Raw genomic sequence first — 54,894 nt, forward strand, 5'->3', positions numbered from 1 at the left:
TGACCGTGGCCCGTGGCAGCAGGGTCACGCCCGGCAGGCCCTGCAGCTCGGCGATGGCCTTGGCCACCCACTCGGTGGCCGGTTTGCCGTCGAGGGTCTCGCGGGTGTCGAGCAGGCTGCCGCCGAACTCTTCCTGCTCGTCGGCGAGGATCACCCGTGCACCGCTACGGGCGGCGGCCAGGGCGGCGGCCAGGCCGGCCGGGCCGGCGCCGATCACCAGCACGTCGCAGTGCTGGTTGATGTGGTCGTAGATGTCCGGGTCGTTCTCGGTCGGCGCGCGGCCGAGGCCGGCGGCCTTGCGGATGTACTTCTCGTAGGTCATCCACAGCGAGGAGGGGTACATGAAGGTCTTGTAGTAGAAGCCCGGCGGCATCATCTTGCCGCCGACCTTGCCGAGGATGCCCATCAGGTCGGTGTTGACGCTCGGCCAGCCGTTGCAGCTGTTGGCCACCAGGCCGGCGTACAGGGCCTGCTGGGTGGCGCGCACGTTGGGGATCTGGGTGGCTTCGCTGGCGCCGATCTGCAGCACCGCGTTGGGCTCCTCGGCACCGGCGGCGACTATGCCGCGCGGGCGCGAGTACTTGAAGCTGCGGCCGATGATGTCCACGCCGTTGGCCAGCAGGGCAGCGGCCAGGCTGTCGCCGGCATAGCCCTGGTAGCTCTGGCCGTTGAAGGTGAAGGTGAGCGGCTGGTTGCGATCGATGCGGCCGCCACGGGACAGACGGTTGACCTGGCTCATGCAGTGACTCCTTGAACGGCGGACTTCTTCTCGTTGCCGGTGGCCGCGGTGATGCTCGGCCGCTCGCCGATCTTGTAGGTCTCGAGAATCTCGTAGCTGAGGGTGTGGCGGGTGGCGTTGAAGTACTTGCGGCAGCCGGCCGCGTGCAGCCACAGCTCGTGGTGGATGCCGCGCGGGTTGTCGCGGAAGAACAGGTAGTCGCCCCATTCCTCGTCCGTGCAGGCATTCGGGTCGAGCGGCCGCGGAATGTGCGCCTGGCCGGCGGCGTTGAATTCCTCTTCGGAGCGCAGTTCGCCACAGTGGGGGCAGAAGATGTGCAGCATGGCGGGTCTCCTTAGTGAGCCACGGCAGCGGCGCCGTGCTCGTCGATCAGTGCGCCGGTATGGAAACGTTCGATGGCGAAGGGCTTGGCCAGCGGGTGCATCTCGCCCTTGGCCAGGCTGGCGGCGAACACGTGACCGGAGCCGGGAGTGGCCTTGAAGCCGCCGGTGCCCCAGCCGCAGTTGAAGAACAGGTTGGGCACCGGGGTCTTGGAGATGATCGGGCAGGCGTCCGGGCTGGTGTCGACGATGCCGCCCCACTGGCGGTTCATGCGCACCCGCGAGAGCACCGGGAACATCTCGACTATGGCCTGCAGGGTGTGTTCGATGGTCGGGTAGGAGCCGCGCTGGCCGTAGCCGTTGTAGCCGTCGATGCCGGCGCCGATGACCAGGTCGCCCTTGTCCGACTGGCTGATGTAGCCGTGCACGGCGTTGGACATGATGACGCTGTCGATGATCGGCTTGATCGGCTCGGAGACCAGCGCCTGCAGCGGGTGCGACTCGATCGGCAGGCGGAAGCCGGCGAGCTTGGCCATATGCCCGGAGTTGCCGGCGGTGACCACGCCGACGCGCTTGGCACCGATAAAGCCCTTGGTGGTTTCCACGCCGATGACTACCCCGTCCTGCTTGCGGAAGCCGATCACCTCGGTGTTCTGCAGCAGGTCGACGCCCAGGGCGTCGGCACCGCGCGCATAGCCCCAGGCCACCGCGTCGTGGCGGGCCACGCCGCCGCGGCGCTGCACGGTGGCGCCCATGATCGGGTAGCGGGTGTGCTTGCTGCAGTCGAGGTAGGGAATCTCGGTCTCGACCTGGCGGGTGTCGAGCAGCTCGCCGTCGATGCCGTTGAGGCGGTTGGCGCTGACCCGGCGTTCGGCGTCGCGCATGTCCTGCAGGGTATGGCAGAGGTTGTAGACCCCGCGCGGCGAGTACATGACGTTGTAGTTGAGATCCTGGGACAGGCCTTCCCACAGTTTCATGGCGTGCTCGTAGAGCTGCGCCGATTCGTCCCACAGGTAGTTGGAGCGCACGATGGTGGTGTTGCGCGCGGTGTTGCCGCCGCCCAGCCAGCCCTTCTCGACCACGGCCACGTTGGTCACGCCGAACTCCTTGGCCAGGTAGTAGGCGGTGGCCAGGCCGTGGCCGCCACCGCCGACGATGATCACGTCGTACAGCGGCTTGGGCGTCGGCGTGCGCCACATGCGCTGCCAGTTCTCGTGGTGGCTGAGGGAGTGCTTGAACAGGCCGAAGCCGGAATAACGTTGCATGCGAATGCTCCTGGTCTTTTCACCCTCTCCCCTTGGGAGAGGGCTGGGGTGAGGGGCTTGTGTTCCCCTCATCCGCCCTTCGGGCACCTTCTCCCGGAGGGAGAAGGAAAATCTCAGCGGTACACAGGGTAGTCGGCGCACAGGCCGGCGACCTGGCGGGCGACCTGGGCCTCGACGTCGGCATCGCCGAGGTGGTCGAGCACATCGCAGATCCAGCCGGCCAGCTCGCGGCACTGCGCCACCTGGAAGCCGCGGGTGGTGACGGCCGGGGTGCCGATGCGCACGCCGGAAGTGACGAAGGGCGATTGCGGGTCGTTGGGCACGGCGTTCTTGTTCACCGTGATGCCGGTGCGACCGAGCGCGGCGTCGGCGTCCTTGCCGGTCAGGCCCTGCTTGATCAGGCTGACCAGGAACAGGTGGTTGTCGGTGCCGCCGGAGACCACGTCGTAGCCGCGCGCGATGAACACCGCGGCCATCGCCTGGGCGTTGTCGATCACCTGCTGCTGGTAGGTCTTGAAGGCGGGCTCCAGGGCCTCCTTGAAGCACACTGCCTTGGCCGCGATCACGTGCATCAGCGGGCCACCCTGGGCGCCGGGGAACACGGCGGAGTTGAGCTTCTTCTCGATCTCCTCGTTGCCGCGCGCCAGGATCAGGCCGCCACGCGGGCCGCGCAGGGTCTTGTGGGTGGTGGTGGTGACCACATCGGCGAACGGGATCGGGTTGGGATACAGGCCGGCGGCGACCAGGCCGGCGACGTGGGCCATATCGACGAACAGCAGGGCACCGACCTTGTCGGCGATGGCACGGAAGCGTGGGAAGTCGAGCGTCTTCGAATAGGCGGAGAAGCCGGCAACGATCATCTTCGGCTTGTGTTCGAGCGCCAGGCGCTCGACTTCGTCGTAGTCGATCAGTCCGGTGGCGGTATCCAGGCCGTACTGCACGGCGTTGTACAGCTTGCCCGAGGACGACACCTTGGCGCCGTGGGTGAGGTGGCCGCCATGGGCCAGGCTCATGCCGAGGATGGTGTCGCCGGCATTGAGCAGGGCCAGGTACACGGCGGCGTTGGCCGAGGAACCGGAGTGCGGCTGGACGTTGGCGTAGTCGGCGCCGAACAGCTGCTTGGCGCGCTCGATGGCCAGCGCCTCGACCTTGTCCACATGCTCGCAGCCGCCGTAGTAGCGCTTGCCCGGATAGCCTTCGGCGTACTTGTTGGTCAGCCCGCTGCCCTGGGCCTGCATGACCCGCTTGCTGGTGTAGTTCTCCGAGGCGATCAGCTCGATATGGTGTTCCTGGCGCGCCTCTTCGGCGTCGATGGCGGCGAGCAGTTCGTCGTCGTAGCCCTGGATCTGGTCTTGCTTGCTGAACATCGCGGATCTCCCAAGCGGCGAGCGGTGGCGCGCCTGTCATATCGGTGAAGTGAGCCCATGGCCCTTGCTGGCGATGGTAGGTAGCGGGCGTTTGCCTCAGATGCCTGTGCACGCCTTGGCTGAGCGTGTTTGCGACATGCCGGTGTCGCTTGTGCATATGCCCCGGTGGCGGCCGGTTTTGCTCCGTGCCGAGTTACCCCCAGAGGTCGTGGACGGAGCTGTGGATAAGCTGTCGGCAAGGGGCGCCGCGCCAGGGCCGCCGCGGGTTGCCGGGCTGCGCCTAAAAAACGAGCAGATTCAGTGGCTTGGCAATTCAGTTGGGCACAGAATCTGTGCATCAAGCTGTGGATAAGTTGTGCGCGCCCGGCGCTGCGGCAGGCCCGTTGCGGGCTGCCGCCGATCGCTGGTTTTTTGTACGGCCGGGGTGTGGTGCGGATCGCTCGGGGCGGGTCAGTAGTCGATGCACACGTCGCTTTGCGGCACGCTGCAGCAGGACAGGATGTAGCCCTCGGCGACGTCCTCGTCGGTGATCCCGCCGTTGTGTTCCATGCTCACTTCACCGCTGGTCTTGAGCACCTTGCAGGTGCCGCAGATGCCCATGCCGCAGGCCTTGGGAATATGCAGGCCGAGGCGGGCGGCGGCGGCGTGCACGGTTTCGCCGTTGCCGACGCGGATGCTCTTGCCGGTGCTGGTGAAGTCCACCAGGCGCAGTTCGCCAGCGGGCGCCTCGGCGCTCTCGGCCGCCTGCGCGGCGTGTTCCTGGGCTTCCTCGCGGATCTCCTGCGGAGTCGGGCCGAAGGCTTCCTCGTGGTAGCGGCGCATGTCGAAGCCCTGGGCCTCGAGCAGGCGCTTGATCGCCGCCATGTAGGGGGTCGGCCCGCAGCAGAAGATCTCCCGCTCCATGAAGTCCGGGGCGATCAGTTGCAACATCGGCTGGTTCAGGTAACCGCGGTAGCCGGACCAGGTCTCGCCGATCTCGTACTTCTCGCAGATCAGGTGCAGCTTGAAGTTGCTGATGCGCGAGGCCATGTGGCGCAGCTCGCGGTGGTAGATGATGTCCTTGGGCGTGCGTGCGCTGTGCACGAAGACCATATCGACGGCGCCGTTGGTGTCGAAGAACCAGCGCGCCATCGACATCACCGGGGTGATGCCGACGCCGCCGGAGAGGAACAGCACCTTGTCGGCCGGGAAGTCGATGGCGTTGAACAGCCCGACCGGGCCATGCACCGGCAGCACGTCACCTTCCTTGAGGTTGTCGTGCAGCCAGTTGGAGACCTTGCCGCCGGGCACCCGCTTGATGGTCAGGGAGAAGCTGTAGGGCACCGAGGGCGAGCTGGAGATGGTGTAGGAGCGCATGATCGGCTGCCCATCGATCTCCAGCTCCAGGGTGACGAACTGCCCGGGCTTGAAGAAGAACACCATCGGCTGGTCGGCCATGAAACAGAAGGTGCGCACATCCCAGGTCTCCTGGATGGCCTTGACGCAGCGCACCAGATGGCGGCCGTTGCTCCAGGTCTGGGTGGTCACCGGGTTGAGGAAGTTGGACATGCTCACCTCTATGTCGCGCAGTTGCCGCAGGGTCTTGGACGACCCGTGGCGGTCTCGGCGGACGCAGTGCTACGGATCTCTCTGGCGATCGATTGTGCGCAACGCGCGCTGGGCTCATTTACCTGTTTGCGACATTCGCATGCTTATCGCGACCTGCCGCTGCGGCGCGGCCTGGCAGCGTCGGAAACGGATGTGGTCGTGTCGTCCATGGATAAGGATCGCCGCCATCCGCGCGACACACTCGCTGCCAGCCGAGCGATAAGGTTTTTCCCAGCGCATCGATCCTTCCTATACCGCTCGACGGAGCCTGGATTCGGCAGGTTGGGGGATCAGATACGCGGCCTTGCGTAGCAACCGTATCAGCCACTTTCGTTTGCCGGCCCGCATGCGGCCGGCCTGAGGAGCCATCGATGGATACCACCACCCTGAGCCTGGGCGACCCGCTGGAGCCTGCACGCAAGGCCACTGCCGAGATGCTGCGCTCGCGCGAGCGCACCTTTTCCCTGCCACAGCCGTTCTACAACGACGAGCGTCTGTTCCAGATCGACATGCAGGAGATCTTCCACAAGGAATGGCTGATCGCCGGCATGACCAGCGAGATCCCCAGCAAGGGCAACTTCCTCACCCTGCAGATCGGCAGCAACCCGATCATCGTCATCCGCGGCGCCGAGGGCAGCGTGCATGCCTTCCACAACGTCTGCCGCCACCGCGGTTCGCGCCTGTGCACCAGCGACAAGGGCAAGGTGGCCAAGCTGGTCTGCCCCTACCACCAGTGGACCTATGAGCTCGACGGCCGCCTGCTGTTCGCCGGCACCGAGATGGGTGCCGACTTCGACCTTAAGGACTACAGCCTGAAACCGGTCAACTGCAAGACCGCCGGCGGCTACATCTTCATCAGCCTGGCGGAGAATCCGCCGGCGATCGACGACTTCCTCGCCACCCTGGCTCACTACATGGAGCCCTACGACATGGAGAACACCAAGGTGGCGGTGCAGACCACCTTGATGGAGAAGGCCAACTGGAAGCTGGTGATCGAGAACAACCGCGAGTGCTACCACTGCAACGGCTCGCACCCGGAGCTGCTCAACACCCTGCTGGAGTGGGACGACGTCACCGACCCGCGGGCGACCCAGGCGTTCAAGGATCAGGTGGCCGAGTGCACCTCGCGCTGGGAGCGCGACAACATCCCTTACGCCCACGCCAGCTTCGGCCTGCGCAACCGCATCGTGCGCATGCCGCTGCTCAAGGGCACGGTATCCATGACCATGGACGGCCAGCCGGGCAGCAAGAAGCTGATGGGGCGCATCACCGATCCGGATCTGGGCTCGATGCGCATCCTCCACCTGCCGCACTCGTGGAACCACTGCATGGGCGACCACATGATCGTGTTCACCGTGTGGCCGATCAGCGCCCAGGAAACCATGGTCACCACCAAGTGGCTGGTGCACAAGGACGCGGTGGAAGGGGTGGACTACGACATCGCCCGCCTGCGCGAAGTATGGGATGCCACCAACGACCAGGATCGCCGCCTGGCCGAGGAAAACCAGCGCGGCATCAACTCCACCGCTTACCAGCCGGGGCCCTACTCGAAGACCTACGAGTTCGGCGTGGTCAACTTCATCGACTGGTACAGCGAACGCCTGCTGGCCAACCTCGGGGCAGAACCGGCGCCGCACCTGCGTCAGGTCAACGACTGAGGCACGGAGGCCGGCCATGTCGCTCAACCTGTGCCTTTTGCTGGCGCTGCTGTTGTATAGCGCCTGGAGCTGCCGCCCGGCGGGGCGCGGCGAGACACCGCAGCGCTGAGCCTGGATCCCCGTCTGCGCGGGGATGACGAGGTGACGCTGAAGCCCCTGCCGGACACCGTCATTCCCGCGCAGGCGGGAATCCAGTTTGGCCACGGTCGGGGCCGGGTGAAGGCCGCACGTGGCTAGGACATGGCCATAAAAAAGCCCGCGCCTACCTGGTAGGCGCGGGCTTTTCAGTGCCGGGCGGGACTCAGTACTTCCAGCTCAGGCTGGCAGTGACGTTGCGCGGGTCGCCGTAGTTGCTCTGGCTGCCGGTGTACAGGGTCTGCAGGTACTTCTCGTTGGTCAGGTTGTTCAGGTTGAGCGCGGTGCTCCAGTTCTGATCGATGTCGTAGCTGGCCATCAGGCCGAGCAGGGCATAGGCATCCTGGTTGGCGGCGGCGTTGCTGTCGCTCTCGACCTTGCTCTGCCAGCTGGCGCTGCCACCCACCTTGACCTGCGGCAGCATCGGCAGGCGGTAGGTCAGCGCGGACTTGAACGAGTGACGCGGCACGTATTTACGTGCGCGGTCGTCTTCGGCATCGGTGATGTAGACGTAGGTGTAGCCGCCGACCAGTTGCAGGCCGGGCGCCACTTCGCCGGAGGCTTCCAGCTCGATGCCGCTGCTGTCGTAGTCCTGCGCCGCGTAGTAGGAACCGCCGATGCTGGCGTCGTAGCCGGCATAGGACGAGACGTTCTTCTGCTTGGCGTGGAACACCGCGGCCGAGACGTTGAGGCGCTTGTCGAGCAGTTCGCCCTTGATGCCGGCTTCGTAGCTCTGGCCTTCCAGCGGGTCGAGCACCGAGCCGGAACTGTCGCGGTAGTACTGCGGGTTGAAGATCTCGGTGTAGCTGGCGTACAGCGAGTATTCCTCGTTGAGGTCATAGACCAGGCCGGCGTACGGGGTGACCTTGCCGTGGATGCGCACTTCGCGCGGCGCGCCGTAGGACAGGCCGTCGCTGTCGGCGCTGAGCATACGGGCACCGGCGATCAGGCTGAGGTCGTCGCTGAGGCTGAAGCGCGCGCCGCTGTACAGGCTCTTCTGGCGGTCGGTGAAGGACGAGCCGAAGCTGTCGCCACCATGGATGTCGAAGTCGGACGGCAGGGCAATGTCGCCGTTGAGGGCATCGTCCAGGGATACCGGGGTGTAATAGCTGCCCGAGTTGTAGCGGGAGGCTTCCTCGGTGCGCGAGCGCCCCCAGTTGGCGCCGACGGTCAGCTGGTGCTCGCGGCCGCCAAGACTGAACGGGCCACTGAGGGACAGGTCGCCGAGCAGCTGGCGGGTCTTGTCCTTGTACTGCGACGGCAGGCCGGAGAAGCCGGTGGCCGAGTAGGAGTCGGAGTAGATGTAGAACATCTGCGAGTCTTCGCGGCTGTCCACGCCAGTGACGGACAGCTTGGATTTCCAGTCGTTGGCGAACTCATGTTCCCATTCGGCGAAGGCGCGCTGGGTGTGGACATCCCAGTAGGCCCAGTCCTGGGCGATGCTGTCGCTGGCGCTGCCGTAGTGCAGCGGCTTGCCGCTGGCGTCGGTCAGCGGCAGGGCGCCCCAGCTCACGCCATTGGGGTTGCTCTTCTGGTCTTCGTAGCCGACGGTCAGGGTATCGGCATCGCTCAGGTCGAAGGCCAGCAGGCCGCTGAGCACGTTCTTCTCCTTGGAATAGCGATCCAGGTAGGAGTTGCCCTTCTCGTTGGCATAGATCAGCCGGCCGCGCACGTTGCCGGATTCGCTGAGCGGGCCGGAGACGTCGATGTCGACGCGGCGCTTGTCCCAGGAACCGGCGCTCAGGTCGACCTTGGCCTGCGGTGTGTAGGTCGGGCGCTTGCGCACGAAGTTGACGGTGGCCGAAGGGTTGCCGGCGCCGGTCATCAGGCCGTTGGCGCCGTGCAGGATGTCGACCTGCTCATAGGCGGCCAGATCCACGTCACCGTCGAGCAGACCGAAGGAGAACGGCATGCCGGTGCCGTCGTACTGGAAGTTGGTGATATCGAAGCCGCGCGAGGTGAAGTAGGTGCGGTCGGTCTCGACCTTCTCCACGGTGACCGACGGGCTGCTGGCCAGGACATCCTTGATGCTGTTGAGCTTGAAGTCGTCGAGCTGCTGGCGGGGCACGCTGGAGACGCCCTGAGGGGTCTCGCGCGGGGTCAGGCCCAGGCGCGTGGTGGTGCTGGCCGGCTTGGCCTGGTAGCTCTGTGCTTCTTCGCTGCCCTCGGCGCTGGAAACGATACTGGTGGCCGGCAGGCTGACGGACTCCGCTGCCTGGGCGCTGGCGCTACCCAGGGCGATGATGGACAGGATCTGCACGGTCAACGGGGTGAGTTTGAACATGGGGTGCCACGACTCCAGATGCTACATAGGAATAATTCGCAAATTATCTTGCTATTGAAAATCAATATCAAATGTAGTTTTGCGGATACATTGCCGGAGCGGATGGAGTGGCGGGGGAGTAGGGCGGGGCGACTTTCCTGCGGGCAATAAAAAGGCCGGCTTGTGGCCGGCCTTCAGGGGGTGGTACTGGCTTATTTTTGGTAAGCCGCTACCGCCTTCAGAATTGCTTGGCGGGCTTCGTCGGCGTTGCCCCAGCCTTCGACCTTGACCCACTTGCCCTTCTCGAGATCCTTGTAGTTCTCGAAGAAGTGCTTGATCTGTTCCAGCAGCAGGGCTGGCAGATCGGTGTATTCCTGCACGTCTTTGTAGATCACGCTCAGCTTGTCGTGCGGTACGGCGATCAGCTTGGCGTCACCGCCGGCTTCGTCGGTCATGTTCAGCACGCCAACCGGACGGCAGCGGATGACCGAGCCCGGGGCTACCGGATACGGGGTCACGACCAGCACGTCGAGGGGGTCGCCGTCGTCGGCCAGGGTGTGCGGGATGAAACCGTAGTTGGCCGGGTAGAACATCGGGGTGGCCATGAAGCGATCGACGAACAGGCAGTCGGTGTCGTGATCGATTTCGTATTTGATCGGCGCGTGGTTGGCCGGAATCTCGATGGCGACGTAGATGTCGTTCGGCACGTCTTTGCCGGCCGGAACTTTGCTGTAGCTCATGGGCGACTCCCCAGGGTGGGCCAAAAAAAGTGGGCGGATTATAGGCACATTCGGCCGGCGTTACTACGCCAATCGGCTCAGCCTTTGGTCGTGTCTCGGTAATCCGGATGATTGGCCTGCAACTGGCGCAGGCGGGCCAGCGGATCCTGGCGGTAGAAGGCCGCCAGCTGGGTGTAGACGGCGGGGAAGGCTTCGGCCAGCAGATCCGGGGCGCTGAAGAAGTATTCGCTGGTCACCGCGAAGAACTCCGCGGGGTTTTCCGCAGCATAGGGATCGATGGCGGTTTCTGCCTCGGGGTTGGCGTCGAGCTGGGCGTTCATCCCGTCGTAGGCCGCCTGCATGGCCGTGGCCCAGTCGCTGGTGCGCATGTCGCGGTGCAGCGGCGGCAGGCCGTTGGCGTCGCCGTTGAGCATGTCCAGCTTGTGCGCCAGCTCGTGGATCACCAGGTTGTAGGCGTCCCAGCCACCGCTGTTCTGTACCCCCGGCCAGGCCAGGATCACCGGGCCCTGGTGCCAGGCCTCGCCGCTGCGTTCGTCGTCCCATTCGTGCTGCACGCCGCTGGCGTCGCGGTGGCGCTGCGGGCTGAGGAAGTCGTCCGGGTATAGCACGATCTCATGGAAGCCCTGGTACCAGTCGAGGTCGGCCAGGTGCAGCAGTGGCAGTTCGGCCAGGGCAGCCAGGCTCAGACGGTCTTCCAGGCTCAGTTCGACGCCGGGCATCGCGCTCAGGTGCTTGCGGTGCAGGAACAGCACGGCGCGCTGGAACAGGCGCTGTTCCTCGGCTTCGCTGAGGCCGTCGAGGATCGGCAGGCGCTGGCGCACCGTGGCCCAGTGCAGGGTGCTGTAGGGCGCGCGGGCGAGGATGCGTCGCCGGCGCCAGGCGCGGAACGACCACATGGACTCAGCCGGTCTGCTTGGCCGCGCGCTGGCCGGCCAGGCGGTGGCGCAGCATGCCGATCAGCATGGGCAGCAGCGACAGCAGGATGATAGCGACGATCATCAGCGTGAGGTTCTGCTGGATGAACGGCACGTTGCCGAAGAAATAGCCGAGGCTGACCAGACCGCCGACCCAGGCCAGGGTGCCGGCGACGCTGAAGGCGAGGAAGCGCGGATAGGCCATCTGTGCCATGCCGGCGACGAAGGGGGCGAAGGTGCGCAGGATCGGCAGGAAGCGCGCCAGGGTCACGGTCTTGCCGCCGTAGCGCTCGTAGAAGTCGTGGGTGCGCTGCAGGTAGTCGCGGCGGAAGATCTTCGAGTCCGGGTTGCGGAACAGCTTCTCGCCGCTGGTGCGGCCGATCAGGTAGTTGAGGCTGTCGCCGCTGATGGCGGCAAGCATCAGCAGGCCGGCCAGCAGGAAGGGATCCATGCTGCCGGTGGCAGCCAGGGCACCGGCGAGGAACAGCAGCGAATCGCCGGGCAGGAAGGGCGTCACCACCAGGCCGGTTTCGCAGAAGATCACCAGAAACAGGATGGCGTAGATCCAGGTGCCGTAGTTGCTGACCAGCAGGTTCAGGTAGATATCGAGATGCAGGATAAGGTCGAGCGGATTGAAGTCCATTGAGCACCAGGCATGAGTCCGAACCGCCAGTATAACGCCCGGCGGCCGGAGTTCAGCCAGTCCCCGCCGCTCTGGGCGGGGCTGCGGTCAGTCGTCGCCGAGGGGTAGAACGAAGTTCTTGAACTCGGTGTCTTCGCGAAAGCCGATCGACTCGTAGGTCTTGTGCGCGGTCTCGAAGTTGATGCTGGACGCGACGCGCATGCGCACCGCATTGGTGCTCTTGGCCATCTGCTTGGCGGTTTGCAGCAGGCGGTCGGCGACCAGCATGCGGCGGGCATCCTCGGCGACGAAGATGTCGTTGAGAATCCATACGCGCTTGAGCGACAGCGAAGAGAAGCTGGGGAACAGCTGGCAGTAACCGAGCGCCTTGTCCTCGTCGTCGGCCAGAGCCAGGTAGATCACCGACTCCTTGCGCTTGAGACGGTTCTCCAGGAACTTGCGCGACGAGTCCGGCAGCGGCAGCTCGCCGTAGAACTCGCGGTACTTGATGAACAGCGGGGTCAGCAGGTCCAGGTGCTCCAGGGTGGCTTGGACGATGCGCATGGCGGGCCTCGAAGTCTGTGGAGGGGCATGACTGGCTAGCAGATGCTGTGCCAGCGGTCAGTTCCGATGCTGCCCAAAGCAGCTGGAAAGCGCAATCCAAGCAAGCGTTTGATTTTGTCCGGGTGTAGGAATCGCTCGGGCGGCCCGGCCTGCGGGCCGCCCTGGCGCCTTACAGCTGGCCGTGCAGGGCGGCGGTGAAGATCTGGATGACATCGGCCTCGCTCAGCGGCCGCGGGTTGCCGCCGGCAGAGGGGTCGACCACTGCCATCTGCGCGATCAGCGCGGTCTGCGCCGCATCCACCCCCAGTTCGGCCAGGCTGTGCGGTACGCCGGTGTCGGCGCGCAGCTGCATGACCAGGGCGAGGAAACTGTCGAAACCGGGATCGGCCAGGCCCAGGTAGGCGGCCAGGCGAGTGATGCGTTCCTCGATCACGCTGCGGTTGAACTTCAGTACATAGGGCATCAGCGTGGCGTTGGTCATGCCGTGGTGGGTGTCGTACAGCGCGCCGATCGGGTGGGCCAGGGCGTGCATGCCGCCGAGGCCTTTCTGGAAGGCGGTGGCGCCCATGGCGGCGGCGGCGAGCATGTCGGCGCGCGCGTCGAGATCGCCCGGCTGGCGCACGGCGCGTACCAGGGCGCGGGCCACCAGGCGCATGCCTTCCACCGCAACACCATCGGCCAGCGGGTGGAAGCCTGGGGCGCAGTAGGCTTCCAGGCAGTGGGAGAAGGCGTCCATGCCAGTACCGGCGGTGATGAAGGCCGGCATGCCGACGGAGAGCTCCGGATCGCTGATGACGATCTTCGGCATCATCAGCGGGTGAAAGATGATGCGCTTGGTGTGCGTGCGCTCGTCGGTGAGGATGCCGGCGCGGCCGACTTCCGAACCGGTGCCGGCGGTGGTCGGCACGGCGATCACCGGGGCGATGCCGCGCGGGTCGGCGCGCGTCCACCAGTCGCCGACATCCTCGAAGTCCCACACCGGCCGGGCCTGGCCGCTCATGAAGGCGATCAGCTTGCCCATGTCCAGGCCGCTGCCGCCGCCGAAGGCGACCACGCCGTCGTGCTTGCCGGCATGGTAGGCGGCCAGGCCGGCGTCCAGGTTGCTTTCCACCGGGTTGGGCTTGAGCTCGCAGAACAGCGCGGCGCCGAGGCCGGCCTCTTTCAGCGAGTCGAGGGCGGCGAGGGTGATCGGTGCGCTGCCCAGGCCGCGGTCGGTGACCAGCAGCGGGCGCTGCATGCCGACGCTGCGGCACAGCTCGGGCAGTTCCTTGATCCGCCCGGCGCCGAAGCGCACCGAGGTCGGGTAGTTCCAGTTGGCGGTCTTGCTCATGGCGGACTCCTTGTCAGAGCTGGTGGCGCAGGTGGAAGGACTTGGGCCTGGTCAGGTGTTCGTAGCCGAGGCTGGACAGGCTGGCGCCGCGCCCGGTGTGCTTGACTCCGGTCCAGGCCAGGGCCGGGTCGAGGTAGTCGCAGCGGTTCATGAACACGGTGCCGGTATCGAGCTGCTGGCCGAGCTGCTCGGCGGCGTCCAGATCCTCGCTCCAGATCGCCGCGCTGAGGCCGTAGGGGCTGTCGTTCATCAGGGCGATGGCCTGGGCGTCGTTGTCCACCGGCATGATGCCGACCACCGGGCCGAAGCTTTCCTCGCGCATCACCGCCATCTGGTGATCGACCTGCACCAGCACCTGCGGCGCCATGTAGGCGGTGCCGGGTGCGTCGGCGGCGAAGGTCTTGGCGTCGATCAGGGCTTTGGCGCCCTTTGCCTTGGCTTCGGCAATCTGTCCGCGAACGAACTCGGCGGCGCTGCTGCGCACCAGCGGGCCGAGGGTGGTGGCCTCTTCCAGCGGGCTGCCCAGCGCGTACTGCCGGGTCAGTTCGACGAAGCCGTCGACGAAGGCCGGATAGAGCTTCTTGTCCACATAGATGCGCTCGATGCCGCAGCAGCTCTGCCCGGAGTTGAAGAAGCTGCCGTCCACCAGGTTTTCCACGGCGTGGGCCAGGTTGGCATCGGCGCGCACATAGGCGGGATCCTTGCCGCCCAGCTCCAGGCCAACGCCGATGAAGTGCCCGGCAGCGGCGCTTTCGATCAGCCGGCCGCCGGCCACCGAGCCGGTGAAGTTGACCTGCTGTACCTGGCCGGAGGCGATCAGGGTGGCGGTCTGGCCGTGATCCAGCACCAGGTTGCGGAACAGCCCATGGGGCAGGCCGGCGCGCTCGAAGGCCAGGGCGAAGCGCTCGCCGACCAGCAGGGTCTGGCTGGCGTGCTTGAGCAGCACCGCGTTGCCGGCCATCAGGGCCGGGATGATGGCGTTCACCGCCGTCAGGTAGGGGTAGTTCCACGGCGCGATGACCAGCACGGTGCCCAGCGGCTCGCGGCGGATATAGCGACGGAAACCGTCTTTCGGTGGCGGCACCACGTCGGCCAGGGCGCGGCCGGCGATGCCGACCATGTAGCGCGCGCGTTCCTCGAAGCCGCGCAGCTCGCCGGCGCCGTAGCGCACCGGGCGGCCCATCTGCCAGGCCAGTTCCGGGGCGATCTCGGCGCCCATCGCCAGCATGGCGTCGACCGCCTTCAGGCAATAGCTGGCGCGTTGTTCGATGCTCAGCTCGCGCCAGGCGCGCTGGGCCTGCTGGGCTTCGCTCAGGGCCTGCTGCAGCTGGGTCGAGCTGGCGCAGGGGCGTTCGGCGTACAGGCTGCCGTCCACCGGGGAAATCAGGCGAATGGTATTCATCGAGCCTCCTTCATTCTTGTTCGCCGGGCCCGGCGCGCTGGCGCTTGCCCGCTCCACGGTGGTGCTCCTAATAGCGTTCGAAGCCGCGGCGCAGCTCCCAGTCGGTCACCCGGCGGTCGTACTCCAGCTGCTCCCAGCGTGCGGTGTGCAGGTAGTGTTCGACCACGTCGTCGCCCAGGGCCTGGCGCAGCAGTGTCGAGCGGTCGAGGGCCTCGGTGGCGCCGCGCAGGGTCTTGGCCACCTCGGGCAGTTCGTCATGCTCGTAGGCATCGCCGGAGAAGGCCGGTGGCAGCTCCAGCTGTTCGTCGATGCCGGCGAGGCCCGCTGCGATCAGCGCGGCATAGGCCAGGTAGGGGTTGAGGTCGGCGCCGCCGATGCGGCACTCGATGCGGATGCCCTTGCTGCCCGCGCCGCACAGGCGGAAGCCGGCGGTACGGTTGTCGCAGCTCCACACCGCGCGGGTGGGGGCGAAGGTGCCGGCCTGGAAGCGCTTGTAGGAGTTGATGTAGGGCGCCAGGAAGTAGGTGATGTCGCTGGCGTACTTGAGCTGGCCGGCCACCCACTGGCGCATCAGCTTGGACATGCCGTGTTCGGCCTCGGGGTCGAAGAACAGCGCCTGGCTGCCGTCGAGGCTGAACAGCGAGTTGTGGATATGGCTGCTGGAGCCGGCCAGGTTGTAGTTCCACTTGGCCATGAAGGTCACGGCCTTGCCCTGCAGCAGGGCGATCTCCTTGCAGGCGTGCTTGATGATGCTGTGGCGGTCGGCCATCACCAGGGCCTCGGCGTAGCGCACGTTGATCTCTTCCTGGCCCGGCCCCCATTCGCCCTTGGAGTTTTCCACCGGGATGCCGGCGGCCTGCAGGTGCTTGCGGATGGCGCGCATCACCGGCTCCTCGCGGATGGTCTGCAGGATGCTGTAGTCCTCGATGTAGTAACCGGCGGTCTTGGGGTTCTGGTAGTGCTGGGTGTGGATGCCCTCGTAGCTCTGGTCGAACAGGTAGAACTCCAGCTCGGAGGCGAACATGCCCTGGTAGCCGCGCTCGGTGAGCCGGGCGATCTGCCGCTTGAGGATGCCGCGCGGGCTGTGCGGCAGGTCGTGGTGGTGGTGATCCTGCACGTCGCACAGCACCAGGGCGGTGCCTTCCAGCCAGGGCACCACGCGCAGGGTGGTGAGGTCGGGCTTGAACACGAAGTCGCCGTAGCCCTGCTTCCAGCTGGCGGCGGCGTAGCCGGGCACCGGCTCCATGTCGATGTCGTCGGCCAGCAGGTAGTCGCAGCCGTGGGTCTCTTCAAAGGCGCTGTCGAGGAAGAACTCGACCTGGAAGCGCTTGCCGATCAGGCGGCCCTGCATGTCGACCATGCAGGCCAGGACGGTGTCGATCTTGCCGGCCACGGCGAGTTCGCGCAGGCCGGTGAGGCTGAGGTGGGCAGTCATCCGTAATCACTCCGGGAAATCCGGGGCGGCTGCGCGTCGGCGATATGGCGGCAGAAACGGGGGCGCCCGTTCCTGCCTTGTCTCGCTCTAGCTCGCGTGCCCCGGTACAGGTCTAGGGCTTAGTTGTTCTTGTCTTTCTCGCGTTGCTCCATGGCGAACTCCTCTTCGGGCGAGAGGATCAGGCGATGGCGACCGACGATGGCGAAGTAGAGGATGCCGAGGGCAAAGAAGCCGGCCACCCAGAGCACGCCGACGGTGTAGGCCGGGTCGCCGGTGAGCTGGTAGTACAGGGTCACGGCGGCGATCAGCATGGTCAGCATTGCCCCCGGTACGCCCAGCGGGCTGCGATAGGGACGCTCGATGTTGGGCAGGTTCTTGCGCAGCAGGATGAACGACAGCGCCTGCATGAAGTAGGAGAACATGGCGCCGAACACCGCCATGTTGAGCAGGGTGCCGCCGATCACCGCGCCGCCCTTTTCCTCACCGAAGATGAACCACAGCGCCATCATCACCGCCAGGGCCAGCAGGCTGCCGCCGATCATCGCCACGTGCGGGGTCTTGCGCTGGCCGTGGGTCACCGACAGCCACGGCAGGAAGTAGCCGGCGCGGCTTAGCGAGTACACCTGGCGGCCCATGGCGAAGATGATGGTATGGAAGCTGGCGACCAGGCCGAGCACTGCCACCAGGGCCAGCAGCTTGGCGATGTTGTCGCCGTAGATCGCCTTGAAGCCGTCCAGCAGCGGCTCGCCCGAGGTGCCCAGGGCGAAGGAACCGACACCGTTGGTGGCCGGGTTGAGCCAGAGAATCATGAACGCCGAGACGATCAGGGTGAACATGCCGGCGATGATGCCGCGGGGCATGTCGCGCTTGGGATCGACCGACTCCTCGGCGGCCAGCGGCAGCTGTTCGATGGCGAGGAACAGCCACACGGCGAACGGCAGCGAGGCGAGTATGCCGACCAGGCCCTTGGGCAGGAACGGACCGCCGCCTTCGGGCAGCTCGGCACCGTCGGCTCCGACGTTCATCGCGTAGCGGGCGAAGTCGATATGCGGCAGCGCGCTGAACCAGAAGATCACCAGGCAGGCCAGGGCCAGCAGGGTGACCACCAGGGTGACCTTGAACGACAGCTCGACGCCGATCACGTTGAGCCAGACGAAGGCCAGGTAGAAGCCGATCCACCACAGCGGCTGGTACTCGCTGGGCGTGCCGAAGATGCTGCCCATGTAGCTGCCGATAAAGAAAACGATCACCGCGGGGGTGAGCACGTACTCGACGTTCTCCGCCAGGCCGGTGAGAAAGCCGCCCCAGGGGCCCATGGCGCTGCGGGCGAAGGAGTAGGCGGCGCCGGTGTGGGGCAGGGCCGGGGACATTTCCGCCAGGGAAAAGGTCAGCCCCAGGTACATCACCGCGATGATGATGGCGGCGATCAGCATGCTGCCCCAGCCATTGGCCAGGCCGAAGTTCCAGCCGGAGAAATGCCCGGAGATTACCGCGCCGACCCCCAGGGCCCAGAGTGACCAGACCCCGGCATAGCGCCGCAGGCCGCGTTTTTCGAAGTAACTGTTATCGACTGTGGTGTAGCTGACTCCCGATTCCTGTTTCATGATCCGCTCCTGCATTCGCGTTGGCGTGATTTGTTGTTGGAATTGCCTGGCTGTCGACGGGATGGAGTACAGCTGCCAGCGGGGAGCGCGGGGGAAGAGATTGGGCGTGGTGGATCGGGGCACGGTGCAGGCCGTTCCGTTGGAGGCTCACCGCGAGAGGAAAAAGCGCCTCGCCGTGGCTGCTGGCTGTTCTTTCGGATACCAAAGAACGACTCCTTGGATCGGCTGAACCGCAGACAAACGCGCAATCGCTAGCAGGTCAGAGTCGCTTCACGGTCTGGCCGAGGGGCAAGAGATCGTGAATCGGCTCCAGGGGCATGAACGGCGAATGAACAACATGCCTCCCGAGTTGTCTCGGGACACAGCAACTCTAGTCGATAAATCCCGACGCGCCCGGCGCTCGGGAGATGGGCGCCGCTGTGCTAACCTGCGGCCAGTTCTGCCGGGGCGTCCCGGCGCGTTTCGAGGTCATCGATGCACATCCATATTCTCGGTATCTGCGGCACTTTCATGGGCTCCCTGGCGGTGCTGGCGAAAGAGCTCGGCCATCGCGTTACCGGCTCCGACGCCAACGTCTACCCACCCATGAGTACCCAGCTCGAAGCCCAGGGCATCGAGCTGATGCAGGGCTACGAGCCGGCGCACCTGCAGCCGGCGCCCGACCTAGTGGTGGTCGGCAACGCCCTGAGTCGCGGCAACCCGGCGGTGGAGTACGTGCTCAACCAGGGCCTGCCTTATGTATCCGGCCCGCAGTGGCTGGCCGACCATGTGCTGCAGGGCCGCTGGGTGCTGGGCGTGGCCGGCACCCACGGCAAGACCACCACCACCAGCATGCTGGCCTGGGTGCTGGAACATGCCGGCATGAGCCCGGGCTTCCTGATCGGCGGTGTGCCGCAGAACTTCGGGGTGTCCGCGCGTCTGGGCGGCACGCCGTTCTTCGTGGTCGAGGCCGACGAGTACGACAGCGCCTTCTTCGACAAGCGCAGCAAGTTCGTGCACTACCGTCCGCGCACGGCGATCCTCAACAACCTGGAATTCGACCACGCGGACATTTTCCCGGATCTGGCGGCCATCGAGCGGCAGTTCCACCACCTGGTGCGTACCGTGCCGGGCGAGGGCCTGATCATCCATCCGCAGGCCGAAGAGGCCCTGGCGCGGGTGGTCAAGATGGGCTGCTGGACGCCGGTGCAGACCACCGGAGACGGTGGCCAGTGGCAGGCGCGCCTGCTCAGCGCGGACGGCTCGCGCTTCGAGGTGATCTTCAACGGCCAGGTCGAAGGCACGGTGGAGTGGGAGCTGACCGGCCAGCACAACGTGGCCAACGCCTTGGCCACCCTGGCCGCCGCCCGCCACGTCGGCGTGGTGCCGGCGCTGGGCATCGCCGGCCTGTCCAGCTTCAAGAGCGTCAAGCGGCGCATGGAGAAGGTCGCCGAGGTCAAGGGCGTGACCATCTATGACGACTTCGCCCACCACCCGACCGCCATCGCCACCACCCTCGACGGCCTGCGCAAGCGCGTCGGCGACGCGCCGGTGATCGCGGTGATCGAGCCGCGCTCCAATTCCATGAAGCTCGGCGCCCACCGCGACGGCCTGCCGGCTTCCGTGGTGCAGGCCGACCGGGTGTACTGGTACGCGCCGGCCAACCTCGGTTGGGATCTGGCTGCCACGGTGGCCGGCTCGACGGTGCCGACCGAAGTCTGCGACTCGCTGGAGGCCATCATTGCCGGGGTCAAGGCCCACGCCGCGCCCGGCACCCAGGTGGTGGTCATGAGCAACGGCGGTTTCGGCGGCTTGCACGGCAAGCTGGCGGCGGCTCTGGCGTAATAGTTGTGGCAGATAGCTCCCTCTCCCTCCGGGAGAGGGTTGGGGTGAGGGGCGAGTTGCCTGGAACATCCCTCACCCCTGGCCCCTCTCCCAAGGGGAGAGGGGAATCTAGTTCTTTGGAGGTTGAATGAACGGTCCCGCACGCATCACCCTGGCCATGACCGGCGCCTCTGGCGCCCAGTACGGCCTGCGCCTGCTCGACTGCCTGGTGCAGGAAGACCGCGAGGTGCACTTCCTGATCTCCAAGGCCGCGCAGCTGGTGATGGCCACCGAGACCGACGTCACCCTGCCGGCCAAGCCGCAGGCCATGCAGCAGTTCCTCTCCGAGTACACCGGCGCCGCTCCCGGGCAGATCCGCGTGTACGGCAAGGAAGACTGGATGGCACCACCGGCATCCGGCTCCGGTGCGCCGGGCGCCATGGTGGTGGTGCCGTGCAGCACCGGCACCCTGTCGGCGATCGCTACCGGCGCCTGCAATAACCTGATCGAGCGCGCCGCCGACGTGGTGCTCAAGGAGCGCCGCCAGCTGATCCTGGTGCCGCGCGAGGCGCCGTACTCCAGCATCCACCTGGAGAACATGCTCAAGCTGTCCAACCTTGGCGTCACCATCCTGCCGGCCTCGCCGGGCTTCTACCACCAGCCGCAGACCCTCGACGACCTGGTCGACTTCGTGGTGGCGCGCATCCTCAACTGCCTGGACATTCCCCAGGACATGCTGCCGCGCTGGGGCGAGCACCACCTGTCCAGCGATGACTGAACGCGCCGGCCTGCTGGGCCTGAGCCTGCTGCTGGCGCTGTCCGGCTGCGCCAGCGTGCGTACCCTGGATGCGGCCAAGCCGGGGGCGCCGATCATCTATTCCGGAACGCGACTGGACTGGTATTCGCTGAATGGCGGTTGCTGCCCGCGTGATCGTTTTGGCGCCGAGGCGCCCAAGTACGCCGGGCTCGATCTGCCGGCCAGTGCTGTGCTGGATACCCTGCTGCTGCCGCTGGCCCTGGCCGCCGAGCTGGGCGTAAACCTGGGGATCCAGGGTGGTAACTGACGGGGCCATTGACGCTTCGTCGCGGCCGTCCCGCCTTTGTGGAAATGACGAGGTGTAGGGGGCGCGAAACCTTCCTATCACTCCGTCATCCTCGCGAAGGCGGGGATCCAGCGGCCGGCGATGCCGTTCATTCCTGCCTCATCGAGCTGCCTTTCTGGATTATTCCCCTGCGGGCCAGCGCACGCGCTGTTCAGCGATAAAGCTGCTGTCCCGCCTTCGCGGGAATGACGGAGTAACGGGCGAGTACTACAGCCGGGTAGGGCCGGTGCAACCCGCGTGACGAACACGCCCTGGTTGCGCCGGTCGTCGTTGGGCTCTAAAGGTGCGCCGGGCTACTCGGCCCAGCCGTACCAGACCCAGGTCATCGGCCGCGGGCCCGGCAGGTAGCCGGCCTGGACTTCCCGCACCTGGAAGCCACCGGCCTTGAGCAGCGCAGGGATGTCGCGGTTGAGGTGGCAGCCGCCGGCCAGCGGCTTCCACAGTGGCGTCAGGCGATCCTGCCACAGGCGCACCTTGAGATCCGGCGCGCGCCCGTGCTCGCTGAACAGCAGCTTGCCGCCGGGCTTGAGCACCCGGCGCATTTCCACCAGGGCGGCCAGCGGATCGGGGATGGTACAGAGGGTGAAGGTGCAGACGATGCTGTCGAAGCTGGCGTCGGCGGCCTGGATCTGCCCCAGTTCGAGAGCGACCATTTCCACCGGGATGCCAATGGCTGCGGCGCGTTGGCGGGCCAGGGTCTGCATCTGCGCGGCGGGGTCGACGCCGACTATGGCGCTGACCTTCTGCGCATCGTAGAAGCTCAGGTTGAGCCCGGTGCCGATGCCGATTTCCAGCACCCGGCCTGTGGCCTGGGGCACTACCTTCGAGCGGGTCTTCATCACCTGGCCCATGCCGCAGGCGAAATCGATCAGCCGCGGCAGGATGTGCTGGTCGTAGAACTGCATGCCTCAGCGCCCCAGGCGGCGCAGTTCGTCCGACTCCACCAGGCGCACGCTGTCGCCTTCCTCCAGGGCCAGGCGCCACAGCGCCCGGGCCAGGGCAGCGGCCTCGATGCCGCGGTACTTGCCGGGCAGCCAGCGCATGAAGGGCGCGGCCAGCAGCTCGCCGATGCGTGGCTCCTGGCGTGCACCGAGCAGCAGCGAGGGGCGGGCGATGGTCAGTTGCGGCCAGTCCATGGCGCGCAGGGCGGCCTCCATGTCGCCCTTGACCCGGTTGTAGAACACCGAGGAGTTGGCATCGGCGCCCAGCGCGCTGATCACCAGCAGGTGGCGCGCGCCCAGCTCGCGGGCGCGGCGGGCGAAGCTCAGCACCAGCTCGAAGTCGATGGCGCGGAAGGCCTCCTGCGAGCCGGCCTGCTTGATGGTGCTGCCCAGGCAGCAGAAGGCTGCGTCGATCGGCCCCTGCAATGCCGGCAGCAGCTCGGCCAGTTCGCCCACCGGGTTGTCCAGGTGCGGGTGCTCGGCCAGCGGCCGGCGGCTGGGGGCCAGCACGCGGCTGATGGTCGGCTCGCTGAGCAGGCGGTCGAGCAGGTGTTCGCCGGTGAGGCCGGTGGCGCCGGCGAGGAGGATGTGCTGGGGCGTCAGGTACATGGGTGTTTCTCCGCTGATACAGCCAGCTTAGATCGAATTGGCCTGTTCAGCCGGGCGCAGTGCGCAATCACTGCAGCTTCTCGGGCGCTGCGCTGGCGGCGGTCAGGGCCTGGCGCGCCTGGCTTTCGCGCAGCTGGCGCCAGTGCTGCAGCACCGCCTTGGGCGCCCAAAGCTGTGGCTCGGAGGCCTGGAAATCCTCGGCCTTCTCTCGTTCGGCAACTTTCGCCTTGGCCAGTTCGAAGGCGCGCTGCAGGTCGTCGGTTTCGCCCAGGGCTTCGGCGAACAGGGCGCGGCCAAAGTAGGTGAAGTCGTTTTCCTCGGAGCAGCCGAACGACACCCGGTCGGCGCGGGCGGCGGTCATCACCAGGGTCTTGTCGTCCTGCAGCGGCGGGATGAAGCCGCCGGAATAGCAGGCCGAGATCACCACCACCTTGTAGCGATCCTTGAGCGGCTGCAGCAGGCTGGCGAAGTCCTTGGCCGGCAGGTTGTCCAGCTGCAGGCGCGGCTGATCCAGGCTCAGCTGGTGGTCGCGCGAGCCGTGGCTGGTCAGGTAGATGAACACCAGGTCTTCCGCGCCGCTGCGCTCGGCCAGGGCGCGCACGGCGCGGGTGAGGTTCTCGCGGGTGGCCAGCGGGCGGTCGGTGAAGTGGTCGCGGTGGTTGCTCAGGTTGATCCCGCCGCGTGCACCGAAGCGCTCGCCGAGCAGCTTGGCCACGTAGTCGGCTTCGCGCAGGAACACGCTCTGCTTGCCGTCGCCGGCCAGGGTCAGGCTGTACAGCTCCACCGCCGGGGTCGAGGCCGGCAGCTTGGCGATGGCCTGCTGCAGCAGTTCGCCCTGTTGCAGCAGACCCAGCTCGAGCGGGTCGGGCAGCAGCTGGCCGGCTTGCCAGGTGCCGCGGGTCTGCTCGCCGTTGGCGGCGGTCAGGGTGCCCTGGCCGGCGTACTCGCCACGGGCGAAGTGGCCCTGGTAGCTGCTGCCGTCGGCCAGGTGCAGGGTACCCTGGCCGTGGTAGCGCCAGTAGCGAAACTCGCCGCTGTAGCGTTCGCCATCGGCGCCCAGGTAGTCGCCCTGGCCGCTCAGCGCGCCGTCCTTGAACTGGCCGCTCCAGACATTGCCGCTGCCGTCCTGGTAGCGTCCCTGGCCGTGGAACTGGTCGTTGCGGAATTCGCCGCTGTAGTGCTCGCCGTCGGCGCCCTGGTAGAGGCCGGCGCCGCTCAGCACGCCGCGCTTGAAGGTGCCGCTGTAGCGCTGCTCGCCGTCGCTGCGCATGCCTTCGCCGTCCGGCTCGCCGCGCACGAAATGGCCCTGGTAGCTGCTGCCGTCACCCCACTTCAGGGTGCCCTGGCCGTGGTAGCGATCCTTGCGGAACTCGCCGCGGTACTCCAGGCCGTTCTGCTGCAGGTGGCCTTCGCCGTCCATGCGGCCGAGCTTGAACTGGCCTTCGTACCAGCTGCCGTCGCTGTAGGTGAGTTTGCCGTGGTCGGCGAACAGGCCCTGGTGGAACTCGCCGGCATAGTGGCTGCCATCGGCGCTGTGCCATTCGCCGCGGCCTTCCTGCAGACCGTCCTTGAAGCCGCCGGCGTACCAGGCACCGCTGGCGTAGTCGAGGCGACCCTGGCCCTGCAGCAGGCCGTCGACCACCTCGCCGCGGTAGCGCCCGCCGTCCGGCAGCACGGCATTGGCCGGCAGCAGCGGTTCGCCATCGCCGCAGGCAGCGAGCAGCAGGGCGAGGGTCAAGGGGGCAAGCAGGCGGGGCATGGCGGACATCCTGGTCGGTGACATGGTTCGAGTATGCCCAAGTGCAATGCAAACGGGGCGCCTCAGCGCCCCGTTTTTTATGCCCGCTACTGCCTCAGACGAAGCACAGGGACAGCGACTCGGCGATATACGCCGGTTTTTCCTGCCCCTCGATCTCCAGGGTGGCCTCGACCTTGAACAACCACTGGCCGGGACGCTTCTCGGTGATCTCGAGCACCTTGGCGGCCAGGCGCACGCGCGAGTCGACCTTCACCGGCTGGATGAAGCGCACGCTGTCGAGGCCATAGTTGACGGCCATCTTCAGGCCTTCGGGGGCGAGCATCAGCTTTTCCATCAGCACCGGGATCAGCGACAGGCTGAGGAAGCCATGGGCGATGGTGCTGCCGAAGGGGGTGTGCTTGGCCTTGACCGGGTCGACGTGAATGAACTGGTGGTCGCCGGTGCATTCGGCGAACTGGTTGATGCGGTTCTGATCGATGGTCAGCCATTCCGAGCGTCCGAGCTCTTTGCCTACGTAGTCTTGCAGTTGCGATACGGGTACTAACGGCATAGATCCTCCTTGAGGATGCGAGGTTATTTGTTGTTTTTGACGATGAACCAGGCTGGCCCTAGAACAGCATGGGGCGGCAGGCCGGTCAAGCCGAAAGTCGCGGTTTATGACGCCCCCAAAGGCATGCCTATAATGGGCGCCACCCTTGTCGGAGAGCCTTCCATGCTGTTACGCGGCCTGACCTGGCTGGTGCTGTTCCAGCTGCTCGGCACTGCCTGCAATAGCCTGTTCCTGCCCATGCTGCCGGGGCCGATCATCGGCATGCTGCTGCTGTTTGCCTACCTGCTGCTCAGTGGCGGGGTGAGCGAGTCGCTCAGCGAGTCGGCGGCCGCGCTGCTGCGTTACCTGCCGCTGCTGCTGGTGCCGCCGGCGGTGGGGGTGATGGTCTACGCCGGGCAGATCGCCGACGACTTCTGGGCCCTGGCCGGTGCGCTGGGACTGTCGCTGCTGTTGTCGCTGCTGTTCGCCGGCTGGCTGATGCAGAAGCTGATCGAGCGGCAGAAGCGCGCCGAGGAGCAGGCATGAGCCCCGACTGGCAGGGCGCCGGCCAGGCGCTGATCCACCATCCGCTGTTCGGTGTCGGCATCACCCTGGCGGTGTACCAGCTGGCGCTGGCCGCTTACGAGAAGACCCGCTGGGTGTTTCTGCAGCCGGTGCTGGTATCCATGGCGGTGCTGATCGGCGTGCTGCTGGCCTGCGGCCTGAGCTACCCGGAGTACCGCAGCAGCACCCAGCTGCTCAGCGTGCTGCTCGGCCCGGCCACCGTGGCCCTGGCCGTACCGCTGTACCTCAACCTGCGGCGCATCCGCGCGCTGCTGTGGCCGGTGCTGATCACCCTGGGCGTGGCCGGCACTCTGGCCACGGTGCTGGGAGTGGCGCTGGCCTGGGCGTTCGGCGCCGACCACATGATGCTGATGACCCTGGCGCCGAAGTCGGTGACTTCACCTATCGCCATGCTGGTGGCCGAGCAGATCGGCGGGGTGGCGGCCCTGGCCGCAGTGTTCGTGCTGATCACCGGGGTGCTCGGCGCCATGTGCGGCCCCGAGCTGCTGCGGCGCATCGGCGTGCATCACCCGGCGGCCCAGGGCCTGGCGCTGGGCATCACCGCCCATGCGGTGGGTACGGCGCGGGCGCTGCAGGAGGGCGACGAGTGTGGCGCCTTCGCCGCCCTGGCGATGAGCCTGATGGGCATGCTCACTGCGGTGATCCTGCCGCTGGCCGTGGTGCTGATCGCATGAGCGGCACCGCGGACTACCCGCTGTTCCCCCTCAATACCGTGCTGTTTCCCGGCTGCATCCTCGATCTGCAGATCTTCGAGGCACGCTACCTGGACATGATCAGCGCCTGCATGCGCCGTGGCAGCGGCTTCGGTGTGGTCGGCATCCTCGACGGCACGGAAGTCGGCGCGGCGCCGCAGCGCTTTGCCGCGGTCGGTTGCGAGGCGCTGATCCGCGACTTCCAGCAACGCCCCAACGGCCTGCTCGGCATCCGTGTCGAGGGCGGCCGGCGCTTTCACGTGCAGCACAGCGCGGCCCAGGCCGACCAGCTGACCCTGGCCGCGGTGGACTGGCTGGATGAGGCCGAGGAAGTGCCGCTGCAGGGCAACCATGCCGACCTGGCGGCGCTGCTGGCCGCCCTGGCCGAGCATCCGCTGGTGGCCAGCCTGGGCATGGGCGGAGCGGTCGGCGGCCAGCAGGTGCTGGCCAACCAGCTGGCCTACCTGTTGCCGTTCCCCATCGAGCAGAAGCTGCAGGTGCTGCAACAGGATCAGCCGCAGCAGCGCCTGGAGCTGATCCAGGCGTTCCTCGATCAGCTGCAGGGCGAGCTGACTGCCTGAGGCGTGCTCAGTAGCGGTACTGCAGGAGCGCCTCCGGCAGTGCCCACAGGCTGACGCCGGCAAGCAGGGCCAGGGTCGCCGGCAGAATCAGCCACCATACCCGCGCGCCCAGTGGCGCCATCAGCGTGCGCCGCTGCAGCAGGGCCAGGCTGGCGGCGCACACGCTGCCGGCGAGCAGGGCGCCGGCGAGGATGTCGGTGGGCCAGTGCACCCCCAGATAGACCCGCGACAGGGCAATCGCCAGCGCCGGCAGGCTGGCCAGCAGCAGCCAGGTCAGGCGCGTGCGTGCCGGCGCGCCGCGCCCGGCCAGCACGCCGAGGGCGAGGAACAGGGCGAAGGCCGCCGAGCTGTGGCCACTGGGCAGGCTGAAACTGTCCAGCGGCTGCAGCAGCACCTCCGGGCGGGCGCGGGCGAACAGCTGCTTGAGGGCGGTATTGAGCAGGGCGGTGCCGAGCATGCAGCCGGCGACGAACAGGGCGGCCGCCTGGCGCCGGCAGAGCAACAGCAGCAGGGTCAGCAGCACGCCGGCGGCGAGCTGGGTGGCGAAATTGCCCAGCCCGGTGACCAGCAGCGCCAGGCTGTCCAGGGCTGGGCTGCGCTGTTCCTGCACCAGGGTCATCAGACCCTGGTCGAGACTGCTCAGGTGCGGCCAGCCCAGCAGCAGGGCCAGCAGCAGGCTGCCGCTCAGGCCGGCGGCCAGAATGGTGGCCCAGCGCTGTTCGCGCAGGCTGCTGTGGATCACCACCAGCAGCAACACGGCCAGGCCGGCGGCGACCAGCCCGGCGGCGCTCCAGAAACCTTCCGGCAGCGGCAGGCGCAGGGCCGCGCCGGTGGCCCAGCCCGGCAGCATGTAGGCCACCGCCCAGCCGGCGGCGGCCAGTAGGCTGACCAGGGCGAAGCGCACGAAGGGCATGTCGAGCATGCCGGCCACCAGCGGCAGCATCGGTCGCAGCGGGCCGATGTAGCGGCCGACCAGCAGGCTGACCACGCCGTAGCGCTGGAAGTACTTCTCTGCGCTGCCCAGCCACTCGGGGTGGTCGCGCAGCACCGGCAGGCCACGAATGCCCTGGTGGAAACGGCGGCCCAGGCCATAGGAAATCGCATCGCCGAGCAAGCCGCCGGCATAGGCCAGCAGCAGGGTCTCACCGAGGCCGAGGGAGCCGCTGCCGGCCAGTACGCCGAGGGTGAACAGCAGCAGGGTGCCGGGGATCAGGATGCCGGCCACGGCCAGGCATTCCAGGCAGGCCACGGCGAAGATGCTCAGGCCCAGCCATTGCGGGTTGGCTTCCAGCCAGAGGGTCAGGGTGTCGAACCAGTGGCCCATGTTCAGGCGTCCTCGTTGTCCAGCAAGTGATAGTCGCGCCCTTCAAGCTGGCCGCGACGCAGTGGGTTGCGTGTGCAGTGACGGGCCTGGGCGGCATCGACGAAGCGGTAGGGCAGGTGCTCGTCGCGGCCATGGGGAATGCCCAGGCGGGTGGTCTGGATGATCTGCGCCGGGCGCGCGCCGGCATCTTCGACGAACAGGTGCTGCGGGTCGAAGCGCTGCCCATCCCAGTCCGGCACCTTGAGGCCGAGGGCCTTGCACAGCAGGGTCTGCCCGGCACACAGGCGCTCGGCCGGGCGCGGGCTGCCGTCGGCGGCCGGGTTGTTGGCCTGCATCCGCGCCAGGGCATCGGCGGCGCAGTGCTCGTCGACCCAGGGCTGGGCGGACTTGATCAGTACCGCGTTGCCGGCGCCGTGGGCGCTGAAGTTCAGCGAGTCGCCGCCGCGCGCGTAGTACATATAGATGTGCCCTCCATCCATGAATAGCGCGTGGCGCTTGGCGGTGTAGCCGAGCGAAGCGTGGCTGCCCTTGTCCGTCAGGTAGTAGGCCTCGGTCTCGATGATCCGCGCGGCCAGCCAGTGGCCCTGGTGGCGATGGCGGATGACCTTGCCCAGCAGGGCGCGGGCGAGGGTCTGCGCGTCGCGGTCGAAGAAGCTGTCGGGCAGCGGCTGGGCGGCAGGCCAGGGCAGGGGGCGCATGGGGGATCCGGGCGGGCGAAGTGGCGCGATCTTAGCAATGCCGGCCGGCGTGCGGGACGAATCTTGTGGCGCGATGTTGCCGATGCCTGGCCGTCCGCCCGGCAGTGCTGGGCGCGGGGCGGCGCTGTCGCTATAATCAGCCCCTTTTTCTCACTGCCAGACGTCCGCCGACCATGACCGAGTCCGTGCTCGACTACATGACCCGCCTGGGCCGCGCCGCGCGCGAAGCCTCGCGGGTGCTCGCCCGCGCCAGCACCGCGCAGAAGAACAGCGCCCTGCAGGCCGCCGCCAATGCCCTCGACGCTGCCCGCGCCGAGCTGACCGCCGCCAACGAACTGGATCTGGCCGCCGCCCGCGCCAATGGCCTGGAACCGGCCATGGTCGACCGCCTGGCGCTGACTCCGGCAGTGATCGACTCGATGATCGAAGGCCTGCGCCAGGTCGCCACCCTGCCGGATCCGATCGGCGAGATCCAGGGCATGCGTTATATGCCGTCCGGCATCCAGGTCGGCAAGATGCGCGTGCCGCTGGGCGTGATCGGCATCATCTACGAGTCGCGTCCCAACGTGACCATCGATGCCGCCAGCCTGTGCCTGAAGTCCGGCAACGCCACCATCCTGCGCGGCGGCTCCGAGGCGATCCATTCCAACCAGGCGATTGCCCGCTGCATCCAGCTCGGCCTGGCCGAAGCCGGCCTGCCGGCCAGCGCTGTGCAGGTGGTGGAAACCACCGACCGTGCCGCCGTCGGCGCGCTGATCAGCATGCCGGAGTTCGTCGACGTGATCGTCCCGCGCGGCGGCAAGGGCCTGATCGAGCGCATCAGCCGCGACGCCAAGGTGCCGGTGATCAAGCACCTGGACGGCGTCTGCCATGTCTACATCGACGTCGCCGCCGACGAGGCCAAGGCCATTCGCGTGGCCGACAACGCCAAGACCCAGCGCTACTCGCCGTGCAACGCCATGGAAACCCTGCTGGTGCACCAGGCCGTCGCCGGCCGCGTGCTGCCGCCGCTGGCCGCCATCTACCGCGACAAGGGCGTCGAGCTGCGTGGCGACGCCGCCACCCGCGCCCTGCTCGGCAGCGATGTGCTGGAAGCCACTGAAGATGACTGGTACGCCGAGTACAACGCGGCGATCCTGGCGATTCGCATCGTCGACTCGCTGGACGCGGCCATCGCGCATATCAACCAGTACGGCTCGCAGCACACCGACGCGATCATCACCGAGAACTTCAGTGATGCGCGGCGCTTCCTCACCGAAGTGGATTCCGCCTCGGTGATGGTCAATGCCTCGACCCGTTTCGCCGATGGTTTCGAGTACGGCCTGGGGGCGGAGATCGGCATCTCCACCGACAAGCTGCACGCCCGCGGCCCGGTCGGCCTGGAAGGCCTGACCAGCGAGAAGTACGTGGTGTTCGGCGACGGACACATCCGCACCTGATGGCGCGGCGCATCGGGATTCTGGGTGGCACCTTCAACCCGGTGCACATCGCCCATCTGCGCGGCGCCCTCGAGGTGGCCGAGCAGCTGGGGCTGGATGAGCTGCGGCTGATCCCCAGCGCCCGTCCGCCGCACCGCGAGGCGCCGCAGGCCACGGCCGAGCAGCGCCTGGCCATGGTCGAGCTGGCGGTGGCTGGCGAGCTGCGACTGGCGGTGGATGACCGCGAGCTGCGGCGGGCCAAGCCGTCGTTCACCTACGACACCCTGGAGTCGGTGCGGGGTGAACTGGCGGTGGACGACCAGCTGTTTCTCCTGCTGGGCTGGGATGCCTTCTGCGGGCTGCCGACCTGGCACCGCTGGCAGGAATTGCTGGAGCACTGCCATATCCTCGTGCTGCAGCGGCCGGACGCCGACAGCGAGGCGCCGGAAGCACTGCGCGACCTGCTGGCGGCGCGCAGTGTGAACGACCCGCAGGCCCTGGCAGGGGCTGGCGGGCAGATTGCTTTTGTCTGGCAGACACCGCTGGCGGTGTCTGCCACGCAGATTCGCCATTTGCTGGCAGAGGGGCGTTCGGTACGTTTTCTGGTACCCGACGCCGTGCTGGCCTATATCCATGCTCACGGGCTGTACCGTGGGCAAACCGAGTCATGAGGTAACGATGCAAAACGAAGAACTGGTCAAGGTCGCCGTTGCGGCCCTGGAAGACATGAAAGGCGCCGATATCACCACCATCGATGTGCGCGGCAAGACCAGCGTCACCGATTTCATGGTGATCGCCAGTGGTACCTCCAGCCGTCACGTCAAGTCGATGGCCAACGAGGTGCTGGAGAAGGTCAAGGAGCAGGGCGTGCGCCCGATCGGCAGCGAGGGTCTGGACGGCGGCGAGTGGGCCCTGCTCGACCTGGGCGATGTGGTGGTGCATGTGATGCAGGTCGCCACTCGCCAGTTCTACGACCTGGAGCGCCTGTGGCAGGGTGCCGAGCAGAGCCGCGCGCACCATCTGGATCAGCCGGAATAAGCCGCTGACGTGCGTATCAAGCTGATCGCTGTCGGCTCGCGCATGCCGCGCTGGGTGGGGGATGGCTGGCAGGAATATGCCAAACGTCTGCCGCCCGAGCTGAGCCTCGACCTGGTCGAGATTCCGTTGACCACCCGCGGCAAGAATGCCGACGTGGCGCGGATGATCCGCCAGGAAGGCGAGGCCATGCTGAGCAAGGTGCAGCCCGGTGAACGCATCGTGACCCTGGAGGTCACAGGCAAGCCGTGGAGCACCGAGCAGCTGGCTGCCGAGCTGGAACGCTGGCGCCTGGATGCGCGCACGGTCAACCTGATGGTCGGCGGTCCCGAGGGGCTGGCGCCGGAAGTGTGCGCGCGCAGCGAGCAGCGCTGGTCGCTGTCGCCGCTGACCTTGCCGCATCCGCTGGTACGCATCCTGATCGGTGAACAGATCTACCGGGCCTGGACGGTGCTGTCCGGCCACCCGTATCACAAATAACCTGCCGCCCTGCTAAGTAGTCTTCGATGCCGCAACCGATCCGCCTGAAGGACCACGAGAAGGATGCCCGCCTGGTGCGTCGGCGCGTCGTGGTCGGCGGCGTGGCGGTGGTGCTGCTGACCTGCGTGCTGATCGCGCGCATGTACTACCTGCAGGTGATCCAGTACGACTACCACTCGACCCTGGCGGAGAACAATCGCATCCACGTGCAGCCGATCCCGCCGACCCGCGGGCTGATCTTCGACCGCAACGGGGTGATCATCGCCGACAACCGGCCGAGCTTCAGCCTGACGGTGACCCGCGAGCGCTCCAGCGGCGACTGGCAGCAGGTGCTCGACGTGATAGTCGAGGTGCTGGAGCTGACCCCGGACGACCGCGCCCTGTTCGAGAAGCGCATGCGCCAGGGGCGGCGGCCGTTCGAGCCGGTGCCGATCCTGTTCGAGCTGACCGAGGAGCAGATCGCCCGCATCGCGGTCAATCAGTTCCGCCTGCCGGGGGTGGACGTGGCGGCCCAGCTGGTGCGCCACTACCCGCAGCGCGAGCACTTCGCCCACTCGGTCGGCTATGTCGGGCGGATCAACGAGAAGGAGCTCAAGGAGCTCGATCCGGTCAACTACAGCGGCACCCACCATATCGGCAAGACCGGCATCGAGCGTTTCTACGAGGCCGAGCTGCATGGCGAGGTGGGTTATGAGGAAGTCGAGACCAATGCCCGCGGCCGCGTGCTGCGCGTGCTCAAGCGCACCGACCCGCAGCCGGGCAAGGACATCACCCTGAGCCTCGATGTGCGCCTGCAGGAGGCTGCCGAGCAGGCCCTGGGCGGGCGCCGTGGTGCGGTGGTGGCGATCGAGCCGAGCTCGGGCGAGGTGCTGGCGATGGTCAGCCAGCCGAGTTTCGACCCCAACCCTTTCGTCACCGGCATCGGCTTCAAGGCCTATGCCGAGCTGCGCGACTCGATCGACCGGCCGCTGTACAACCGCGTACTGCGCGGCCTGTACCCACCAGGCTCGACGGTCAAGCCGATGGTCGCGGTGTCCGCCCTGGAGACCGGCGTGGTCACCCCGCAGACCCGGGTGTTCGACCCGGGCTACTACCAGTTGGCTGGCAACAGCCACAAGTACCGCAACTGGAACCGCACGGGCGACGGCTATGTGAACCTGGAGATGGCGATCATGCGCTCCAACGACACCTACTTTTACGATGTCGCGCACAAGATGGGCATCGATCGCCTGCACGACAACATGAGCCGCTTCGGCTTCGGCCAGAAGGTCGCCCTGGACATGAACGAGGAAGCCGAAGGGCTGATGCCCTCGCGCGACTGGAAGCGCGCGCGCTACCGTCAGGCCTGGTTCCCCGGCGAGACCCTGATCCTCGGTATCGGCCAGGGCTACATGCAGGCCACGCCGCTGCAGCTGGCCCAGGCGGCGGCGCTGATGGCCACCCGCGGCAAGTGGATTCGCCCGCACCTGGCCAAGGACATCGAGGGCAGCAAGCCGGTAGACCCCAACCCGATGCCGGATATCGTGCTGCGTGACCCGAAGTTCTGGGATTACGCGCGCAACGGCATGGAAATGGTGGTCAACGCCCCGCGCGGTACTGCGGCCAAGGTCGGTGCCACGGCGGTCTATCGCTTCGCCGGCAAGAGCGGTACGGCGCAGGTGGTGGCGATCAAGCAGGGCGAGAAGTACGACCGCAGCAAGATCAACGAACGCCACCGCGACCACGCGCTGTTCATCGCCTATGCGCCGGCCAGCGACCCGAAGATCGCCGTGTCGGTGATGATCGAGAACGGCGAGGGCGGCTCCAGCGTTGCCGCGCCGGTGGCCAAGCAGGTCATGGACGCCTGGCTGCTGGGCCCCGACGGCCAGCTGAAACCCGAATACCGCCCGCCGCAGCCCGAGGCGGCACCCGTGAGTGTCGTGCATGAACAGTAACTTCGACCGCACCATCTCCCAGGAGGACGTGTTCAAGCGCCGCGCCACCCTGCTGCAGCGCCTGCACATCGACGGTTGGCTGCTGCTGATCCTCCTGGTGCTGGGGGCCGGCAGCCTGTTCGTGCTGTATTCGGCCAGCGGCAAGAACTGGGATCTGGTGATCAAGCAGGCCAGCTCCTTCGGCCTGGGCATCTTCGCCGCCATCGTCATCGCCCAGTTCGAGCCGCGCTTCATGGCGCGCTGGGTGCCGCTGGCCTATGTGGTCGGCGTCGGCCTGCTGACCGTGGTCGAGGTCATGGGCCACACGGCCATGGGGGCCACGCGCTGGATCAACATTCCCGGGGTGATCCGCTTCCAGCCCTCGGAATTCATGAAGATCATCATGCCGGCGACCATCGCCTGGTACCTGGCGCGGCACAACCTGCCGCCCAAGCTCAAGCACATCGTGGTCAGCCTGGTGCTGATCGTGATTCCCTTCGTATTGATCGCCAAGCAGCCGGATCTCGGTACCGGCCTGCTGATCCTGGCTTCCGGCGGCTTCGTGGTGTTCATGGCCGGCCTGCAGTGGCGCTGGATTCTCGGTGCGCTGGCGGCGGTGGTGCCGGTGGCGGTGACCATGTGGTTCTTCGTGTTGCGCGAGTACCAGAAGCAGCGCGTGCTGACTTTCCTCGACCCGGAGAGCGATCCGCTGGGCACCGGCTGGAACATCATCCAGTCCAAGGCGGCTATCGGTTCCGGTGGCGTGCTGGGCAAGGGCTGGCTGCTGGGTACCCAGTCTCATCTGGATTTTTTGCCGGAAAGTCATACGGACTTTATCATTGCCGTGCTTAGCGAAGAGTTCGGCATGGTCGGGGTGTGTATCCTGCTGCTGGTGTACCTGCTGCTGATCGCCCGCGGCCTGATCATCACGGCCCAGGCGCAGAGCTTGTTCGGCAAGCTGCTGGCCGGCAGCCTGACCATGACCTTCTTCGTGTACGTGTTCGTCAATATCGGCATGGTCAGTGGCCTGTTGCCGGTGGTGGGGGTGCCTCTGCCCTTCATTAGCTACGGCGGAACTCATTTGGTGACGCTGTTGTCAGGGTTTGGGGTTTTGATGGCGGTTCACACGCATCGCAAGTGGATCGCCCAGGTTTGATAAGAGTGAAGAATTTGAAGCAAGCATTGCGCCGCTGGGTTCGCAGCGTGCTCTGGGTGGGGCTGGCAGGCATGCTGGGACAGAGCGCTATGGCCGGGGATTATGAAGGTTCGCCGCAGGTGGCAACCTTCGTCGCCGAGATGACCCGCGACTATGGTTTCGCCGGCGAGCAGCTGACCACGCTGTTCAATCAGGTGGAGCGCAAACAGGCGATTCTCGATGCCATCTCGCGCCCGGCCGAGAAGGTCAAGCCGTGGAAGGACTACCGGCCGATCTTCATCACCGAGGCGCGCATCAGCAAGGGCGTGAGCTTCTGGAGCCAGAATGCCGAGGCCCTGGCTCGGGCCGAGAAGGAATACGGTGTGCCGGCCCAGGTGATCGTCGCGATCATCGGCGTGGAAACCTTCTACGGCGGCAATACCGGCAGCTGGCGCGTGCTCGATTCGCTGTCGACCCTGTGCTTCGATTACCCGCCGCGGGCCGAGTTCTTCTGCCAGCAGCTCAAGGAGTTCCTCATCCTGTCGCGCGAGCAGCAGGTCGACCCGCTCAGCCTCAAGGGCTCCTACGCCGGGGCCATGGGCCTGCCGCAGTTCATGCCGAGCAGCTTCCGTGCCTACGCGGTGGACTTCGACGGCGACGGCCACATCGATATCTGGAACAACCCGGTGGACGCCATCGGCAGCGTCGCCAGCTACTTCAAGCGCCATGGCTGGACGATGGGCGCGCCGGTGGTCAGCCGCGCCCAGGTCAAGGGCGAGCAGGTCGACAGCGGCCTCACCGTTGGCCTCGACCCGGTGCTGACTGTCGGCCAGCTGCGCGCCCTGGGCTGGATCAGTGGCGATGTGCTGCGTGACGATGTACCGGTGACTGCCTTCCGCTTCGACGGTGCCGACGGTGACGAGTACTGGATGGGCCTGCCCAACTTCTTCGTCATCACCCGCTATAACCGCAGCGCCATGTACGCCATGGCGGTGCACCAGCTGTCCGGCGAGCTGCTCGCCAAGCGAGGCCTGCAATGAAGCTGAGCCTGTCGCGAGTGGCTGTGGTCGCCGTCGGCCTGGCCCTGGTGAGCTGTTCCAGCCAGCGCGCGCCGCAGCCGGTGGCGCCGGGTTCGCAGCCGATTTCCGGGCCGAGCGATTTCAACCGTCCGCATCGCGACGGCGCGCCCTGGTGGGACGTCGACGTGTCACGCATCCCCGACGCCGTGCCGATGCCGCACTACGGTGCCTACAAGGCCAACCCCTACACGGTGCTGGGCAAGACCTACTACCCGCTCAACGATGCCCGCCGCTACAGCGCGCTGGGCACCGCTTCCTGGTACGGCACCAAGTTCCACGGCCAGGCCACCGCCAATGGCGAGGCCTATGACCTGTACGGCATGACCGCCGCGCACAAGACCCTGCCGCTGCCCAGCTACGTGCGGGTGACCAACCTGGAGAATGGCAAGAGCGTGATCGTGCGGGTCAACGACCGTGGCCCGTTCTACTCGGATCGCATCATCGATCTGTCCTTCGCCGCGGCGAAGAAGCTCGGCTATGCCGAAGTTGGCACCGCGCGGGTCAAGGTCGAGGGTATCGACCCCCACGAGTGGTGGGCCCAGCAGGGCCGTCCGGTGCCGATGGTGCTGGCGCAGCCGAAGATGGCCAGCACGCCGGTGGCCCAGCCGGCCAGCACCACCCTGGCTTCGGCACAGCCGGTCGAGCAGTACACCCCGCCGGTCGAACAGCACGCCGCGGCCGTGGTGCCGGTGCAGATCGACGCAAAAAAAAACGATTCAGTCGGAGCGTCTGGCCTGTATCTCCAGGTGGCCGCCTTCGCCAATCCGGACGCTGCGGAGCTTCTCAAGGAGAAGCTGAGCCAGACCGTGGCTGCCCCGGCCTTTATCAGCTCGGTGGTGCGCAACCAGCAGATCCTGCACCGCGTGCGCCTGGGGCCGATCGGAACGCCGGGTGAAGCGCAGCAGCTACAGGACAGCGTGCGCCTGGCCAACCTCGGTCAGCCGACCCTGGTGCGCCCCGACTGAGGCTTGATTCGTGTACCGGCCGGGTATTCCGGGACGGTGCTGAAGGCCGTCGCACTGCGGTGCGGCGGCATAACTGTTGAACCGACCTTTCAGAGAGACGGATGAATATCTCCCGCTTTGCCCAACGCCTATCCCTGTTCGCCCTGCTGTTCACTGCGCCGCTCACCTGGGCTGCCGAGCAGGTGATTCCGTCCGCCCCGCAACTGGCCGCCAAGTCCTACGTGCTGCTGGACGCCGCCAGCGGCAAGGTGCTGGTGGAAAACAACAGCGACCAGCGCCTGCCACCGGCCAGCCTGACCAAGCTGATGACCGCCTACATCGCTACCCTGGAAATCCGCAAGGGCAAGATCGGCGAGCAGGATCTGGTGACCGTCAGCGAGCACGCCTGGCGCACCGGCGGTGCCGCTTCCGGCGGCTCCACCATGTTCCTGCCGCTGAACAGCCAGGTGAAGGTCGATGACCTGCTGCACGGCATCATCATCCAGTCCGGCAACGACGCCAGCATCGCCCTGGCCGAGTACATCGCCGGCAGCGAAGACGCCTTCGCCGACATGATGAACGAGACCGCCGAGAAGCTCGGCATGAAAAACTCGCACTTCATGAACGCCACCGGCCTGCCGGATCCGGAGCACTACTCCAGCGCCCATGACATGGCGATCCTGGCCCGCGCCATCATCAACGAAGACGCCGATCACTACGCGATCTACTCGCAGAAAGAGTTCTACTGGAACAACATCAAGCAGGGTAACCGCAACCTGCTGCTGTGGCGCGACAAGACCGTCGACGGCCTGAAGACCGGCCACACCGCCGAGGCCGGCTTCTGCCTGGTGGCTTCCGCCGTGCGCGAAGGCGCGCGGATGATCACCGCCGTGTTCGGTACCGCCAATGAGCAGGCCCGTGCCGCCGAGACCCAGAAGCTGCTGACCTACGGCTTCCGCTTCTTCGAGAGCCAGACCTTCTACAAAAAAGGTGAAGAGCTGGCCCAGGCTGGCGTGTGGAAAGGTGTCGCGCGTCAGGTCAAGGCCGGCCTGGCCGAGGATCTGACCATGACCCTGCCCAAGGGCCAGGTCAAACAGCTGAAGGCCAGCATGGTGCTGGAGCCGCAGTTGGTCGCGCCGATCCAGCAGGGTCAGGTGATCGGCAAGGTCGAGGTCAAACTGGGCGAGGAGCTGGTGCACAGCGCCGACCTGGTGGCCCTCGAGGCTGTCGACGAAGGTGGCTTCTTCCGCCGCCTGTGGGATAGCATCCGCCTGTTCTTCTACGGACTGTTCAACTAATACCAAGGACGCCCCTAACCGGGGCGTTCTGCTTTTCAGAACCTGCTCGCCAGTGCGCCGGCAGGTTCCAGGGCCATAAGCCCGCGGAGTAGCCATGACCGATACCGACGTACAAGCCCCGAAAATCGAATTCCCCTGCGAGCGCTATCCGATCAAGGTGATCGGCGAGGCAGGCGATGGTTTCGCCGACCTAGTGGTCGAAGTGATCCAGCGCCACGCCCCCGGCCTCGACGCCACCAGCCTGGTGGTACGCGACAGCCGCAACGGCCGCTTCCTCTCGGTGCAGGTGCTGATCACCGCCACCGGCGTCGAGCAGCTGCAGGCCATTCACCTCGACCTGAAGGCCACTGGCCGCGTGCACATGGTGCTCTAGTGGCAGAGCTCGTCGTGCGTTACCTGGGGCTGGTGGAGTATCTGCCGACCCTGGAAGCCATGCGCAGCTTCACCGCCGAGCGTGATGAGCAGACCCCAGACGAAATCTGGCTGCTGCAGCATCCGCAGGTGTTCACCCAGGGCCAGGCCGGCAAGCCCGAGCACCTGCTGGCGCCTGGCGATATCCCGGTGGTGCAGGTCGAGCGCGGTGGCCAGGTTACCTATCATGGCCCCGGCCAACTGGTGGCCTACCTGATGCTCAATCTGCGTCGGCAGAAGCTGGGGGTGCGCGAGCTGGTCACTGCCATGGAGCGGGCGCTGGTCGATGTGCTGGCCGGCTATGGTGTCGAGGCGGCGCCCAAGGCCGACGCCCCGGGCGTCTACGTCAAGGGCGACAAGATCGCCTCGCTGGGCCTGCGGGTGCGCAATGGCTGCTCGTTCCACGGCCTGGCATTGAATGTCGACATGGACATGGCGCCGTTCCGCCGCATCAACCCGTGCGGTTATGCCGGCCTGAAGATGATCCAGCTCAAGGATCTGCTCGCCACGCCGCCCGCGTTCGACGAGGTGGCGCAGCGCCTGGAGCGCGCCCTGCGCGAGCGTTTGGGTTACCTCTGAAGGTTGAGATAGACGCCAAGCAAAAGGCCCTGGGGCGGATGCCACAGGGCCTTTTTTGTATCTGGACTGCGGGTCAGTTCAGGTTGAGCGTCGGAATCAGGCTGCCGTCCTGCTGCTGGCCGGGTACCGGAGCCGGGGCGGCCAGGCCCAGGTTGTTCTTCTCGAACACCCGGTCGGCGCGGTAGCTGGAGCGTACCAGCGGGCCGGCGGCGACTTCCATGAAGCCCTTTTCCAGGCCGATGTCGCGCAAGCGGTTGAATTCCTCGGGGCTGACCCAGCGCTGCACCTTCAGGTGGTTGCGGGTCGGTTGCAGGTACTGGCCGAGGGTGAGGATGTCGACGCCGATGGCGCGCAGGTCATCCATGGTCTGCAGGATTTCCTCGTCGGTCTCGCCCAGGCCCAGCATCAGGCTGGTCTTGGTGATGACCGTGGGGCGATGGCGCTTGGCGTGCTCCAGCACCTTGAGGGTCTTCTCGTAGCCGGCGCGCGGGTCGCGCACCACGTGGGTCAGGCGCTTGACCGTCTCGACGTTCTGGGCGAACACCTCCAGGCCGGAGTCCACCACGCGGGCGATAGCCTCATGGTCGCCATCGAAGTCCGGGGTCAGGGCTTCCACCACCACCTGCGGCGTATTGGCCTTGATCGCCTGCACGCAGGCAGCGTAGTGAGCGGCGCCGCCGTCGGGCAGATCGTCGCGATCCACCGAGGTCAGGACGATGTAGCGCAGGCCCATCAGCTCCACCGACTTGGCGGTATTCTGCGGCTCTTCCAGATCCAGCCAGCCGTTCGGGTTGCCGGTGTCGACCGCGCAGAAGCGGCAGGCGCGGGTGCAGACCGACCCCATCAGCATGATGGTGGCGGTGCCGTTGGACCAGCACTCGCCCATGTTCGGGCAGTGGGATTCCTGGCAGACGGTGCTCAGGCGATGTTCGCTGACGTTGCGTTTGACCGCCTCGAAGCGGCTGCCGCTTGGCGCCTTGACCCGCAACCAGCTCGGCTTGGGTTCGACGGTCTGCGGCTCGGCCGAAGCGCGGCGCTTCTGGCCATCCTTGATCGCAGTGATTCCCTGGGAGTTGCGGAATTTTTCGCCGCTGGATACGGGCTTGGGCGAGGCGGTATCGGACATCGAAGTCTCGGCTCCGGTAGGGGCTTCGGTAGGAGGGCTTTTGGCCAGGGCCCAGTCTACCATAGATGGCTGCCGGCACCGTCCGCGGCGCCCAGTGGCGGCATTGCCAGGCGCCTGCCGGCGGCGTCAGTTCTTCAGCTGGTTGGCGAACTGGCCGATGGCCTGAACCACCTGCTGGGCGCCGTCCTGAATCTCGACTATCACCGCGCCAGCCTCGTTGGCCAGGTTCAGGCCCTGTTCGGCCTGCTGGCTGCTGCTGGCCATGCTGGCCACGGCGCCCTGGGCCAGGCTCTGGTTCTTCTGTACTACCTCGACTATTTCCTCGGTGGCCTGGCTGGTGCGCCCGGCCAGCTGGCGTACCTCGTCGGCCACCACGGCGAAGCCACGACCCTGCTCGCCGGCGCGGGCGGCTTCGATGGCGGCGTTGAGGGCCAGCAGGTTGGTCTGGTCGGCGATGCCACGGATGGTCTGCATGATGCTGCTGATCAGTTGCGACTGCTTGTCCAGGGCCTCGATGCCATCGCTGGCTTCCTGCAGCTGGCGGGCGATGCGTTGCATCACGCTGACGGTCTGGCTGACCACGGCAGCGCCCTTGTTGGCGCTGTCGTCGGTCTGCCGGGAGATGCTGTAGGCGATGTTTGCCGCTTCGGCCACGGCCTGTTCCTGGTTGACCTGGTCAGTGATCACGGTGGCGAACTTGACCACCTTGTACAGGCGTTCGTGATGGTCGCGTACCGGGTTGTAGGAGGCTTCCAGCCAGACTTCGCGGCCATGGCTGTCGACCCGCTTGAAGCGTCCGGCGACGAATTCGCCGCGATTGAGGCGGGCCCAGAAGTCGCGGTATTCCTGCGAGGCGGATTCCTCGGCCGAGCAGAACATGCGGTGGTGTTTGCCCTTGATCTGTTCCAGGCGGTAACCCATGCCATCGAGGAAGCGCTGGTTGGCGGTGAGTACCTCGCCGGCCAGATTGAATTCGATGACCGCCGTGGAGCGCAGTAGGGCGCCGATCAGCCCCTCGTGTTCCTTGGAGGTGCTGATGGTGCGGGTCAGGTCGGTGGCGCACAGGGTGAAGTAGGCCAGTTGGTTGCGGCTGTTCATGACTGGCTGCCAGATGGCGCGTAACCAGGCTTCCTCGCCGTCGCCCCGCAGCAGGCGATAGGCGCCGCACAGGTGTTCGTAGCTGCGCAGGGCCTGCTGCAGCTTGCGGTAGTTGTCTTCGCGGCGGAAGGACTCGGGAATCAGGCTGTCCAGCGGGCGTCCCAGCAGGGCTTCGCGCTGATAGAGCATGGTGTTAATAAAGTCGTCGTTGGCATAGCGGATCCGACCTTCGGGGTCTATTTCCAGCACCAGCATTTCGCTGTAGATCGAGTCCTTGATCTGGCGCATGCTGGCCAGCTCATTGCGTAGCTGCTGCAGCTCTTCCTTCAGTTTGCTGTTGAACATCGCGAGGGCACCTTGTGGATTGGGGGCCTGGCACTCCATGGCTGCTTTTCGGCAGCGCGTCCTTGCGTGCCTGAGGCGCTGTGCGACCGCGTCTGCGGGCTCAGTGGTCTAGCCAGTGTAGTCCGGCGGCCGAGTTGCCTGGCGGCGGACAGCGTTGCCACTTATGTAGGGTGAAAGTACGGAATGAGCCTTCTCGAATGTGACTTGCCGTTGCCTGCCGACTACCGAGTGGCCGACCTGCTGAGTTTCCACCGCCGCGATGCCCAGGCTGTGGCCGAGCGGGTCACGGACGACGGCCTGGACAAGGGCATTCTCTGGGACGGGCAGCCGGCCTGCCTGGGGCTGCGCTTCGCCGCCGGGCGGGTACGCGTGACGCTGCAGCTCGATGGCGCCGTAGCGGGCGATAGCCAGGCGCTGCAGGGGCTGGCCGAGCGCATGCTGGGGCTGACCCAGCCGGTGCCGGCCTTCGAGGCGGCCCATGCCGATCATCCCTTGCTGGGGGCGCTGATCGCCGCCAACCGAGGTTTGCGCGTGCCGCAGTCGGCCACGCCGTTCGAGGCGCTGACCTGGGCCATCAGTGGCCAGCAGATCAGCCTGCCGGTGGCGATTGCCTTGCGCCGCCAGTTGATCCGCCTGAGCGGGCGGCAGCACTCCAGCGGCTTGCTGTGTTATCCGGATGCGCCAGCGGTGGCGGCGCTGGACGCGGACACCCTGGGCCAGGCCGGCTTCTCCCGGGCCAAGAGCCAGACCTTGCTGCTGCTCGCCCGCGAGGTGGTCGAGGGGCGTCTGCCGCTCGATCAGTGGCTGGCTGACGAGCCGGCCGAGGCGATCGGTGAGCGCCTGCTGGCATTGAAGGGCATCGGCCCGTGGACGGCGGATTACGCCCTGTTGCGCGGTTTTGCCCGCCTCGATGGCTCGCTGCACGGCGATGCTGCGGTGCGCCGGCAGCTGCAGCGCCTGCTGGGTGCGGCAGACAAGCTCGACCAGCCGTTCGTGCGCGACTGGCTGGCCGCGTTCGCGCCCTGGCGCGCACTGGTCGCCGCCCATCTCTGGGCTATGGCCTAGCACGCAGGCTCGCGAGCTAGAGCCGGGCTAGGCGCGCGGAGTTGGCGAGCCCCCGAGGCTGCCTTCCAGCAATGCCCGGCCGACGCGCAGCAGCCTTGCTCAGCGCAGTTGCTGCAGCAGCTTCTCGGTGGGGTAGCCGTCGGCCGGCCAGCCCAGGCTCTGCTGAAAGGCGCGGATGGCGCGGCGGGTGTTGGCGCCAATGATGCTGTCCGCCGCCCCCGGGTCGAAGCCGCGGGCGGCCAGGCCTTCCTGCAGGGCGATGCGCTCGCTGCGACTGAGCGGGCGCTCGTCACGCGGCCAGTCGCCCTGTACCAGGCCGCCACCGCCGAAACGCTCGCCGAGCAGGCCGACGGCCAGGGCGTAGGACGAGGAGTTGTTGTACTTGAGGATTGCGCGGAAGTTGGCGAACACCAGGAAGGCCGGGCCGCGGTGGCCGGCCGGCAGCAGCAGGTAGGCGCTGTCGTTCGGGTCGACCTGTTGTGGCGTGCCCTTCACGCCCAGCGCGTACCACTGGGCATAGGTCTTGCGCACCTCGGTATCGGCCAGGGCATAGTCGAAGCCACTGGGCAGGGCCACCTGCATGCCCCAAGGCTGGCCCTTGCGCCAGCCGGAGGCCTGCAGGTAGTGGGCGGCCGAGGCCAGGGCATCGGCGCTGGAGCTCCAGATATCGCGGCGACCGTCGCCGTCGAAGTCCACTGCGTGGGTCAGGTAGGTGGTGGGGATGAACTGGGTCTGGCCCATGGCCCCGGCCCAGGAGCCGCGCAGGCCGCTCGGGCTGGTGTCGCCGCTCTGCAGGATCTGCAGGGCGGCCAGCAGCTGCTCCTCGGCGAACTGCGGGCGACGCCCTTCATAGGCCAGGGTGGCCAGCGAGCCGATCACCGACTTGTCACCCATGAACTGGCCGAAGCTGCTCTCCATGCCCCAGATCGCCACCAGGGTCTCGCGGTCGACGCCGTAGCGCTGCTCGATGGCGCTGAGGGTGGCGGCGTGCTCGGCGAGCAGAGCCTGGCCTTTGCGCACACGCACTGGCGAGGTGGCGCCTTCCAGGTATTCCCACACCGGGCGGGTGAATTCGGGTTGGCTGCGGTCGGCATCGACCACTGCCTGATCCGGGGCGATGCCAGCGAAGGCACGGTCGAACAGGTCGGCCTGGATGCCGGCGCGCAGGGCCTTGCGGCGGAAGGCGTCGCGCCAGTCGGTGAAGCTGCGGTAACTCGCTGCCGGGCTGACGGCTACCTCGACCTGGCGCGGTGCACTGGGCGTGGTCGCCGGCGCGGGACTGGCCAGCGGGGCATCGGTAGCGGGTGTCGGGGTTTCGGCGCAGGCGCAGAGCAGCAGGGCGCTGGCAGTGAACAGGCAGCCCAGGCGGGCCTTGGCGGCAGGGTGGAACATCGGGGCAGTCTCGGTCTTGCCAAACAGACCGCGACCTTAGCATGGCAAGCCGTTTTCAGGCGCCCATAAAGCAAGAAGCCTCCCAGTTTTGCTGGGAGGCTTCGCGGCGGTAGCTGCCTTTGCCTTTCTTCGGCTGTTCCTGGCGGCAGCGGAACAGCGGTTGGGCGACTAGGGATTTGGCCTGGTTCGGCCGCTTGGGGGCTTTTCTGCTCATCAGAGTTGTCCTCGCCGGGCCCGCGACAGTGCGGGCGGCGCGGACTATGCGCCGCTGTACGAATATTGTCCAGTGGCGCTATTCGCTCAGCGTCAGGCGCTGCCCGGCCATCAGCAGGGCCAGGCGCGCCAGGCTGCTCCAGGCATCGCCCGGAGCCTGGCCCTTGACCTGCGCGTCGATGCGCTGGGCATCCAGCAGCAGCTGGTTCCAGCGCGCCGCGCTGTGGCGCTGCAGGGCCTTGCTGACCAGCGGTTTGCGCTTGTCCCAGACCGGCGGGCGGGCAGAGGCGAAGGCCTTGTCCTGTGGCACGCCCTGGGCAATCTGCTGGGCGATGGCGGCCAGCTGGCGCAGCTCGCGGGCCAGCATGACCAGGATGAACAGCACCTCGACCCCTTCACCGCGCAGGCCTTCGAGCATGCGCAGGGCATGCGCGGCGTCGCCGCCGAGCACCGCGTCGATCAGGCCGAACACGTCGTAGCGCGCGCTGTCGGCCACTGCCGCCTGCACGGTGGCAGCGTCGATCTGGTTGTCTTCGGCCAGCAGCTTGAGCTTCTCGATTTCCTGGGCGGCAGCCAGCAGGTTGCCTTCCACCCGGTCGGCGATCAGTTCCACCGCTTCCTGGCTGGCATTCAGGCCGGCCTGGGCCAGGCGCTGACGAACCCACTGCGGCAGCTGGGCGGCGTCCACCGGCCAGATCTGCAGGAACTGGCTGTGCGGGCCGTCGATCAGGGCCTTGGCCCACTTGGTCTTCTGCGTGGCGCCGTCGAGCTTGGGCACGCTGATCAGCAGCAGGGTGTCTTCCGGCGGCCGCTCGAGGTATTCGAGGATCGCCGCAGTGCCCTTGTCGCCAGGCTTGCCGTTGGCGATGCGCAGTTCGATGACACGCTTCTCGGCGAACAGCGACAGGCTGGCACCAGCCTCGTAGAGCAGGCCCCAGTCGAAGTTGGCTTCGGCGTGGAACACCTCGCGCTCGCTGAAACCCTGGGCACGGGTGGCGGCGCGGATGGCGTCGGCGGCTTCCTGGCACAGCAGCGGTTCGTCGCCGCTGATCACGTAGACCGGGGCGAGGCTGCCTTGCAGGTGTTTGCCGAGTTGCGCGGGGTTGAGTTTCATCGCGGGTCGAACTTCGTCACTTGCGAAAAGGGCCGGTTTCCCGGCCCTTGTCTGCTTACTGGCTGATCGGCAGCTGGATCGGCGACTGCAGCGGCGCCGATTCCTGTTCGGCGCGGCGGGCCGCGGCTGCAGCTTCGGCTTCGGCCTGGGCGCGGGCGTCGGCTTCCTGTTGCAGCTGTTCCAGGCGGGCCGGGGTGATCAGCTGCAGGCGCATGGCCAGTTGCTGTACCAGTTCGCGGCGCATTTCCTGGCGCAGCTGGACGGACTCCTGGTCGGAGGCGATCAGGTTGTTCTCATCGTGCACGTAGGTGCTCAGCACTTCCAGCTGGTCGGTGTACAGCAGGGCGTTCTTGGCACCGCGGATCTCGTAAGTCAGGCGGGTGCTCAGCTCGTTCTCGGCGTTGCGCGCGGTGCTGGTGTAGCTGGCGGTGCGTTGCGTTTCCTCTTCCTTGGCCAGGTACAGCTTGTACGGGGCGCCGCTGTGGACGTTGACGCCGCTGTTCTCCAGCAGCTGCTGCAGCTGCTTGGCGGTTTGGCCGTAGGCGTTGCGTGCCTGCAGGTCGATTTCCTTGATAGCGAATTCGTTGCTGCCGGTGCCGCGCAGCTGGAAGCCGCAGGCGCCGAGCAGCAGGCTCAGGCCGATTACCACCAGATTCCGTTTCATCATTCTCTTCTATCCCCTTGGAGAGTCACGGCGCCATGCGGCATGGCGCCGAGCTTAATCAGTTGGCGACCGATTTCAATTGGCAACGATGTTGACCAGCTTGCCCGGTACCACGATGACCTTGCGAATGGTCACGCCTTCGGTGAAGCGCAGCACGTTCTCGTTGGCGCGGGCGGCGGCTTCGACTTCCTCGCGGGAGGCCGAGGCCGGCACGTCGATCTGGCCACGCAGCTTGCCGTTGACCTGGATTACTAGGGTCAGGTTGTCCTGTACCAGGGCGGATTCGTCGACCTGCGGCCACTGTGCGTCGATGATCGCGCCGGCCTTGCCCAGCTGCTGCCACAGCTCGTGGCAGATGTGCGGGGTGATCGGCGCCAGCAGCAGGGCCACGGTCTGCAGGCCTTCCTGCAGCAGGGCGCGATCCTGGGCGCTGGCGGTCGCGGCTTTTTCCAGCACGTTCATCAGGGTCATCACCTGGGCGATGGCGGTGTTGAACTTGTGGTGCTGGCCGACATCGTTGCTGGCCTGCTTGATGGCCAGGTGAATGGCGCGGCGCACGGCCTTCTGCTCGTCGGACAGGTTGGCGACATCCAGCGCGCCCGGCAGGCCGGCGCTGACATGGCTGTGGGCCAGGCGCCAGACGCGACGCAGGAAGCGGTTGGCGCCTTCGATGCCGGCGTCCGACCACTCGCAGCTCATGTCGGGCGGCGAGGCGAACATCATGAACAGGCGGCAGGTATCGGCGCCGTAGGCGTCGATCATCGACTGCGGGTCGACGCCGTTGTTCTTCGACTTGGACATCTTCTCGGTGCCGCCGATTTCCACCGGCAGGCCGTCGGACTTCAGCTTGGCGCCGATGACCTTGGCCTTGGCGTCACGCTCGACTTCCACGTCGGCCGGGTTGAACCAGTCTTTGCCGCCGTTATCCAGGGTGCGGTAGTAGGTCTCGGCGACCACCATGCCCTGGGTCAGCAGGTTCTTGAACGGCTCGTTGGAGGTCACCAGGCCTTCGTCGCGCATCAGCTTGTGGAAGAAGCGCGCGTAGAGCAGGTGCAGGATCGCGTGTTCGATGCCGCCGATGTACTGGTCGACCGGCAGCCAGTGGTTGGCGGCGGCTGGATCGACCATGCCCTGGGTGTAGTTCGGCGAGGCGTAGCGCGCGTAGTACCAGGACGACTCGACGAAGGTGTCCATGGTGTCGGTTTCACGCTTGGCCGCGCTGCCGCATTTCGGGCAGGTGCACTCGTAGAACGAGGGCATCTTGGCCAGCGGCGAGCCGGCGCCGTCCGGCACCACGTCTTCCGGCAGCACTACCGGCAGCTGGTCGTCCGGCACCGGCACGTCGCCACAGCTGGCGCAGTGGATGATCGGGATCGGGCAGCCCCAGTAACGCTGGCGGCTGATGCCCCAGTCGCGCAGGCGGAACTGGGTCTTGCGCGCGCCGTGGGCGCTGGCTTCCAGGTCGGCGACTATGGCGTCGAAGGCAGTGGTGAAATCCTTGCCGTCGTACTTGCCGGAATTGATGGTGGCCAGGCCTTCCTTGTCGCCATACCAGGCTTGCCAGGTGGCAGCGTCGTAGGCCTTGTCGGCGGCGGCGTAGACCTGCTTGATCGGCAGGCTGTACTTGTTGGCGAACTCGAAGTCGCGCTCGTCATGGGCCGGAACGGCCATCACCGCGCCTTCGCCATAGCCCCACAGGACGTAGTTGGCAACGAATACCGGCAGCTTGTCGCCGGTCAGCGGGTGGATGACGAACTGGCCGGTGGCCACGCCCTTCTTCTCCATGGTGGCCATATCGGCCTCGGCCACGGAGCCGGCCTTGCATTCGGCGATAAAGGCGGCGATGGCCGGATTGCTCTCGGCGGCGCGCTGCGACAGCGGATGCTCGGCGGCCACGGCCACGTAGGTGGCGCCCATCAGGGTGTCGGGGCGGGTCGAGTAGACTTTCAGCTGGCCGTCGATGCCGATGCTGGCGACGTCGTAGTCGAACACGATATCGGCGCCGAAGCTCTTGCCGATCCAGTTGCGCTGCATGGTCTTGACCTGTTCCGGCCAGCCGGTCAGCTCGTCCAGGCTACTCAGCAGTTCATCCGCGTAGGCGGTGATCTTGAAGTAGTACATGGGGATTTCGCGTTTCTCGATCAGCGCGCCGGAGCGCCAGCCGCGGCCGTCGATGACCTGCTCGTTGGCCAGTACGGTCTGATCCACCGGATCCCAGTTGACGGTACCGTTCTTGCGGTAGATCACGCCCTTCTCGAACAGCTTGGTGAACAGCCACTGCTCCCAGCGGTAGTAGTCGGGCTTGCAGGTGGTGACTTCGCGCGTCCAGTCCACCGCCAGACCCAGCGATTTCAGCTGGGACTTCATGTAGGCGATGTTCTCGTAGGTCCACTTGGCCGGCGCCACCTGGTTCTTCATCGCGGCGTTTTCCGCCGGCATGCCGAAGGCGTCCCAGCCCATCGGCTGCAGCACGTTCTTGCCCTGCATGCGCTGGTAGCGGGCGATCACGTCACCGATGGTGTAGTTGCGCACGTGCCCCATGTGCAGCTTGCCGCTCGGGTAGGGGAACATCGACAGGCAGTAGAAGGTTTCCTTGCCGGGCTGCTCGCCCACAACAAAGGAGTTCTGCGCGTCCCAGTGGGACTGTGCGGCGGCTTCGATTTCGCGGGGCTGATACTGTTCGTGCATGGGCTTCGGCGCTGGGAAAGAGGGCTTGCGATAAACGCCGTAGCATACATGACCCCCCCGGATTCAGGGAAACCCTGATTATCGCGGGAGGCGCGGCGGGCCGCCGTTTGTCGCAGCGCGCGGCCGCCGGTGGGGTGGGCGCTAAGCTTCGCTGTAAGGGTGCGCGTTTCTGCGCCCGACAGAGGTGATGGATGGCTGAGTTACGGCGTGCGGAGGAGGGGGGCGGGCTTTACGAGCGTCTGCTGCAGCGCCTTGCTCTGGCCCTCGACGAGGCGGACACGGCGACCCGCCTGCAGGCCACGCCGCCCGTCGAACTGGAGTTGCGTGGGCTGACGCCGGCCGAGCTGGAGCTGATCAAGGCTTACCTGGATCGCGACTTGCACTGGCTGCGTGGCTGGCATGCGGCCGCCGAGGAGCTGGCGCTGATCGAGCAGCAGGATGCGCCGCTGAGCAAGCCGGTGCGTCAGGGCTTCAAGGTGACTCCCAGGAATAGCGGGCGGCGGGCGCCGCTCAAGCGCCGCCAGCAGCTGTGCTGCGCCCTGTGCGGCGGGGTGGCGCAGTGGCAACCCGGCGAAGGTGTGCTGCCGTGCACGGCCTGCGGCTCCAAGCTGTTCCGCGCCGGCCCGCCCAGCGCCTAGGGCCGCTCGTCTGGTAGTCTGCCCGGGCACTGGGAGGTGCCCATGGAGCTGCGTTTCATCCTCAAGCAACTGCTGCTACCGCCTGGCGGCTTGTTCCTACTGATTGTCCTGGCCTGGCTGGCGCGCGTACGGCGCCCGCAGCTTGCCTCCGTGTGCCTGCTGCTGGGCCTGGGTGGCCTGTGGCTGATGAGCCTGCCGGTGGTGGTCGAGCAGGCGGCGCGCTGGCTGGAGCGCGACCCGGCGCTGGCCGAGGCGCAGTGGCCGGAACTGGCCCGGCGCGCCGATGCCATCGTAGTGCTCGGTTCGGGGCGCGAGGAGTCGGATCTGGCCTGGGGTGGCGATCAGCCGAGTGTCACCGCCATCGAGCGCCTGCGCTATGCGGCGCGCCTGCAGCGGGCCTCGGGCCTGCCGCTGCTGATCAGCGGCGGCCTGCACTATGGCCAGCCGCCCAGCGAGGCGGCGTTGATGGCCGAGGTGCTGCAGCGCGATTTCGGCGTGGCCACCCACTGGCGCGAGGAGCGCAGCCGCACCACCTGGGAGAATGCCGTGTTCAGCGCCGAGCTGCTGCGTGCCCAGGGTGTGCAGCGGGTGCTGCTGGTGACCCAGGCCGGGCATATGCCGCGGGCGCGCTGGTGCTTCGAGCGCCAGGGCTTGCAAGTGGTGGCCGCCCCGCTGGGCTTTCTCGGCGTGGCCAACGAGCGGCCGCTGGGGGGGTGGCTGCCGGAAGGCAAGGCGCTGTGGCAGAGCACGCGCCTGCTCAACGAGGCGCTCGGCCTGCTGCTCTATCCGCTGCTGTATCGCTGAGGGGCGGTTTTACCGCTGGTATTGCGGCGTTTGCATGGGGGCGCATGGCGCCCCCTGCGGTATGGTGTGGCGTCAGGCGGTCTGCATGCGCGCCGCGCTGGAGGTACCGCGCCGGCGTGCCCACAGGGCCCAGCCCAGCAGGGCCAGGCACAGGCCTGCCAGCGGCCAGGCACGCCAGCGCAGGTAGGGTGTCAGGCCCTCTACCGGCTGCACCTGGCCATACAGCACGGCCTGCTGGAACTGCGGAATCTGCGTGCTGATGCGGCCCTGGGGGTCGATCAGCGCGGTGACGCCGTTGTTGGTGGCGCGGATCATCCAGCGCCCGGCTTCGAGGGCGCGCATCTGTGCCATCTGCAGGTGCTGCAGCGGGCCGATGGAGGTGCCGAACCAGGTGTCGTTGCTCACCGTCAGCAGCAGGTCGCTCTGCGCGGCCAGGCCAGCGGCGAATTCCGGATAGACCACCTCGTAGCAGATGAACGGCGCAATGTTCAGGCCGTGGGCCTGCAGCGGGCCCTGGTCGGAGGGGCCGCGGGCGAAGTCGGACATCGGCAGGTCGAAGAAGGCGATCAGCCCGCGCAGTACTTCCTGCAGCGGCACGTATTCGCCGAAGGGCACCAGCTTCTGCTTGAGATAGGTGCCGCCGCTGCCAGCCACGGTAATGCCGTTGTAGTAGCGCTTCTCGCCGCGCTCGTTGAGCTGGCGCACCGGCACGCCGGTGATCAGAGTGGACTGGCGCTCGGCGGCGACGTGGCTCATGAACTGCAGGTAGCCCTCGGCGTGTTCCTTGAGTACCGGCACGGCCGTTTCCGGCCAGACGATCAGGTCGGCCGGCTGGCTGTTCAGGGTCATGTCGCGGTACAGCGCCAGCTGGGCGCTGAGCTGCTCGGGATCCCACTTCATGTTCTGTGCGACGTTGCCCTGCATGGCGGCGACCTTGAGCGGTGCGCCCTTGGCCTGGGTCCAGGCATGGCCGCCAAGAGCCAGGCCGATGGCCCAGGGCGCCAGCAGCAGAAGCAGGCCGGCGGCCAGCTGCGGCTTGTGCCGGCGCAGGCGCGGCAGGTTGACCAGCAGGGCGGCGGTCAGCGCCAGGCTGAGGGAAAGCAGCCACATGCCGCCGACCGGAGCCAGCCCGGCCAGCGGGCCGTGCAGCTGGCTGTAGCCGGCGTAGAGCCAGGGGAAGCCGGTGAGGAACCAGCCGCGGAAAGCTTCCTGGGCCAACCACAGGGCGGCGAAGGCCGCAGCGTCGGCCAGTGGCGCATCGTTGCGGCGCAGCCAGCGCACCCACAGCCAGGCGGGCAGGGCGAAGAACAGCGCCACGCCGGCGCTGAAGCCGAAGGTGAGGAAGGCTGCCAGCGGCATTGAGGCGGCGCCGTAGTCGTGGATGCTGACGTAGATCCAGCTGGTGCCGGCAAGGAACAGCCCGAGGCCGTAGCACCAGCCACGCAGCAGGGCCTGGCGTGGGTTCAGCTCGCGCAGGCCGAGATAGAAGAGGGCGATGGCGACCAGAGCCAGCGGCCAGATATCGAAGGGAGCCAGGGCCAGGGTGGTGCAGGCGCCGCCGGCGAGAGCCAGCAGGTTGCCCGGCCAGCCGGGTTGGGTGATCCAGCGCATCGTGCGTCCTTGATCGGGGAATCAGGCGGGCAAGGGTACTGGAAGCTGGAGAGGCTAGAAAGTCGGCAGGATAGCTCCCTCTCCCTTTGGGAGAGGGCTGAGGCGGCCCGCGTAGGGTGAGGGGGTGTCAGCGGCTCGGAGTGGCTTGCAGGCCCCTCACCCCTGGCCCCTCTCCCGAGGGGAGAGGGGGAGCCGGGTTTAGCGTTCCAGTGGGGTGAGGCGCAGCAGGTGCACCCGCCGGCTGTCGGCGTTGAGCACGCGGAAGCGGTATTCGCCGATCTCGGTCACTTCGTTGCGCTTGGGCAGGTGGCCGAAGGCGTTCATCACCAGGCCGCCGACGGTGTCGAACTCGTCGTCGGGGTACTCGGTGTCGAAGGTCTCGTTGAAGTTGTCGATCGGCGTCAGCGCCTTGACCAGGAAGTCGCCGGACGGCAGCGGCTTGATGTAGCTGTCTTCCTCGACGTCGTGCTCGTCCTCGATGTCGCCGACGATCTGCTCGAGCACGTCCTCGATGGTCACCAGGCCGGCCACGCCGCCGTATTCGTCGATGACCACGGCCATGTGGTTGTGGTTGGCGCGGAATTCGCGCAGCAGCACGTTGAGGCGCTTGGACTCCGGCACGAAGGTGGCCGGGCGCAGCAGCTGCTTGATGTCGAACGGCTTGTCGCCATTGAGGATGAGCGGCAGCAGATCCTTGGCCAGGAGGATACCGATCACTTCGTCGATGCTTTCACCGATCACCGGGTAGCGCGAGTGGGCCGAATCGATGATCGCCGGGAGGAATTCCTGCGGGCTGTGCGCGGCCTTGATGCTGACCATCTGCGAACGCGGCACCATGATGTCGCGCACCTGCAGGTCGGCGACCTGGATGGCGCCCTCGACAATGGTCAGCGCTTCGCTGTCGAGCAGCTTGTTCTGGTGCGCATCGCGCAGGACTTCCAGCAGTTCCTGGCGGTTTCTCGGCTCATGAGCAAAAGCCTGGGTCAGCTTGTTCAGCCAGGACTTCTGCTCGTTGCTCGATCGGTCTTCGCTCATGGTGTGTCTCGGTGCCTTCCTATTCTTCGGCGTAGGGGTCGGGATGACCCAGTTCGGCCAGCAATTCCCGTTCCAGGGATTCCATTTCTTCGGCCTCCTCGTCTTCGAGGTGGTCGTAGCCAAGCAGGTGCAGGCAGCCATGGATGACCAGGTGTGCCCAGTGCGCCTCACGGCTCTTGCCCTGCTCGGCCGCCTCGCGCTCGACCACCGGCACGCAGATCACCAGGTCGCCGAGCAGTGGGATGTCGAGGAATTCCTCTGGCACGTCGGCCGGGAAGGACAGCACGTTGGTGGCGTAGTCCTTGTGCCGCCAGGTGTGGTTCAGCTCGCGGCCTTCGGCTTCGTCGACCAGGCGGATGGTCAGCTCGGAGTCGGCCGTGCGCTGGCGCAGGGCCAGCTCGCACCAGGCACGCAGCTGCGCTTCGCTGGGAAGATCAGTGGCGCTGGAGGCGTTCTGCAGGTCGAGTTCAAGCATCGCCGGGAGCCTTGTCCTGGCGCCCTTCGAAGCGCTCGTAGGCCTCGACGATGCGCTGCACCAGGGGGTGGCGCACCACGTCCTTGGGCTTAAAGTGGGTGAAGCTGATGCCCGGTACGTCCTTCAGCACTTCCATCACATGGCTCAGGCCGGACTTGGTGCCGCGCGGCAGGTCGACCTGGGTGATGTCGCCGGTGATCACGGCCGTCGAGCCGAAACCGATACGGGTGAGGAACATCTTCATCTGCTCGAGGGTGGTGTTCTGACTCTCGTCGAGAATGATGAAGCTGTTGTTAAGCGTGCGGCCGCGCATGTAGGCCAGCGGGGCGATCTCTATCACCTGCTTCTCGATCAGCTTGGCCACGGTCTCGAAACCAAGCATCTCGTACAGCGCGTCATACAGCGGGCGCAGGTAAGGGTCGATCTTCTGCGCCAGGTCGCCGGGCAGGAAGCCGAGCTTCTCGCCAGCTTCGACCGCCGGGCGTACCAGCAGGATGCGTCGTACCTGCTCGCGCTCCAGTGCGTCCACCGCGCAGGCTACGGCCAGGTAGGTCTTGCCGGTACCGGCCGGGCCGATGCCGAAGTTGATGTCGTTGTCGAGGATCGACTTGACGTAGCGCTGCTGGTTGGCACCGCGTGGCTTGATCACGCCCTTGCGCGTACGCAGGGTGACGCTGGCCTCGCCGCGCGGGTTGTTGTTGAGTTCCTCGATGCCGGATTCCTGCAGGAACAGGTGCACCATGTCCGGCGACAGCTCGGTGCTCTTGGTCTCGCGGTACAGGCGACGCAGGAGGTTTTCTGCGGAATGGGTGTGCTGGGGCGCACCGACCAGTTCGAACTGGTTGCCGCGGTTGCGGATCTCGATGGCCAGGCGTTGTTCGATCAGGCGCAGGTGCTCGTCGAATTGCCCGCAGAGGTTGGCGAAGCGGCGTGCTTCGAAGGGTTCGAGGATAAAACGATGCGGTTCTATGGGTGCGTTCAATGTGGTGTGGTGGCCGCCAGTCGGCTGGGGTGATGAGCGAAGGATAACCCCGCACGCCCGAGGGTGAAAGTTCGGGCGTGGGGATAGAGGGTAGCCATTGGTCTATCAGGCCGGTTCGAGCAGGCTGCCGCGCAGCGAGTGGGGCAGGGCGTCGTCGATGCGTACGTCGACGAACTGGCCGATCAGGCGCGGGTTGTCCGAGCGGAAGTTGACCACCCGGTTGGTCTCGGTGCGGCCTTGGAGCATGCCCGGATCCTTCTTCGAGTAGTCGCTGACCAGGATGCGCTGGACGGTGCCGACCATGCGGCGGCTGTTCTCGAAGCCCTGCTGGCTGATCTTGTGCTGCAGGCGCGCCAGGCGCTCGCGCTTGGTTTCCTGGGCGATGTCGTCGGGCAGGTCGGCGGCCGGGGTGCCGGGGCGCGCGCTGTAGACGAAGGAGTAGGAGAAGTCGAAGCCGACGTCCTCGATCAGCTTCATGGTCTGCTCGAAGTCCTTCTCGGTCTCGCCGGGGAAGCCGACGATGAAGTCCGAGCTGATCAGAATGTCCGGCACCGCTGCCTTGAGCTTGCGGATGCGCGACTTGTATTCCAGTGCAGTGTGGTTGCGCTTCATCGCCGCCAGCACCCGGTCGGAGCCGGATTGCACCGGCAGATGCAGGTGGCGTACCAGCTCGGGAATCTCGGCGTGGGCCTGGATCAGCGCATCGGAGAACTCCAGCGGGTGGCTGGTGGTGTAGCGGATGCGGTCGATGCCGTCGATGGCAGCCACTAGATAGAGCAGCTC

Annotated in this window: 53 protein-coding genes and 1 pseudogene (2 of these 54 cut by a window edge); 21 read left to right on the top strand and 33 right to left on the bottom strand. The window is 66.7% G+C overall.

Annotated elements, in window-relative coordinates:
- The 5 genes from A9179_RS02995 to gbcB all read right to left on the bottom strand — a co-directional run.
- A protein-coding gene (locus A9179_RS02995; protein WP_187804379.1) for a sarcosine oxidase subunit alpha crosses the window boundary here: on the bottom strand, nucleotides 1–739 show its start. The gene continues 2,300 nt to the left of window position 1, outside the view; 739 of the gene's 3,039 nt are visible here — the first part of the coding sequence; it begins with the start codon at nucleotides 737–739; its stop codon lies beyond the left edge, outside the window.
- The gene (locus A9179_RS03000; protein ID WP_187804380.1) at nucleotides 736–1,062 is read right to left on the bottom strand and encodes a sarcosine oxidase subunit delta; all 327 of its coding nucleotides are present in this window, start codon (nucleotides 1,060–1,062) and stop codon (nucleotides 736–738) included. Before A9179_RS03000 ends, A9179_RS02995 begins: the two co-directional genes overlap by 4 nt.
- 11 nt (nucleotides 1,063–1,073) lie before the next feature.
- On the bottom strand, nucleotides 1,074–2,324 hold the full coding sequence (locus A9179_RS03005) for a sarcosine oxidase subunit beta (RefSeq protein WP_187804381.1): 1,251 nt from the start codon (nucleotides 2,322–2,324) through the stop codon (nucleotides 1,074–1,076).
- Nucleotides 2,325–2,437: 113 nt separating this feature from the next.
- A complete protein-coding gene (locus tag A9179_RS03010; protein ID WP_187804382.1) occupies nucleotides 2,438–3,691 on the bottom strand; it encodes a serine hydroxymethyltransferase in 1,254 nt (417 codons plus the stop codon).
- Between the two features lie 450 nt (nucleotides 3,692–4,141).
- Nucleotides 4,142–5,239 carry a glycine-betaine demethylase subunit GbcB gene (gene gbcB, locus A9179_RS03015; protein WP_187804383.1) on the bottom strand — a complete coding sequence of 366 codons (1,098 nt, stop codon included), beginning with the start codon at nucleotides 5,237–5,239 and terminating at the stop codon, nucleotides 4,142–4,144.
- A 410-nt stretch (nucleotides 5,240–5,649) separates the two neighbouring features.
- Here gbcB and gbcA point away from each other — a divergent pair, with 410 nt between their 5' ends.
- Complete coding sequence (gene gbcA / locus A9179_RS03020) at nucleotides 5,650–6,936, top strand: glycine-betaine demethylase subunit GbcA (RefSeq protein ID WP_187804384.1); 1,287 nt, start codon at nucleotides 5,650–5,652, stop codon at nucleotides 6,934–6,936.
- Nucleotides 6,937–7,237: 301 nt separating this feature from the next.
- On the opposite strand, the gene A9179_RS03025 is transcribed toward gbcA, so the two are convergent.
- From A9179_RS03025 to A9179_RS03065, 9 genes are all read right to left on the bottom strand, one after another.
- Nucleotides 7,238–9,355: a TonB-dependent siderophore receptor gene (locus A9179_RS03025; protein WP_187804385.1), complete on the bottom strand. Its 2,118-nt coding sequence runs from the start codon at nucleotides 9,353–9,355 to the stop codon at nucleotides 7,238–7,240.
- A 191-nt stretch (nucleotides 9,356–9,546) separates the two neighbouring features.
- On the bottom strand, nucleotides 9,547–10,074 hold the full coding sequence (ppa, locus tag A9179_RS03030; RefSeq protein WP_021701809.1) for an inorganic diphosphatase: 528 nt from the start codon (nucleotides 10,072–10,074) through the stop codon (nucleotides 9,547–9,549).
- Nucleotides 10,075–10,151: 77 nt separating this feature from the next.
- Entirely contained in the window at nucleotides 10,152–10,970 is an 819-nt protein-coding gene (locus A9179_RS03035; RefSeq protein WP_187804386.1) for a M90 family metallopeptidase, read from the bottom strand.
- 4 nt (nucleotides 10,971–10,974) lie between these two features.
- On the bottom strand, nucleotides 10,975–11,631 hold the full coding sequence (locus A9179_RS03040; protein WP_187804387.1) for a DedA family protein: 657 nt from the start codon (nucleotides 11,629–11,631) through the stop codon (nucleotides 10,975–10,977).
- An 87-nt stretch (nucleotides 11,632–11,718) separates the two neighbouring features.
- Entirely contained in the window at nucleotides 11,719–12,174 is a 456-nt protein-coding gene (locus tag A9179_RS03045; protein ID WP_187804388.1) for a GNAT family N-acetyltransferase, read from the bottom strand.
- A gap of 169 nt (nucleotides 12,175–12,343) precedes the next feature.
- Nucleotides 12,344–13,504, bottom strand: coding sequence for an iron-containing alcohol dehydrogenase (locus tag A9179_RS03050; protein WP_187804389.1), 1,161 nt, complete (start codon nucleotides 13,502–13,504; stop codon nucleotides 12,344–12,346).
- Between the two features lie 13 nt (nucleotides 13,505–13,517).
- Entirely contained in the window at nucleotides 13,518–14,906 is a 1,389-nt protein-coding gene (locus A9179_RS03055) for an aldehyde dehydrogenase family protein (protein ID WP_187804390.1), read from the bottom strand.
- 67 nt (nucleotides 14,907–14,973) lie between these two features.
- Nucleotides 14,974–16,341 (bottom strand): glutamine synthetase family protein, encoded by a 1,368-nt coding sequence (locus A9179_RS03060; RefSeq protein ID WP_187804391.1) that lies wholly within the window; start codon nucleotides 16,339–16,341, stop codon nucleotides 14,974–14,976.
- A gap of 119 nt (nucleotides 16,342–16,460) precedes the next feature.
- Nucleotides 16,461–17,945 carry an amino acid permease gene (locus A9179_RS03065; protein ID WP_187804392.1) on the bottom strand — a complete coding sequence of 495 codons (1,485 nt, stop codon included), beginning with the start codon at nucleotides 17,943–17,945 and terminating at the stop codon, nucleotides 16,461–16,463.
- Nucleotides 17,946–18,419: 474 nt separating this feature from the next.
- On the opposite strand from A9179_RS03065, the gene mpl reads away from it, so the two are divergent.
- The 3 genes from mpl (at nucleotide 18,420) to A9179_RS03080 (ending at nucleotide 20,812) form a co-directional block, all read left to right on the top strand.
- On the top strand, nucleotides 18,420–19,769 hold the full coding sequence (gene mpl / locus A9179_RS03070) for a UDP-N-acetylmuramate:L-alanyl-gamma-D-glutamyl-meso-diaminopimelate ligase (RefSeq protein WP_187804393.1): 1,350 nt from the start codon (nucleotides 18,420–18,422) through the stop codon (nucleotides 19,767–19,769).
- A gap of 127 nt (nucleotides 19,770–19,896) precedes the next feature.
- Nucleotides 19,897–20,526: a flavin prenyltransferase UbiX gene (ubiX, locus tag A9179_RS03075; protein WP_187804394.1), complete on the top strand. Its 630-nt coding sequence runs from the start codon at nucleotides 19,897–19,899 to the stop codon at nucleotides 20,524–20,526.
- The gene (locus tag A9179_RS03080) at nucleotides 20,519–20,812 is read left to right on the top strand and encodes a YceK/YidQ family lipoprotein (protein WP_187804395.1); all 294 of its coding nucleotides are present in this window, start codon (nucleotides 20,519–20,521) and stop codon (nucleotides 20,810–20,812) included. Before ubiX ends, A9179_RS03080 begins: the two co-directional genes overlap by 8 nt.
- A gap of 332 nt (nucleotides 20,813–21,144) precedes the next feature.
- Here A9179_RS03080 and A9179_RS03085 read toward each other — a convergent pair whose 3' ends face one another.
- From A9179_RS03085 to A9179_RS03100, 4 genes are all read right to left on the bottom strand, one after another.
- Nucleotides 21,145–21,756 (bottom strand): class I SAM-dependent methyltransferase, encoded by a 612-nt coding sequence (locus tag A9179_RS03085; protein ID WP_187804396.1) that lies wholly within the window; start codon nucleotides 21,754–21,756, stop codon nucleotides 21,145–21,147.
- A gap of 3 nt (nucleotides 21,757–21,759) precedes the next feature.
- The gene (locus A9179_RS03090; protein ID WP_187804397.1) at nucleotides 21,760–22,401 is read right to left on the bottom strand and encodes an NAD(P)H-binding protein; all 642 of its coding nucleotides are present in this window, start codon (nucleotides 22,399–22,401) and stop codon (nucleotides 21,760–21,762) included.
- A gap of 67 nt (nucleotides 22,402–22,468) precedes the next feature.
- Nucleotides 22,469–24,169, bottom strand: a complete 1,701-nt coding sequence (locus A9179_RS03095) for a C13 family peptidase (protein ID WP_187804398.1) — start codon at nucleotides 24,167–24,169, stop codon at nucleotides 22,469–22,471.
- A gap of 85 nt (nucleotides 24,170–24,254) precedes the next feature.
- On the bottom strand, nucleotides 24,255–24,710 hold the full coding sequence (locus tag A9179_RS03100; RefSeq protein ID WP_187804399.1) for a MaoC family dehydratase: 456 nt from the start codon (nucleotides 24,708–24,710) through the stop codon (nucleotides 24,255–24,257).
- Between the two features lie 162 nt (nucleotides 24,711–24,872).
- Here A9179_RS03100 and A9179_RS03105 point away from each other — a divergent pair, with 162 nt between their 5' ends.
- Genes A9179_RS03105 through A9179_RS03115 form a run of 3 tightly spaced genes read left to right on the top strand, consistent with a single transcriptional unit; the run spans nucleotide 24,873 to nucleotide 26,547 of the window.
- Nucleotides 24,873–25,235 (top strand): CidA/LrgA family protein, encoded by a 363-nt coding sequence (locus A9179_RS03105; protein WP_187804400.1) that lies wholly within the window; start codon nucleotides 24,873–24,875, stop codon nucleotides 25,233–25,235.
- Entirely contained in the window at nucleotides 25,232–25,948 is a 717-nt protein-coding gene (locus tag A9179_RS03110) for an LrgB family protein (protein ID WP_187804401.1), read from the top strand. Before A9179_RS03105 ends, A9179_RS03110 begins: the two co-directional genes overlap by 4 nt.
- The gene (locus tag A9179_RS03115) at nucleotides 25,945–26,547 is read left to right on the top strand and encodes an LON peptidase substrate-binding domain-containing protein (RefSeq protein WP_187804402.1); all 603 of its coding nucleotides are present in this window, start codon (nucleotides 25,945–25,947) and stop codon (nucleotides 26,545–26,547) included. Before A9179_RS03110 ends, A9179_RS03115 begins: the two co-directional genes overlap by 4 nt.
- A gap of 7 nt (nucleotides 26,548–26,554) precedes the next feature.
- Here the strand turns inward: A9179_RS03115 and A9179_RS03120 are convergent, their stop codons facing one another.
- Both A9179_RS03120 and A9179_RS03125 read right to left on the bottom strand, forming a co-directional pair.
- The gene (locus A9179_RS03120; protein ID WP_187804403.1) at nucleotides 26,555–27,871 is read right to left on the bottom strand and encodes a bifunctional DedA family/phosphatase PAP2 family protein; all 1,317 of its coding nucleotides are present in this window, start codon (nucleotides 27,869–27,871) and stop codon (nucleotides 26,555–26,557) included.
- A 2-nt stretch (nucleotides 27,872–27,873) separates the two neighbouring features.
- Nucleotides 27,874–28,569: a DNA-3-methyladenine glycosylase gene (locus A9179_RS03125; protein ID WP_187804404.1), complete on the bottom strand. Its 696-nt coding sequence runs from the start codon at nucleotides 28,567–28,569 to the stop codon at nucleotides 27,874–27,876.
- Nucleotides 28,570–28,742: 173 nt separating this feature from the next.
- Between A9179_RS03125 and A9179_RS03130 the strand changes: the two genes are divergently transcribed.
- The 11 genes from A9179_RS03130 to lipB all read left to right on the top strand — a co-directional run bounded on the left by A9179_RS03130 (nucleotide 28,743) and on the right by lipB (nucleotide 38,861).
- On the top strand, nucleotides 28,743–30,008 hold the full coding sequence (locus tag A9179_RS03130; protein WP_187804405.1) for a glutamate-5-semialdehyde dehydrogenase: 1,266 nt from the start codon (nucleotides 28,743–28,745) through the stop codon (nucleotides 30,006–30,008).
- A complete protein-coding gene (gene nadD / locus A9179_RS03135) occupies nucleotides 30,008–30,658 on the top strand; it encodes a nicotinate-nucleotide adenylyltransferase (RefSeq protein ID WP_187804406.1) in 651 nt (216 codons plus the stop codon). Before A9179_RS03130 ends, nadD begins: the two co-directional genes overlap by 1 nt.
- A gap of 7 nt (nucleotides 30,659–30,665) precedes the next feature.
- Nucleotides 30,666–31,025, top strand: a complete 360-nt coding sequence (rsfS, locus tag A9179_RS03140) for a ribosome silencing factor (RefSeq protein WP_187804407.1) — start codon at nucleotides 30,666–30,668, stop codon at nucleotides 31,023–31,025.
- 9 nt (nucleotides 31,026–31,034) lie between these two features.
- Nucleotides 31,035–31,502, top strand: a complete 468-nt coding sequence (gene rlmH / locus A9179_RS03145) for a 23S rRNA (pseudouridine(1915)-N(3))-methyltransferase RlmH (RefSeq protein ID WP_187804408.1) — start codon at nucleotides 31,035–31,037, stop codon at nucleotides 31,500–31,502.
- A gap of 26 nt (nucleotides 31,503–31,528) precedes the next feature.
- Nucleotides 31,529–33,436, top strand: a complete 1,908-nt coding sequence (gene mrdA, locus A9179_RS03150) for a penicillin-binding protein 2 (protein WP_187804409.1) — start codon at nucleotides 31,529–31,531, stop codon at nucleotides 33,434–33,436.
- Nucleotides 33,426–34,571, top strand: a complete 1,146-nt coding sequence (rodA, locus tag A9179_RS03155) for a rod shape-determining protein RodA (protein ID WP_187804410.1) — start codon at nucleotides 33,426–33,428, stop codon at nucleotides 34,569–34,571. The genes mrdA and rodA overlap by 11 nt, the downstream gene beginning before the upstream one ends.
- Nucleotides 34,572–34,642: 71 nt before the next feature.
- Nucleotides 34,643–35,590, top strand: a complete 948-nt coding sequence (gene mltB / locus A9179_RS03160; protein ID WP_187808481.1) for a lytic murein transglycosylase B — start codon at nucleotides 34,643–34,645, stop codon at nucleotides 35,588–35,590.
- Nucleotides 35,587–36,594, top strand: a complete 1,008-nt coding sequence (locus tag A9179_RS03165; RefSeq protein ID WP_187804411.1) for a septal ring lytic transglycosylase RlpA family protein — start codon at nucleotides 35,587–35,589, stop codon at nucleotides 36,592–36,594. Before mltB ends, A9179_RS03165 begins: the two co-directional genes overlap by 4 nt.
- A 101-nt stretch (nucleotides 36,595–36,695) precedes the next feature.
- Nucleotides 36,696–37,871, top strand: coding sequence for a D-alanyl-D-alanine carboxypeptidase family protein (locus A9179_RS03170; RefSeq protein ID WP_187804412.1), 1,176 nt, complete (start codon nucleotides 36,696–36,698; stop codon nucleotides 37,869–37,871).
- A 94-nt stretch (nucleotides 37,872–37,965) separates the two neighbouring features.
- Complete coding sequence (locus tag A9179_RS03175; RefSeq protein ID WP_187804413.1) at nucleotides 37,966–38,244, top strand: DUF493 domain-containing protein; 279 nt, start codon at nucleotides 37,966–37,968, stop codon at nucleotides 38,242–38,244.
- Entirely contained in the window at nucleotides 38,244–38,861 is a 618-nt protein-coding gene (gene lipB, locus A9179_RS03180) for a lipoyl(octanoyl) transferase LipB (protein WP_187804414.1), read from the top strand. Before A9179_RS03175 ends, lipB begins: the two co-directional genes overlap by 1 nt.
- 73 nt (nucleotides 38,862–38,934) lie before the next feature.
- Here the strand turns inward: lipB and lipA are convergent, their stop codons facing one another.
- The 3 genes and pseudogenes from lipA to A9179_RS23145 all read right to left on the bottom strand — a co-directional run.
- Nucleotides 38,935–39,987, bottom strand: a complete 1,053-nt coding sequence (gene lipA / locus A9179_RS03185) for a lipoyl synthase (protein WP_187804415.1) — start codon at nucleotides 39,985–39,987, stop codon at nucleotides 38,935–38,937.
- A gap of 126 nt (nucleotides 39,988–40,113) precedes the next feature.
- Complete coding sequence (locus tag A9179_RS23140; RefSeq protein ID WP_394354749.1) at nucleotides 40,114–40,674, bottom strand: methyl-accepting chemotaxis protein; 561 nt, start codon at nucleotides 40,672–40,674, stop codon at nucleotides 40,114–40,116.
- Nucleotides 40,654–41,469: pseudogene (locus A9179_RS23145) on the bottom strand (PAS domain-containing protein); the annotation flags it as partial. The gene A9179_RS23140 and the pseudogene A9179_RS23145, both read right to left, overlap by 21 nt.
- A 144-nt stretch (nucleotides 41,470–41,613) precedes the next feature.
- Between A9179_RS23145 and A9179_RS03195 the strand changes: the two are divergent.
- Nucleotides 41,614–42,495 carry a DNA-3-methyladenine glycosylase family protein gene (locus tag A9179_RS03195; protein ID WP_187804417.1) on the top strand — a complete coding sequence of 294 codons (882 nt, stop codon included), beginning with the start codon at nucleotides 41,614–41,616 and terminating at the stop codon, nucleotides 42,493–42,495.
- A gap of 99 nt (nucleotides 42,496–42,594) precedes the next feature.
- On the opposite strand, the gene A9179_RS03200 is transcribed toward A9179_RS03195, so the two are convergent.
- From A9179_RS03200 to leuS, 5 genes are all read right to left on the bottom strand, one after another.
- Entirely contained in the window at nucleotides 42,595–43,887 is a 1,293-nt protein-coding gene (locus tag A9179_RS03200) for a lytic murein transglycosylase (protein WP_187804418.1), read from the bottom strand.
- Between the two features lie 55 nt (nucleotides 43,888–43,942).
- Complete coding sequence (arfA, locus tag A9179_RS03205) at nucleotides 43,943–44,101, bottom strand: alternative ribosome rescue factor ArfA (protein ID WP_187804419.1); 159 nt, start codon at nucleotides 44,099–44,101, stop codon at nucleotides 43,943–43,945.
- Between the two features lie 78 nt (nucleotides 44,102–44,179).
- Nucleotides 44,180–45,214, bottom strand: a complete 1,035-nt coding sequence (holA, locus tag A9179_RS03210; protein ID WP_187804420.1) for a DNA polymerase III subunit delta — start codon at nucleotides 45,212–45,214, stop codon at nucleotides 44,180–44,182.
- A 55-nt stretch (nucleotides 45,215–45,269) separates the two neighbouring features.
- Nucleotides 45,270–45,881: an LPS-assembly lipoprotein LptE gene (locus A9179_RS03215; RefSeq protein ID WP_187804421.1), complete on the bottom strand. Its 612-nt coding sequence runs from the start codon at nucleotides 45,879–45,881 to the stop codon at nucleotides 45,270–45,272.
- 72 nt (nucleotides 45,882–45,953) lie between these two features.
- The gene (gene leuS / locus A9179_RS03220) at nucleotides 45,954–48,566 is read right to left on the bottom strand and encodes a leucine--tRNA ligase (RefSeq protein WP_187804422.1); all 2,613 of its coding nucleotides are present in this window, start codon (nucleotides 48,564–48,566) and stop codon (nucleotides 45,954–45,956) included.
- A 191-nt stretch (nucleotides 48,567–48,757) separates the two neighbouring features.
- Between leuS and A9179_RS03225 the strand changes: the two genes are divergently transcribed.
- Complete coding sequence (locus A9179_RS03225; protein WP_187804423.1) at nucleotides 48,758–49,204, top strand: hypothetical protein; 447 nt, start codon at nucleotides 48,758–48,760, stop codon at nucleotides 49,202–49,204.
- Nucleotides 49,205–49,246: 42 nt separating this feature from the next.
- Nucleotides 49,247–50,008 (top strand): YdcF family protein, encoded by a 762-nt coding sequence (locus tag A9179_RS03230; RefSeq protein ID WP_187804424.1) that lies wholly within the window; start codon nucleotides 49,247–49,249, stop codon nucleotides 50,006–50,008.
- A 72-nt stretch (nucleotides 50,009–50,080) separates the two neighbouring features.
- Here the strand turns inward: A9179_RS03230 and lnt are convergent, their stop codons facing one another.
- The 5 genes from lnt to miaB all read right to left on the bottom strand — a co-directional run.
- Nucleotides 50,081–51,619, bottom strand: a complete 1,539-nt coding sequence (lnt, locus tag A9179_RS03235; protein WP_187804425.1) for an apolipoprotein N-acyltransferase — start codon at nucleotides 51,617–51,619, stop codon at nucleotides 50,081–50,083.
- 198 nt (nucleotides 51,620–51,817) lie between these two features.
- Nucleotides 51,818–52,654 (bottom strand): HlyC/CorC family transporter, encoded by an 837-nt coding sequence (locus A9179_RS03240; RefSeq protein WP_187804426.1) that lies wholly within the window; start codon nucleotides 52,652–52,654, stop codon nucleotides 51,818–51,820.
- 19 nt (nucleotides 52,655–52,673) lie between these two features.
- Complete coding sequence (gene ybeY, locus A9179_RS03245) at nucleotides 52,674–53,129, bottom strand: rRNA maturation RNase YbeY (protein WP_187804427.1); 456 nt, start codon at nucleotides 53,127–53,129, stop codon at nucleotides 52,674–52,676.
- Complete coding sequence (locus tag A9179_RS03250; RefSeq protein WP_187804428.1) at nucleotides 53,122–54,111, bottom strand: PhoH family protein; 990 nt, start codon at nucleotides 54,109–54,111, stop codon at nucleotides 53,122–53,124. The genes ybeY and A9179_RS03250 overlap by 8 nt, the downstream gene beginning before the upstream one ends.
- Before the next feature lie 105 nt (nucleotides 54,112–54,216).
- Nucleotides 54,217–54,894, bottom strand: partial view of a tRNA (N6-isopentenyl adenosine(37)-C2)-methylthiotransferase MiaB gene (gene miaB, locus A9179_RS03255; RefSeq protein WP_187808482.1) — the 3' portion only. 657 nt of this gene lie beyond the right edge of the window; only the last 678 of its 1,335 coding nucleotides appear in the window; its start codon lies off the right edge, out of view; the stop codon is at nucleotides 54,217–54,219.

This window comes from Pseudomonas alcaligenes (assembly GCF_014490745.1).
In the GTDB taxonomy this organism is placed as follows: Bacteria; Pseudomonadota; Gammaproteobacteria; order Pseudomonadales; family Pseudomonadaceae; genus Aquipseudomonas; species Aquipseudomonas alcaligenes_C.

Bases quoted from the DNA above. Each gene is read 5' to 3' on its own strand.
- A9179_RS03050 (WP_187804389.1), bottom strand. From the start codon at position 13,504: ATGAGCAAGACCGCCAACTGGAACTACCCGACCTCGGTGCGCTTCGGC.
- A9179_RS03240 (WP_187804426.1), bottom strand. From the start codon at position 52,654: ATGAGCGAAGACCGATCGAGCAACGAGCAGAAGTCCTGGCTGAACAAG.
- gbcA (WP_187804384.1), top strand. From the start codon at position 5,650: ATGGATACCACCACCCTGAGCCTGGGCGACCCGCTGGAGCCTGCACGC.
- ppa (WP_021701809.1), bottom strand. From the start codon at position 10,074: ATGAGCTACAGCAAAGTTCCGGCCGGCAAAGACGTGCCGAACGACATC.
- A9179_RS03105 (WP_187804400.1), top strand. From the start codon at position 24,873: ATGCTGTTACGCGGCCTGACCTGGCTGGTGCTGTTCCAGCTGCTCGGC.
- A9179_RS03175 (WP_187804413.1), top strand. From the start codon at position 37,966: ATGACCGATACCGACGTACAAGCCCCGAAAATCGAATTCCCCTGCGAG.
- A9179_RS03165 (WP_187804411.1), top strand. From the start codon at position 35,587: ATGAAGCTGAGCCTGTCGCGAGTGGCTGTGGTCGCCGTCGGCCTGGCC.
- A9179_RS03200 (WP_187804418.1), bottom strand. From the start codon at position 43,887: ATGTTCCACCCTGCCGCCAAGGCCCGCCTGGGCTGCCTGTTCACTGCC.
- A9179_RS03060 (WP_187804391.1), bottom strand. From the start codon at position 16,341: ATGACTGCCCACCTCAGCCTCACCGGCCTGCGCGAACTCGCCGTGGCC.
- leuS (WP_187804422.1), bottom strand. From the start codon at position 48,566: ATGCACGAACAGTATCAGCCCCGCGAAATCGAAGCCGCCGCACAGTCC.
- nadD (WP_187804406.1), top strand. From the start codon at position 30,008: ATGGCGCGGCGCATCGGGATTCTGGGTGGCACCTTCAACCCGGTGCAC.
- A9179_RS03080 (WP_187804395.1), top strand. From the start codon at position 20,519: ATGACTGAACGCGCCGGCCTGCTGGGCCTGAGCCTGCTGCTGGCGCTG.
- gbcB (WP_187804383.1), bottom strand. From the start codon at position 5,239: ATGTCCAACTTCCTCAACCCGGTGACCACCCAGACCTGGAGCAACGGC.
- A9179_RS03090 (WP_187804397.1), bottom strand. From the start codon at position 22,401: ATGTACCTGACGCCCCAGCACATCCTCCTCGCCGGCGCCACCGGCCTC.
- A9179_RS03120 (WP_187804403.1), bottom strand. From the start codon at position 27,871: ATGGGCCACTGGTTCGACACCCTGACCCTCTGGCTGGAAGCCAACCCG.
- rodA (WP_187804410.1), top strand. From the start codon at position 33,426: ATGAACAGTAACTTCGACCGCACCATCTCCCAGGAGGACGTGTTCAAG.
- lnt (WP_187804425.1), bottom strand. From the start codon at position 51,619: ATGCGCTGGATCACCCAACCCGGCTGGCCGGGCAACCTGCTGGCTCTC.
- A9179_RS03035 (WP_187804386.1), bottom strand. From the start codon at position 10,970: ATGTGGTCGTTCCGCGCCTGGCGCCGGCGACGCATCCTCGCCCGCGCG.
- ybeY (WP_187804427.1), bottom strand. From the start codon at position 53,129: ATGCTTGAACTCGACCTGCAGAACGCCTCCAGCGCCACTGATCTTCCC.
- A9179_RS03065 (WP_187804392.1), bottom strand. From the start codon at position 17,945: ATGAAACAGGAATCGGGAGTCAGCTACACCACAGTCGATAACAGTTAC.
- A9179_RS03170 (WP_187804412.1), top strand. From the start codon at position 36,696: ATGAATATCTCCCGCTTTGCCCAACGCCTATCCCTGTTCGCCCTGCTG.
- A9179_RS03045 (WP_187804388.1), bottom strand. From the start codon at position 12,174: ATGCGCATCGTCCAAGCCACCCTGGAGCACCTGGACCTGCTGACCCCG.
- arfA (WP_187804419.1), bottom strand. From the start codon at position 44,101: ATGAGCAGAAAAGCCCCCAAGCGGCCGAACCAGGCCAAATCCCTAGTC.
- A9179_RS03000 (WP_187804380.1), bottom strand. From the start codon at position 1,062: ATGCTGCACATCTTCTGCCCCCACTGTGGCGAACTGCGCTCCGAAGAG.
- holA (WP_187804420.1), bottom strand. From the start codon at position 45,214: ATGAAACTCAACCCCGCGCAACTCGGCAAACACCTGCAAGGCAGCCTC.
- mrdA (WP_187804409.1), top strand. From the start codon at position 31,529: ATGCCGCAACCGATCCGCCTGAAGGACCACGAGAAGGATGCCCGCCTG.
- mpl (WP_187804393.1), top strand. From the start codon at position 18,420: ATGCACATCCATATTCTCGGTATCTGCGGCACTTTCATGGGCTCCCTG.
- A9179_RS03085 (WP_187804396.1), bottom strand. From the start codon at position 21,756: ATGCAGTTCTACGACCAGCACATCCTGCCGCGGCTGATCGATTTCGCC.
- A9179_RS03055 (WP_187804390.1), bottom strand. From the start codon at position 14,906: ATGAATACCATTCGCCTGATTTCCCCGGTGGACGGCAGCCTGTACGCC.
- ubiX (WP_187804394.1), top strand. From the start codon at position 19,897: ATGAACGGTCCCGCACGCATCACCCTGGCCATGACCGGCGCCTCTGGC.
- A9179_RS03025 (WP_187804385.1), bottom strand. From the start codon at position 9,355: ATGTTCAAACTCACCCCGTTGACCGTGCAGATCCTGTCCATCATCGCC.
- A9179_RS03230 (WP_187804424.1), top strand. From the start codon at position 49,247: ATGGAGCTGCGTTTCATCCTCAAGCAACTGCTGCTACCGCCTGGCGGC.
- A9179_RS03110 (WP_187804401.1), top strand. From the start codon at position 25,232: ATGAGCCCCGACTGGCAGGGCGCCGGCCAGGCGCTGATCCACCATCCG.
- A9179_RS03225 (WP_187804423.1), top strand. From the start codon at position 48,758: ATGGCTGAGTTACGGCGTGCGGAGGAGGGGGGCGGGCTTTACGAGCGT.
- A9179_RS03100 (WP_187804399.1), bottom strand. From the start codon at position 24,710: ATGCCGTTAGTACCCGTATCGCAACTGCAAGACTACGTAGGCAAAGAG.
- A9179_RS03125 (WP_187804404.1), bottom strand. From the start codon at position 28,569: ATGCGCCCCCTGCCCTGGCCTGCCGCCCAGCCGCTGCCCGACAGCTTC.
- A9179_RS03040 (WP_187804387.1), bottom strand. From the start codon at position 11,631: ATGGACTTCAATCCGCTCGACCTTATCCTGCATCTCGATATCTACCTG.
- mltB (WP_187808481.1), top strand. From the start codon at position 34,643: ATGCTGGGACAGAGCGCTATGGCCGGGGATTATGAAGGTTCGCCGCAG.
- lipA (WP_187804415.1), bottom strand. From the start codon at position 39,987: ATGTCCGATACCGCCTCGCCCAAGCCCGTATCCAGCGGCGAAAAATTC.
- A9179_RS03195 (WP_187804417.1), top strand. From the start codon at position 41,614: ATGAGCCTTCTCGAATGTGACTTGCCGTTGCCTGCCGACTACCGAGTG.
- A9179_RS03010 (WP_187804382.1), bottom strand. From the start codon at position 3,691: ATGTTCAGCAAGCAAGACCAGATCCAGGGCTACGACGACGAACTGCTC.
- A9179_RS03095 (WP_187804398.1), bottom strand. From the start codon at position 24,169: ATGTCCGCCATGCCCCGCCTGCTTGCCCCCTTGACCCTCGCCCTGCTG.
- rsfS (WP_187804407.1), top strand. From the start codon at position 30,666: ATGCAAAACGAAGAACTGGTCAAGGTCGCCGTTGCGGCCCTGGAAGAC.
- A9179_RS03115 (WP_187804402.1), top strand. From the start codon at position 25,945: ATGAGCGGCACCGCGGACTACCCGCTGTTCCCCCTCAATACCGTGCTG.
- A9179_RS03005 (WP_187804381.1), bottom strand. From the start codon at position 2,324: ATGCAACGTTATTCCGGCTTCGGCCTGTTCAAGCACTCCCTCAGCCAC.
- A9179_RS03130 (WP_187804405.1), top strand. From the start codon at position 28,743: ATGACCGAGTCCGTGCTCGACTACATGACCCGCCTGGGCCGCGCCGCG.
- A9179_RS03215 (WP_187804421.1), bottom strand. From the start codon at position 45,881: ATGATGAAACGGAATCTGGTGGTAATCGGCCTGAGCCTGCTGCTCGGC.